Genomic DNA, 57,523 nt, shown 5'->3' with positions numbered 1-57,523 from the left:
GTATTGATTATGGTGCCAACGGCAGTATTGTCGCGCACGCCGACGGCATCACTTTAGGTCAGGACATTACCGATGCAGCCGTACTGGTTAAGGCTCCAGGGCTGGATGACGTCAAACTGAGCACCGATAACACCATTTCAACCGACTATCGCGGCTATGCCATTGTGCCTTATGTTACCCCTTATCGTCGCACCGATATCACACTCGACACCGCCACGCTTGGCGATGATATGGAACTACCGGAAACAACGCAAACCGTGGTGCCGACTCGCGGCGCTATCGTGCGGGCCAACTACGACGGCAAGATTGGGCAGCGCGCCTTTATTCACCTGAAAACTGTCAGCGGCAATGATGTTCCTTATGGCGCTATGGTCTTACTGGCTGGTGATACGAAAAGCCAGGCCAGTATCGTCAGCGATGCCGGGATGGTCTATATGTCCGGGCTGCAACCAACCTGAACGCTCAACGTGCAGTGGGGAAAAAGTTCTAACCAACAATGTAACGCTCCATTCACGCTGCCACCGCGGGAAGGCAAAACCGCTGGTTTAAGTCAGGTTGAAGCGGTTTGCCGCTAATCATCATTTAAGGACAGATATTGATGAAAAGAATATTTTTTCTCTTCGCGCTTCTATTAATTTGCAGCGAGGCGGCTGCAAAATGTACCTATACAGGGAGTATTCGTCGACAAGCTTTTACCATCAACGCGAAGATCCCTACCGATGACTCAATTCCCGTAGGGAGCGTGTTATATTCAACAAAGTATGGTACTCAAACTTATAAAAATTTTTCATGCAATCAGAATACTAACGATCAATACATCACCGAAATTAGTACACCTGTCGTTTCTGGAGTCACGGGAATACAGGGAAAACCGGTTTATGAGACAGGTATCGATGGTATAGGCTTTCAGGTTTCCGATCTGCTGGAAAGTAGAAATGGCGCATTAGTTCCTGCCGTGGCAGGCTCAGTTCTGGTACCGTTTGAGAATACTTCAGATAATTACTATAAATTCATCACCGTGTGGTTTATCAAAACCAAACAGGTCATCGACACTTCAGGTTCGGATTCAAATCCGTCAATCAGTTTTTCTGTCGGCAACCCCACAACTAACCCCGGAACTACCGAAAAACTCTTATATACGACGAATATAAAACTCAAAAGCACCAAATACCAGGTGACCTCTTGTGACATATCGCCATCTAGTTCACAAATAACATTGAACAGGATAAAGAAAAGCACCTTAATGTCTGTCTCCCGCGGTGGAGTCACCCCCGAGCAGAAAAACATTTTATTAACGATTAGCTGCCCAGCGGGTTCCATCGGTAATACATTAATGTACTGGTTTAACCCGGTAGGAACGGCCAGCACATCTGGCGATGGTATCATTGATAATATGATAACCGATAGCTCTGGCGCTAAAAATGTCGGCATCATATTCAAACAGACAGGAACTCCGCTGGTATTTTATGATATGGATAGCTATAGTTTCAATAGCGCTGCCGCATCACAAATAATCAACCTGACCGCTGATTATTATCGTCAGAGCAATAGCGTCGATAGTATCACAAACGGTAAAGTTAAAGCGATGTTAGAAGTAGTAATCCAGGAACAATAAACACAGCGCGACACGCACAGGAAAATAAAACTTTACTATGCGTGCCGCTTACATATAAAAACAACGAATATGAAATAATAATTCATAAAATAATCACAATGCATCACATTGAAATAGTCGAACAGTTATTTTTATATTCTTGCTGCTAATCAGAACCGTTCGAGTATCAATGGACTCATAATACAACAAAAAGGATATATAAATGAAACAACTAACTATCTTTGAAATGGAGAGTATTTCCGGTGGTTACTCATGGGATTTTTCCTCATTTCAATCCAGTATTACCAGTATAGTTTGTAATGGCGTTGAGGCTGTCGCTTCAGCCGTTTTACTGGGGACTGGCATGGCGGCAATGGGAACGCTTATTGGCGGTACCCAATCTGGAGCAAATGGCGGCATTCTCGGTTTTGGTTTGCTAGGCAATGCCGTCGGGATGGTATGGGGATTAATCGTGGGTGGAGTCACCGGGGCAGTTAATGGTGCTGTTATGGGATGGGATGCCTCTGTCGCTCTGGTTGAAGAGGGTATTCAAGGCCTGCTGGCTGGCACCTTCATGCCCTGGAAAAGCTAATTATTGATATGCAAGATGCATTTAACAGCCTGCAATAATATTTTTAATCAAAGGAAATGATTTGTGAAAGAACTTACAGTTTTCGAAATGGAAGCGGTATCCGGGGGCTATAGCTGGGACTTTTCTTCTATACAGTCAAGCATCACTAGCCTGGTAAGCAATGGCGCTGAGGCTGTCGCCTCAGCAGTTCTTGGCGCTGTTACCTGGGGAGCGTTTGGGACTTTATTAGGCGGCACCCAATCCGGGAATAATGGGGGCATCCTTGGCCTCGGTCTGATCGGCAACGCTGTAGGGATGGTCTGGGGATTAATTGTCGGCGCCGTAGGTGGCGCAGTAACTTACGCCGCTCTGGGATGGGAAAAATCTGTAGAATACTCAAATGCAGCATTCGAGGCGGTAGTTAAGGGTACTTTTATTCCGTGGGGCCAGTCCTAATAGTCTATTTAACCTTAGACGAGGTAAGACCTAAAGGCTCAAAATTACTGAGCCTTTTTATTTCACTTATCACTAATATGAAAAATCATGGCTAATAGTCTATATCGCAAGGAAGCGATCGAATACAAAAGAAATCACTGGAAAGGGAAAGCCTTGTTGCTCGCCGGTTTACCTGCCTGGTTAATCACTTTGTTATCGGCATTATTTCTTATCGCACTTATTTGCGCATTGATATTTTGCAAATTTACTCAACGTGTCGATGTTCAGGGCGAAGTCATTACCCTTCCTCACTCTATAAATGTTTTTGCGCCTCAGCAAGGCTTTATCGTTAAACAACATGTTAAAATAGGCGATATTGTTAAAAAAAACCAACCTCTTTACGAAATTGATATTTCACGCAGCACCACCAGCGGCAATGTCAGTGCAGCGCAAATTGAAGTCATCAATGAAAAGATTGCTAACTCTGATGACATCATTAAAAAACTAGAAGATAACAAAAATCAGACATTAAATGCGTTAAATGCGCAGTTAAAAACCACCACAGCCTCTCTGAAGGAGACCAACCGTATGCTGGTCAATACCCAGGTAGGTCTGAAAAAAATGCACGACAATCTTTCCAGCTATGATAAATACCTTAACAATGGCCTGATAACTAAAGACCAATATAACTATCAGCACTCTCTATATTTCCAGCAACAGAGCGCCTATCAGTCGCTGGTGAGTCAAAAGATGCAACTGGAATCGCAAATCACGCAGCTGAACAGTGATAAAATCACTAAAGCAGCCGACTTTGACAACCAAATATCCAGTCAATACAACCAGTCCAATGATTTTAAAAATCAACTCGTTGAATCCAATGCCAACGGCAATATTATTATCAAATCGACCAGTGATGGCAGAATTGAATCGCTCTCAGCGACACTGGGTCAGACGGTTGATAACGGTAGCAGCCTGGCTCAGATCAAGCCGACTGGTAATGTTGAGTATTATCTTGTGCTATGGCTGCCAAATAATACCATCCCGTATTTAAAACCCGGGGATACTATTAATATTCGCTATGATGCGTTCCCATCGGATAAGTTTGGTCAGTTCCCAGGAAAAATAATATCAATATCTTCTATGCCGGCATCACGACAGGAAATGTCTGAGTATACCAACGTCAATAATGGAACACCTCAGCAGCAAGAACTGGCATTGTATAAAGCGATTGTCAAAATTAAAGATAAACAGTTCGAATATGACGGAAAAACGCTAAGTCTGTCCAACGGGCTTAAAGCACAGGCAGTCGTCTTCCTTGAAGAACGCCCTCTCTACATGTGGATGTTTACTCCGGTTTATAAGATTACTCAAAGCGTGAGCGGCCCGATTCATGACTAATGAACTGTTTGAAAAAATTACGGCGAAAGTTAATTTTTCAATCTTGAAAAAGACGCCGGTAATATTGCAATCTGAAGCCGCCGAGTGCGGCATTGCCTGCCTGGCGATGATTTGCGGCCATTATGGTCTCGATATCGATCTCTTCAATTTCCGCCAGCGCTTTGGCAGCCCCTCTCAGGGGGTCACGCTGATGTCATTAAGCAAAACGGCAGAGCATGCAGGTTTAAAGAGCCGGGCGCTATCGCTCGATCTGGATGAGATCAGACAATTAAAGCTGCCCTGTGTTATCCACTGGGGAATGAACCACTATGTCGTTTTGACCAAAGTGCGTAAATCCAGCTTTATCGTCCACGATCCAGCCCTGGGTAAACGTATTATCGGCATCCAGGAAATGTCGAATAATTTTACCGGCATCGCGTTAGAGCTATGGCCCGATCAGAACTTCCAGCAGGAAAAAGCCAAATCTCGCCTGCGTTTGTTAGACCTGATGCGCAATATCGTTGGCTTAAAATCTGCGCTGCTGAAGATTTTCGCTTTTTCCGTCGTCGTTGAAGCCATTGGGTTGCTGCTGCCGATAGGCACACAGTTAGTCACTGACCACGTGATCATGGCCCACGATCAGAGCCTGCTCTCGGTGATCTGTATTGGCCTGGTTTTCTTTACCCTCTTTCGCACCTTTATCAGCATGCTGCGCGCATGGACCTCACTGACGCTCAACACGTTGACCAACATTCAGTGGAAAACCACTCTCTTCGATCATTTGGCCAGCCTGCCGCTGGCATTTTTCGAAAAGCGTCATCTGGGGGATATTCAGTCCCGTTTCTCATCGCTGGATACCATTCGCTCCACGTTCACTAATAGCATCGTCAGCGGCATTATCGACTCGATCATGACGATCGGCCTTCTGATTATGCTCACCCTGTACGGCGGTTGGCTAACATGGGTCGTCGTTGGCTTTACCTTATGTTACGCCCTTATGCGTCTGGGAACTTATCGCTTCTATCGCCGCGTTGCTGAAGAACAGGTAATCAAAGGCGCGCGCTCCAGTTCACATTTTATGGAGTCGCTGTACGGTATTTCGACCATCAAAGCGCTGAACCTGAAAGAACGCCGCTCTCAGCACTGGCTGAATATCAACATCGACGCCTGTAATGCGGGGATCAAACAGACCCGTTTCGACATGATGTTTAGCGGTATCAATACCTTCATTACCGCTATCGATCAGGTAGCGGTACTGTGGCTGGGCGCCATTATGGTCATTGATAATGAAATGACCCTCGGTATGTTTATGGCCTTTAACGCCTACCGAGGCCAGTTCTCCCAGCGCGCATCCAGCCTGGTTGACCTGACCATGCAGCTGCGCATGCTCTCGCTGCATAACGAACGTCTTTCTGAAATCGTCTTCAGCGAACCCGAGCAAGAGTTGCCATCACGGGACGTCTTTTCGAAAGATGCCGGCGCCAGGCTTGAAGTCAAAAATCTTAGCTATCAGTACGATCCATTTTCACAGCCGATTTTCTCAAACCTGAACATCACCGTTGAGCCCGGTGAATCCGTCGCGCTGGTCGGCCCGTCCGGCGTCGGTAAGACCACGCTATTGAAAGTGATGTGCGGGCTGCTCTCCCCCACCAGCGGCGATGTGTTTGCCGATAATCTCGATATCCAGAAAATAGGTTTAAATAACTATCGCCAGGGAACCGCCTGCGTATTGCAGGAGGACAGGCTCTTTTCCGGTTCGCTTATTGATAATATCAGCGGCTTTGAAGACAACGCCGATCTGGATTTTGTCGTCGAATGCGCCAAACGCTGCAACATCCATGACGAAATCATGAAAATGCCGATGGGCTATGAAACCATCGTCGGTGAGCTAGGTTTAGGGATTTCCGGGGGCCAAAAGCAACGTATTTTGATTGCCCGCGCGCTTTATCGTAAGCCGAGCATTCTATTTATGGATGAGGCCACCAGCCATCTCGATTTAAGAAATGAGTCTGTTATCAACCAATCGATTTCAGGGCTCAGTATTACCCGCGTCATCGTTGCCCACCGCCCGTCAACCATCGCCTCTGCCGATCGGGTTATTGATTTGTCGCAATCAAAAATACCAATGCCAGCGTAAGGAGAAGAACATGCAAGGAACGTTTATTGGTTTTAACACCGCCGGAATTACCTATGAAGACCATTTCATGGCGCTGCTGCTGAAAGTACAAAACCAGAATGGCCTGTGTCGGACGTTCTATTTACAGGCGCCGGCGCTGGCTGACCTGCTTATGGTCCTGACAACTCGAATGTCTGTTTTCTTACAACGCTTGCAGCAAAGCGACGACACGCTGAAAGAGGAACTTATTGCCTACAATAATGAGCTCATCGCCAATACCCCAGCAGTCGATATGGCAGAGGTACAAAACCCGAATCCGGAGCAGCGAATCACGTCGATTACGTTGAAGCCGGGGGTAAACGAGTCAACGCTAATCCTGATGCTGCAAAACGAGCAAATCACAACGTTACGAATTGATGACCGCCAGGTGGAAGCGCTGATTATGGGCATCAATCAATCGCTCAAAATGGTTGCGGATACGAAATTAAACGAGTATCTGGCGCTAGCGTTGGATTTCGTGCTGTTGTATACCGTCGATTTAACCAGCCAACCCAATATCGAATACCAGCAATATCCTCAGGAAGAATGGAAGCTGAATTTGTTTAGCCACCATCTGGCCGTGTTATACAGCTACGAGCAGGAAGAAGGTAAAAAAGTACTCTCTGGCGCGGTGATTAAAACCAGCGCCGCGCATCAGTCAGATTTTGAAAAAAGTATCGTGCTGCGTCTGCTTGAAAAGAGTCAGAAGCTAAAACAGGTCCACAGCCAGCATACGCCGTATCAAATCTTCAGTAAGGTGATTCCATCCGCCCCGGGACAAATGCTAACCAGAGATGAATGTATGCTTTCGCTGCGTGAATTCTACGTGGCGACCAGAGCATCGCTTGAGGCATAAATTGTTAAGCACTCTCTGCGCAGGCAGAGAGTGCTTAACGCATCAGTTCGGGCACTTATAAACCTGGCCGTTCATCTGGCTATCGGTCGGGACAAAGCTCGACAGCAGGTTCTGCGTCGGGCTGCTCACGCCATAAATGACGTTACCGCCCATAGCCGCCGCCTGGTTACGTAGAGCATTCGCCGCGCCGCGCATAGAGCCGCCTTCATCGCCATTCTGGCCTGACAGCCAGTTGCTTTGCGTGCCGGTAGCCGTCCCTAACAGCTGACATTCCGTTCCTGGTTTATCTTCAACAAAACGCACGCTCTGGCCGCCTGCGGTTAATTCGTTGCTGGAACTGCAACCCGCTAACAATAATGCTGCGCCGACAATCCCTGCTAAATATTTTACCTGCATGTTATTCCCCAATGAGCTGGACGCACTGGCCCGGATGTAAACCTTATACTAAAAAGCCAGCAAAAAGAAAAACCCCCAGCCATTTCTGACCGGGGGTTTCTGCGTTTTTATGCCGTATAGCGCACGATTACATCATGCCGCCCATACCGCCCATGCCGCCCATACCGCCAGCAGCACCTAAGTCAGGCGCATCGCCTTTCGGCAGGTCGGTCACCATGCACTCGGTGGTGATCATCAGACCAGCAACGGATGCCGCGTACTGCAGCGCAGAACGGGTGACTTTAGTTGGGTCCAGGATACCGAAGTCGATCATGTTGCCGTACTCTTCGGTTGCCGCGTTGTAACCGTAGTTACCGTCGCCAGCTTTCACGTTGTTAGCAACAACAGACGGCTCTTCGCCGGCGTTGGAAACGATCTGACGCAGCGGCGCTTCCATTGCGCGCAGCGCAACTTTGATACCGACGTTCTGATCTTCGTTCTGACCGGTCAGGCCAGCGATTTTCGCCGCAACGCGAACCAGCGCTACGCCGCCGCCAGCTACCACGCCTTCTTCAACCGCAGCACGGGTCGCATGCAGGGCATCGTCAACGCGCGCTTTTTTCTCTTTCATTTCAACTTCGGTAGCAGCACCGACTTTGATTACCGCAACGCCGCCGGCCAGTTTAGCCACGCGCTCCTGCAGTTTTTCACGGTCGTAATCAGAGGTCGCTTCTTCGATCTGCTTACGGATCTGAGCAACGCGGCCCTGAATCGCAGCTTCTTCGCCAACGCCATCGATGATGGTGGTGGTGTCTTTGTTGATAACAACGCGTTTCGCCTGACCCAGGTCTTCCAGAGTCGCTTTTTCCAGCTCCATACCGATCTCTTCAGAGATAACGGTACCGCCAGTCAGAGTTGCGATGTCCTGCAGCATAGCTTTACGACGGTCACCGAAGCCCGGAGCTTTAACCGCAGCAACTTTCACGATGCCGCGCATGGTGTTAACCACCAGGGTCGCCAGCGCTTCGCCTTCAACGTCTTCAGCGATGATAACCAGCGGTTTGCCGGCTTTCGCTACGGCTTCCAGAACCGGCAGCATTTCGCGGATGTTGGAGATTTTTTTGTCAGCCAGCAGGATGAACGGGCTTTCCAGTTCAACGGCGCCGGTGTCCGGCTTGTTGATGAAGTATGGGGACAGGTAGCCGCGGTCGAACTGCATACCTTCAACCACGTCCAGTTCGTCTTCCAGACCGGTACCGTCTTCAACGGTGATAACGCCTTCTTTACCGACTTTATCCATCGCTTCAGCGATCAGTTTACCTACGGTTTCGTCGGAGTTAGCGGAGATAGTACCAACCTGAGCAATCGCTTTAGAGTCGGAGCACGGTACGGACAGCGCTTTCAGTTCTTCAACAGCGGCAACGACAGCTTTGTCGATACCACGTTTCAGATCCATCGGGTTCATGCCCGCAGCAACGGCTTTCAGGCCTTCGTTAACGATAGCCTGAGCCAGTACGGTTGCGGTGGTGGTACCGTCGCCTGCAGCGTCGTTCGCTTTAGAGGCAACTTCTTTCACCATCTGCGCGCCCATGTTTTCGAATTTGTCTTCCAGTTCGATTTCACGAGCAACGGATACGCCATCTTTAGTGATGGTCGGCGCGCCGAAGGATTTGTCCAGAACAACGTTACGGCCTTTCGGGCCCAGGGTCACTTTAACTGCATCTGCCAGTACGTTTACGCCGCGCAGCATTTTTACACGAGCGTCGTTACCGAATTTTACGTCTTTTGCTGCCATTTCTTTTATTCCTCAAATTCGTTCAGGGTCGTGCGAATTACGCTTCAACAATTGCCAGAATGTCGCTTTCGGACATGATCAGCACTTCTTCGTTGTCGATCTTCTCAGACTTCACGCCGTAACCATCGTTGAAAATCACGATGTCACCAACTTTAACGTCCAGCGGCTGCACAGTTCCGTTTTCCAGGATGCGGCCTTTACCGACAGCGATGATTTCGCCACGAGTTGATTTAGCTGCCGCAGAACCGGTCAGAACGATGCCGCCTGCAGATTTGGTTTCAACTTCTTTACGTTTGACGATCACACGATCATGTAACGGACGAATACTCATTGATAGCTCTCCTTCGAGAAAGTCATTATCAGTTATGGATGGCGCCGGGCCGTAAACGGTTTCCGACTAGTGCAGAGAGAGATGGGGATGGCCATTTACCGCTTCAAGGGGAAAATTAAAAAAAAATTTCCGCCTGTGCGCTGACGCGCAAAAATATTCCCGCGGCGGCCGCGCTTTCTGGCGCAAGGGGTTGTGATAACATCGTTTTTTTGCCGCGCGCAGGATTGAGTCATGAGTGGTTTAAAACAGGAGCTGGGGTTAGGTCAGGGAGTCGGGTTACTTTCAACATCACTACTGGGAACCGGCGTATTCGCCGTACCGGCGCTGGCGGCGCTGGTCGCAGGCGATAATAGCCTGTGGGCGTGGCCGGCGCTGATTCTGCTGGTTTTTCCCATCGCTATCGTGTTTGCCGTGCTTGGGCGCCACTTTCCCAGCGCTGGCGGCGTGGCTCATTTTGTGGATATGGCGTTCGGCCCGCGTCTGGCGCGGGTAACCGGTTGGCTGTTTTTATCGGTGATCCCGGTGGGCTTACCCGCCGCCCTGCATATCGCCACCGGTTTTGGCCAGGCGCTGTTCGGCTGGCACGATACTCAACTGCTGCTTGCCGAGCTCGGCACGCTGGCGATCGTCTGGTGGGTGGGTTCACGCGGCGCCAGTTCCAGCGCCAATCTACAGACGCTGGTTGCGGTAATGATTGTCGCGCTGATCGTCGCCATCTGGTGGCGCGGCGGCATAAACCCGGCGCAGATCCCTTTCCCGCAGCCTAAAGATGTCGACACGTCGCAGCTGTTTGCGGCCCTATCGGTGATGTTCTGGTGCTTCGTCGGCCTGGAAGCCTTTGCTCATCTGGCATCAGAGTTTAAACGTCCGGAGCGCGACTTCCCCCGAGCGCTGATGATTGGCCTGGTGCTGGCTGGCACCGTTTATTGGGGCTGTACGGTAGTCGTTCTGCATTTTCGCGCCTTCGGCGAGGAAATGGCGGCGGCGGCTTCGCTGCCAAACATCGTAGTGCGACTGTTCGGCGTGCAGGCGCTGTGGGTTGCCTGCGTAATCGGCTACCTCGCCTGCTTCGCCAGCCTTAATATCTATATCCAAAGTTTTGCCCGCCTGGTCTGGTCGCAGGCGCTGTTCAAACCGGAGAGCTATCTGGCCCGCCTGTCGCCGCGCCAGGTACCGCGCAACGCGCTGAATGCGGTCTTAGGCTGCTGCGTACTCAGTACGCTGTGCATTTACTGGCTGAACATTAATCTCGATGCGCTTATCGTCTATGCCAACGGCATTTTCATCATGATTTATCTGCTGTGCATGCTGGCGGGATGCCGACTCCTGCACGGTAAATACCGTGTGCTGGCCACGGTGGGAAGCGTGCTATGCCTGCTGCTGTTGGCCATGGTCGGCTGGAAGAGTTTGTACGCCATCATCATGTTGGCGGTGCTGTGGTTCGCCTTGCCAGCACGCTCACCTTCAGCAAACAGATAACAAAAAACCGGCGCAGGCCGGTTTTGTCGTTTTAGCGGTCGTCTTTGTGATCCAGACGGTCGCGTTCGTCGTCTTTGCGCTGGAACTCCCCTTCGAAGGTGTCTCCGTTGCCGGCGCCGGCGCTAAAACCGCCGCCCGGCATCCGGCTAAAGCGCAGATACGGCATCAGTTTTAAGGTCATCAGCTTTTGCACCGGCGGCAACAGCAGCAGCAGGCCGAGGAAGTCGGTAAAGAAGCCTGGGATCAGCAGCAGAAGCCCGGCGATAATCAGCGACACGCTTTTAATCATTTCTGCGGCAGGGCTTTCGCCAGCCGCCATTTTCTGCTGCATCAGCATCAGGTTTTTGAAGCCCTGGTTGCGCACCAGCGACATCCCCACCACCGAGCTAAAGATAACCAGGATCAGCGTCAACAGCACGCCGAGCACATGCGCGACCTGGATAAAGATCGAGATCTCGACGTAAACGTATAAGAAAAAGGCAATAAATGGGATCCAACGCACCGGCGTCTCCTTCAATCGGCCGTCGTCGCAGACGCCCGTAGTGATAAATTTGCTATTCGCGTCATAGGAATGTGGGGTTGGCGCGCCATTTTTCAATCAACGGCAACGGCATTTTTTTCAAAAATAGTAAAGCGGTGACTCATTTCACAGATTAATAATTCTTATCCGCCGCGCTATATAATAAGTGATCAAGGTTACTGAACTTCGCTATCATCAGCATATGATCGTGGGCACCGGGCCGGTTAAGGAAATAATCTTCGGTCTGAAAATACGCTAAATCCTATAAATTCTGTGTATTTGGTGAATTCATTGGCAGCTTGAAAAAGAAGGTTCACATGTTAAACAACATTCGTATCGAAGAAGATCTGTTGGGCACCAGGGAAGTTCCAGCTGACGCATACTATGGCGTTCATACTCTGAGAGCGATTGAAAACTTCTACATCAGCAACAACAAGATTAGCGACATCCCTGAGTTTGTTCGGGGCATGGTGATGGTGAAGAAGGCCGCCGCGCTGGCTAACAAGGAACTGCAAACCATTCCTAAAAGCGTAGCGAACACTATTGTCGCCGCATGCGATGAGGTGCTGAACAACGGTAAATGCATGGACCAGTTCCCGGTTGATGTGTTCCAGGGCGGCGCGGGCACCTCCGTCAACATGAACACCAACGAAGTGCTGGCGAATATCGGTCTGGAACTGATGGGCCACCAAAAAGGTGAATACCAGTTCCTCAACCCTAATGACCACGTCAACAAATGCCAGTCCACTAACGACGCCTACCCAACCGGTTTCCGCATCGCGGTCTATGCTTCGATTCTCAAACTGATCGACGCCATCAAACAGCTGGGCGAAGGTTTCCAGGCAAAAGCCGTCGAGTTCCAGGATGTCCTGAAAATGGGCCGCACGCAGTTGCAGGATGCGGTGCCGATGACCCTCGGCCAGGAATTCCACGCTTTTAACGTTCTGCTGAACGAAGAAACCAAAAGTATTCTGCGTACCGCAGAACTGCTGCTGGAAGTGAACCTCGGCGCGACCGCTATCGGGACTCGCCTGAACACCCCTGACGGCTACCAGCAGCTGGCGGTACAGAAACTGGCGGAAGTCAGCAACCTGCCGGTCGTTCCGGCGGAAGACCTGATTGAAGCGACTTCTGACTGCGGCGCGTATGTGATGGTTCACAGTTCGCTGAAACGCCTGGCGGTCAAACTGTCCAAGATTTGTAACGACCTGCGCCTGCTCTCTTCCGGCCCGCGCGCTGGGCTGAATGAAATCAACCTGCCAGAACTGCAGGCCGGTTCCTCCATCATGCCGGCAAAAGTTAACCCGGTGGTGCCAGAAGTGGTTAACCAGGTGTGCTTCAAAGTTATCGGCAACGATACCACCGTAACCATGGCCTCCGAAGCCGGTCAGCTGCAGTTGAACGTTATGGAGCCGGTGATTGGCCAGGCGATGTTTGAATCTATCCACATCCTGACCAACGCCTGCTACAACCTGCTGGAAAAATGCGTGAACGGCATTACCGCCAACAAAGCGGTATGCGAAAGCTACGTCTACAACTCCATCGGTATCGTGACCTACCTCAACCCGTTCATCGGCCACCACAATGGCGATATCGTCGGCAAGATCTGCGCCGAAACCGGTAAGAGCGTACGTGAAGTGGTACTGGAGCGCGGGCTGCTGACCGAAGCCGAGCTGGACGACATTTTCTCTCCGCAAAACCTGATGCATCCGGCTTATAAAGCAAAACGGTATACCGATGAAAGCGAACAGTAAGCTTTCAGGGTAAACTAACCAAAGGCATGTCAGTAATGACATGCCTTTTTGCTTTTTTGGGTTTACGAAACGACAACAATTCAATATCAACTTGTTAAAAAACAAGGAAGGCATATATGTTTGGTGCAGAGCTCGTGGTTGTCTTGCTGGCAATCTATTTGGGGGCCCGACTGGGGGGCATTGGTATCGGCTTTGCCGGTGGCCTCGGCGTCCTCGTCTTAACCTTAATTTTTCAAATTCCACCCGGGGCAATCCCCTTTGACGTCATTGAAATTATCATGGCGGTTATCGCCGCTATCGCCGCGATGCAGGTCGCCGGAGGGATGGACTATCTGGTCAGCCTCGCCGAACGTATGCTACGCCGCCATCCCAAGTACATTACCTTCCTTGCGCCGCTGGTCACCTGGTTTATGACCGTGCTGGCAGGCACCGGTCATACCGCGTTCTCTACCCTGCCAGTGATTACCGAAGTGGCGAAAGAGCAGGGTATTCGCCCTTCCCGCCCGCTCTCCATCGCCGTTGTCGCTTCGCAGATTGCGATTACCGCCTCGCCGATCTCCGCGGCAGTGGTCTTCTTTGCCGGTATTCTCGAACCGCTTGGCGTCAGCTACCTGACGCTGCTGGCGATCTGCCTGCCGGTTACCCTGATTGCCGTCATGCTGACCGCCGTCGTCTGTAACTTCCTCGGCTGCGAGCTGAAAGACGACCCGGTATACCAGGAGCGACTGGCAAAAGGGGAAGTGAGCCTGCGCGGCAGTCAGGTCTTCGAGCTGAAGCCGCATGCTAAACGCTCCGTTCTGCTGTTCCTGGTGGGCATTGTCGCGGTCATGTTCTACGCTACCGCCATCAGCGACACCGTCGGCCTGATCCAGAACCCGGTGCTGCCGCGTAACGAAGCGATCGTGGTCTTCATGCTGACCATCGCCACGCTGATTAGCATCACCTGTAAGATCGATACCGGCGAAGTGCTGAACGCCAGCACCTTCAAGTCCGGGATGAGCGCCTGCGTCTGCGTGCTCGGCGTCGCCTGGCTTGGGGATACCTTCGTCAAAGCACATATTGCCGATATCCAGACGGTGGCGGGCGATCTGCTGCACAACTATCCGTGGCTGCTGGCGGTGGTGCTGTTCTTCGCGGCTACGCTGCTCTATTCACAGGCCGCCACGACCAAGGCGTTAATGCCCGCCGCACTGCTGCTCGGCGTCACCCCGCTGACGGCAATTGCCTCATTCGCCGCGGTCTCAGCGCTGTTCGTGCTGCCAACCTATCCGACCCTGCTGGCCGCGGTCGAAATGGACGACACCGGTTCCACGCGTATCGGCAAATATGTCTTTAACCACGCCTTCCTGATCCCGGGCGTCATCGCCATTACGCTTTGCGTGATCCTCGGATTCATCTTCGGCGGCCTTATGCTGTAAGATCGTTAAAAAGGGGCCAGTGAAGTAACTGGCCCCTTTGGTTAATCTCTCCGCATCATGCATGCTATAGTGCCTCTTTTCGCTGATACGAGGTTCACGATGACTACGCCTGATGCTGTTGTTGTACTCTGTACCGCGCCGGATGAAGCAACCGCCCAGGATCTGGCGGCCAAAGCGATCGGAGAAAAACTCGCCGCCTGCGCCACCATCCTGCCGGGAGCGACGTCGCTCTACTACTGGGAAGGGAAGCTTGAGCAGGAGTATGAAGTCCAGATGCTGCTCAAAACCAATCAGACCCATCAGCAGGCGTTACTGGACTGCCTGAAGTCCCATCACCCGTATCAAACCCCCGAACTACTGGTCCTGCCGGTTACTCACGGAGACAACGATTACCTCTCATGGCTCAACGCATCATTACGCTGATCCTGCTACTGTGCAGCGCATCGGCCAGCGCCGGGTTGTTTGACGCCCCCGGGCGCTCAAACTTCGTGCCTGCCGATCGGGCTTTCGCCTTTGACTTTCAGCAGAATCAACACGACCTCAACCTGAGCTGGCGCATCAAGGATGGTTACTACCTCTACCGTAAGCAGATCACGCTGACGGCAAAAGATGCGGCGATCGTCGAACCTTCGCTACCGCCTGGCGAATGGCATGAAGACGAGTTTTACGGCAAAAGCGAAATTTATCGTCAGCGCCTGACCTTGCCGATTACCCTTACGGAAGCCAGCAAAGCAGCCACGCTGACCGTCACCTATCAGGGCTGTGCCGACGCCGGATTCTGCTATCCGCCGGAGACCAAAGTCGTGCCACTCAGCGCGGTGCTCGCTGACTCCGACAAGGCGCAAGCGGCCAAACCATCAGCGCCCGCCGCGCTCCCGGCCAGCGGCAGCCAAACCGGCGCGGAGCCCGCGTCGCTGCCATTTTCGGCGCTATGGGCGCTGCTGATTGGTATCGGTATTGCCTTTACGCCTTGTGTCTTGCCAATGTATCCACTGATTTCCGGGATTGTCCTCGGCGGTAAGCAGCGCTTATCGACGGCACGCGCCCTGCTACTGGCCTTTATTTATGTCCAGGGGATGGCGGTTACCTATACCGCGCTGGGGTTGGTCGTGGCCGCCGCCGGTCTGCAATTTCAGGCCGCGCTGCAGCACCCTTACGTATTAATTGGGCTGTCAGTGGTATTTATCGCGCTGGCGCTGTCGATGTTCGGCCTGTTTACGCTGCAGCTGCCTTCATCGCTGCAAACCCGACTGACGCTAATGAGCAACAAGCGCCAGGGGGGCTCGCCTGGCGGCGTGTTTGCAATGGGCGCCATCGCCGGGCTTATCTGTTCCCCTTGCACTACGGCCCCGCTTAGCGCCATTCTATTGTATATCGCTCAAAGCGGTAATCTGTGGCTTGGCGGCGGCACGCTGTATTTATACGCGCTGGGAATGGGGCTGCCGCTGATCCTGGTGACCGTGTTCGGTAACCGTCTGCTACCGAAGAGCGGGCCGTGGATGGCTCACGTCAAGACCGCGTTTGGCTTCGTGATCCTCGCGCTGCCGGTCTTTTTACTGGAGCGCGTGATCGGCGAAGCCTGGGGTTTACGCCTGTGGTCTCTGCTTGGCGTCGCCTTCTTCAGCTGGGCGTTTATCACCTCGCTTGGCGCGAGCAAACCGTGGCTACGGCTGGTGCAAATCGTCATGCTGGGCGCCGCGCTGGTTAGCGCGCGTCCGCTGCAGGATTGGGCCTTTGGCGCACCGGCCGTCCAGCAGCAGGCGCATCTGGAGTTTACCCGCGTCAGCACCGTGGATGAACTCAACCAGGCGTTAGCGCAGGCCAAAGGGAAACCGGTCATGCTCGATCTGTATGCTGACTGGTGCGTGGCCTGTAAAGAGTTCGAAAAATATACCTTTAGCGCTCCTGAAGTGCGACAGGCCCTAAAAGAGACCGTTCTGTTGCAAGTGGATGTCACTAAGAACAGCGCGCAAGACGCGGCCCTGCTGAAACATTTACAGGTGCTCGGCTTGCCGACGATTCTGTTCTTCAACGCGCAGGGAGAAGAGCAGCCCGCACAGCGCGTCACCGGGTTTATGGATGCTGCGGCATTCAGCGCCCATTTGCGCGATTGGCAACCGTGAACGACACTTGAGGAGGATAAATGGAGGAGACTACCGTGCAACGTGAAGATGTCCTGGGTGAAGCCATACAAATTCTCGAAATCGAGGGTATCGCCAACACCACGCTGGAAATGGTCGCCGACCGCGTCGCATATCCGCTTGATGACCTCAAGCGCTTTTGGCCCGATCGCGAAGCGTTGCTCTATGACGCCCTGCGTTATTTAAGCCAGCAGGTAGACGCCTGGCGTCGCCAACTGTTGCTGGATGAGACGCTGAGCGCAGAACAAAAGCTGCTGGCGCGCTATAGCGCGCTGACCAAATGCGTCAGCAACCACCGCTATCCGGGCTGCCTGTTTATCGCCGCCTGTACTTTCTATCCGGATGCTCAGCACCCGATTCACCAGTTAGCGGAACAGCAGAAGCAGGCGTCACTGGCCTACACGCACGAGCTGCTGACCCTGCTTGAGGTGGATGATCCGGAAATGGTCGCCAAGCAGATGGAATTAATCGTCGAAGGCTGCCTGAGCCGCATGCTGATCAAGCGCAGCCAGGCCGACGTCGATACCGCCCAGCGTCTGGCGGAAGATATTCTGCGCTTTGCCCGCTGCCGGATGGGCGGCGCGCTCACGTAATTCGGATTTCCGAACCCCTGCAAGGCGCATATAATTCCCTGACACTTTCTGTGGCAGGGATTTCTATGCGTCCACTTCTCTGGGCCGCCGTACTGGGGCTCTGTTCGACCTCGCTGATGGCCGCCCCTCCTTGCGGTTTCTCTTTCGCCTACAAAGACTGGGAAGTCGCCTGCGATAATACCGGCACCTGCCGGGCTGCGGGCTATGGCGCGACAATGGGCGAGGTCAGCGTTCTGCTGACCCGTAGCGCCGGCCCCGGGCGGCAGGTAACCGCGCAGGTCACGTTTGCGCAGACCGAGCACGATATTCCGCCAGATGCCAGCGTAAATCTGTTTATCAACGATAGCGATCGTGGGACGCTTGAGGCTATCGACGATAACCATTTTCACTTTGACAGTACGCAAACCAGCGCGCTTATTACCGCCCTGGAGCAAAACGCGAAAATCGAACTGGCGCTCAATGGCCAGCGCAAACGCCTATCTAACGCGGGCAGCAGCGCGGTATTCCTTAAGGTCGATGAATTCCAGCAGCGGATTGGCACCGCCGATGCCCTTTTACGTAAAGGCGACAGCGATGAGAGTGCCGTCCTGCACGCCATTCCCGCGCCGGAGATCCTGAGCGCGCCGTTTATTCACAACGCCCAGCCCGTTGCGTTAACAGCTAAACAACAGCAGAAATGGCTGCCGCAATTGGAAAGCGCGCTCAACAGCCGTTGTGATGACTGGCAAAACGCCGATATTCCGGCCAGCGAACGGCAGATCACCGTCACCCCGCTGGATAAAAATCACTCGCTGCTGCAGACTCTGTGCTGGCGCGTCGCCTATAACGACGGCTACGCGATGTGGGTTGTCGATAACACACTGGCCGCCAGGCCACAGCTGATAACCACTGATGCCTCCAGCTATAACGATGGCGTAATGACCCTCTTCAACAAAGGGCGCAGCGTCGCCGACTGCGTTAACGGGGAAGAACGTGTGTGGGATGGCAAAACCTTTGTGCAAAGCCTCAAGTACAGCACCGGCATGTGTCGGGAAATCACCCTTGGCGGAACCTGGCAGCTTCCCACCTTCGTCAGCAAGGTTATTCCCCGCAAGCAACGAGAGGCCGATATACTCGCGCTGAAGACGTTGCACGACGCGCTCCTAAAAGAGCAAAAACGCAATCCGGAACTCGCATTAGAGAACATTGCGGAACAGTTTCCGCTCAGCGGACACATCAGCCACTTTACCCTCACCTATGCCGACGACGCGCCGGTCTCAACCACCAAGCCAGCGGCGGATATCAGCGACGATGAGTGGCAGGCGTTTTTACATTCCGATATCAGCGCCGATTCGGAAAACGGCAAAGTCAGCTTCACGCTTATCGACCTCGACGGCGACGGCAAACGCGACCTCATCATCGATAGCTATGTTGGCGGTACCGGCCTGTTCAGCTATACCGGCGTGCTGAAACGCGGCGATAGCGCCTTTGAATCGGTGAACGATGCCGACAGCAATGACGACGATAACTTCGATGCCGGCGTGCCCGGCGCCCTTTACTCTATTAACGATCGCGGAGCGAACCAGTGGGGCCGCTGGGTCAGAATCAACAGCCAGGTTTACGCCCTGTGGTTTAACGGCGTGTTTGGGGAAGATAACCTCTATCTGCTGCGTCCGTTTAACCAGAGCGACCTGACGCCGGCCATCACCATCCGCTACCGTTATAACCTCAATATCATTAGCGCTGCGGAAAACGGGCAGTCACCCACCCCAGCCTTAAACGATAAAGATAAAGCGGGCTTATTGAAGTCATTGAACGTCATGCAAGGTAGCCTGCTAAAGGATAAACCTGCTGACGATAACGATGAGCCGATTTGTCCTGTTCCCCCCGGTACCGCTAAAGATGATGCGGACAACTACTATGGCGGCGTTGCGGGGCACTACACCGTTGAAACGGTGGCGTGGATCCCGGTGTGGCTCAACGATAAATGCTTTATCGGCACGATCTTCAGCCATCATGGCGCCTATCGCCACGGAGTGGATGCCATCCTAACCATCAGTTCGCCACGAGATGATGAAGAGATCGTTGGCGATTACGACATCTCCGGAAAACGCCATGCCATCGCCATCACCAGCGGCTGGAAAGTTCGCGAAGGCGATAATGGAGTGATGTGATTTTAAGCAAAACGCGCCTTTTGGCGCAGAATTGCCGCAAAGATAAGCAATCAAACAATAAATAGAGAAATTTCATTGACGCAGTGGGCGGATTACGGTTTAATGCGCCCCGTTGCCCGGATAGCTCAGTCGGTAGAGCAGGGGATTGAAAATCCCCGTGTCCTTGGTTCGATTCCGAGTCCGGGCACCACTTATTCAGAGAACCCAGCCTATGGCTGGGTTTTTGCTTTTCTACGGCCTACCGCGAACCGTATGCCTGATAAGCACAGCGCCATTAGGCATTCAATGCCCATCGTTTTTACCTTTAACTTCAGCCATCGGTTATTCATCACTAACGCAGGCCTTCAGTTCGGATGTGACATACTGCATTGAGTCACATAAAAACGTTAAGATGAATCTTCGTTTCAGCCGCCCCTCTTTATAAGCCACTTACGCAAAATAATAGTGCCAATTTATCTTCAACCCACTCTAATCAGAACGTATTTGAGAAAATAAGAGCAATAGTAGCTTATCCGGTAATGAAAATTCATGCTAATGACTGTTATGATTGTGTCGAATATTTAATCACAACAGGAAGTCTGTGATATGCAAGAGAATAACGGAATAAGAATGGCTCTTTCTCCCGTACAACTAGCCGCCGTTCTGGCCGATAAATCCGTCAGTGAGGGGGAAACACTTAGTAATCGCCTCTGGGGAGGTCTAGGATTGGCCAACGGTCTGGTTGAAATGTTTGGTGCCGGAGTCATGTGCATAGCCCCCGAACCAACCATGATCACTAAAATCGGGTGTGTCATCGTGGGAACCCACAGCCTGGATACGATACAGGCTTCCTTTCGTCAGGTATGGACCGGTAGGCAGGTCAGTACCGATACATACAATTCTGTAGTATCTCTGGCCGAAAGTCTGGGTTCCGATCACCAAACTGCCGTGAACGTTGGAATGACTCTGGCTCTTGCGATTCCTATGGGATTTGCGCTGACGATGGGTGCTATCCGCGTTGCTTCTATACGTGGAGGACGGATAAAACTGGCTGAACATGAATTTTTGAGGAGTCGCTCATCAGGTGGCCATACTCTCCAAAATCATGTTGGCAAAACGCCAGAAGGGCTGAGAATGAGACTAGATACTACTCCCCGATTAAAGTCTGTCAGTAGTTTCAAAAGTACCAGTGAAGCTGAGCGCTTAGTATCAGCCGTTATTCAGGACAATAAAACTCAGATAGAGATGTGGGTAAGACATCTACCACCTGGGATGAATGCAAAAATGCAGTTGGATCGCATATTTGCGAACCAGACGGGAATATTATTATTCAAAGGTGCGAAAGAAGTAACTACTTGCTACAAAGTCCGGGTGGTCATCGAGTTTGCGCACTGGCATGGAAAACCCTATTTTGTATTGACAGCCTTTCCTCTACCCTGAACACAGTTTGTACATGACAAAAATGAACCTGAATGAACTTAACGGCTTTATCACGGTTTACTTCGGGCAGGATTATGACCTTATCGATGATAGTGATGAGATCGACCCCAAAATTGACGCATTTATCGCCGATAGTCATCTCGCCATAAAGTATGGCCTTATCGCAGACATTGACCTTCTGCTGAAGGAAGCAGATAACCCGGAAGAGGAATTCAGGATGCGCTATGGTTCAGACTTTGATCCTCACCTGTGGGGAACAGATGCCCTTAGCTTCCTGAAACGGGTAAGAGATAGAATTAGTCATTCCCTGAATGAGGCGGAGCCGACAGGCCGTCAGTAACCCGCGGCTTCCTTACCACACTATCGGTTTGATCTGATTCAGCGAGATGTCGCCGAAAACGCTAGCGCCGCGTCGCTTTCTTTTTAGCAGGAAGGCGGAACACTTCGCCATTCGGCTTGGCAATCCCCATACGGTACTGCGTCTCTCTGGCAGCCTTATGGATATCAGCAAACTCCTCTTTACGCGCCGGCGGCAGCTTCGCTTTTTTCAGGCATTTATTGCGGTGCATCCTTATCCATTCGCGATCGTTGTCATCGACGCACGTCTGCATCACATCCACCCAGCGCGAAGCAGCCCGGCGATACAATCCGCGAGCTTCCAGAGATTCGGCGATACTGTCCTTGATCATTCGATAATTTCTCTCACATATGCTAGCTAATTTGCGTATATAAATATAACCACGCCATTCGAAGAAATAATGAAAGAAAACCCCGGTAATTTGATCCACGATAAATCTATGCCAACTCAATATTGAGAGCATTTATAATATTAATTGCTGTGTGCATTAAAACTGCCGAAGCAGTAAGTACTTCCAAAGAGCATTTTTATCATATACCGCGGGTTATCATCTGAGTCATTCCTGAACTACGGTTATACCTATCAATGATTGATTAAATTAAAATAATACCGTTGTTTAGTGGCTTGTATGTAGATAGCTTACTCTGCATTCATTTCCCTTTTTATCGCTTCGGCGCGGGACACTCGAGCAGTCTATTTTTAAAAATAAACAGACAGGCTTCATTAAAGTTAGCCAGCCCCAGACGTTCATAAAGCTCAATGCGCTTGCGATACAGGCTTTTCACCGAAGTATTAAGTACCCCAGCTATTTGCTCCATGGTCATCCCCGCTCTGAGTAAAGTCAACGTCATATGTTCCTGCGGTTTCAGGCTGAAATTCTTGAGCCATTCTCGGGTCAATCGCTTACTCTTCACGTCAAGAAACAGGCTAAATAAATTAGCCATATCCGTCGGCGTCAAAGACATGTTGAGAAACCACTTTAAGCTCAGCAAATGCTCTTCCCGATGGCGCATATCAAGCATAATACAGCAGATACGTTTACCCGCTTCCGCTGCGCCAGGAATAAGATAATCGTAAAAACAAAGCGGCGCCCGACTATCCACCAGCACCGAAAACTCCTCGGCATCACTCTCAAAAAGCTTACGCTCTATCGAATGTAACTGGATGATATCTGGAAAGAAAATCCTCACCCCTTCAAAGAGATAGTGATCCTGAGTTACTAAAAACATTGTCGTTGCCACAAATCATCCCTTTAACAATAAAGCAACAAAACCCCTCCAGGGAGAATATGCACAGCGCCTGGTAGCGTGCTGACTATGGCGAGCCAAATAAAGCATGTGATTGTCTTTTAGTAATCCCCCAATCTCTCCATCTATAGTGAACGCTCCACTCCACTATCCTTACGTCATTTCTTAATTATCTGTGCTCAGGCTAATTATAAATAAAAAACTCGCACAAAAAAGAAGCTTTTCTACTATTGAGAATTTTTGTCAAAAATCGTCTTAAATATCTACAGCAACCGCCTGACATTATGCATGAAAAAGCCAACCAAAAACATTAAAACAGAATTTCGGACACCATTTAACTTTTTTCAATTCAGTAAGTTATGCGTAACATAAGACAATTAATTAATTCATTAAAGGTCAATTTCCAGATTTATCTTAAAACTACAGGCCTATTATTTGGCATATTTTCAGGCAAACATATCAGGTGTACATTAATCGCCACCCCGTTATCGCGAGGAGATATTTTATTACCTTAAATAAGTAATCGCAGTCGCGTACCGTCAGGTAAAAACTCATTACCCCATCCTTTTGCATTCAGCTAAAAGGCCGACGTGTTGTGCAATGGATTCTTGATGGACATATGGTAAATAGTTATGGGAAGATCAACTCGTTTCAATAAGTTATTCTTTTATCGCCGCACGACATTCTCGCTTTCAATTAGTTTATTGTTGTTAACGCCTATTCTGGCTCAGGGGGCTGAGTCGATATATGATCGGCATGTGCTACAGGCGCGTGAAGGTAATTACTCCCCTTTTCTCGATTATCTTCAGCAATATCAACAACAACATGCTTTGACGCCTGAGCAAGTCGCCGACTGGCTTCAAATTGCCTCCTGGGCTGGACGTGATGAGGAAGTAATCCAGGTCTGGCAGCGTTATCAGGTTTATATGGCGCTACCGGCACGCGGTACGGCGGCAGCGGCACAGGCTTTCCGTAATCAAAAACGGTGGTCTTCAGCGCTGGCGCTCTGGGATCAGGCAATTGGCCAGCAGCCGATGAACGACGATTATCTTATTGGTCGGATTAAAACGCTGGCCGATGCGCGCCATGACGGGCAGGCGCTAAGTGAAGCCCGCCGCTTGGTCGCCACCACCCCCAGCGCCGCTCACCTGCAGACGCTCTCCTACGTCTATTTACGTCAGGGAAAAAGCTGGGACCAGCTGCTCACCGATATGCGCGCGCAGGAACTCGCGCCGCAAAACAGAGAAACGCTCAATAGCCTGATTGATAGCCTGAGCAGCAATCGCATCAATTCGCCTGCGCTGCAATGGTCAGCGAAAACCACCTTAACGCCCGCGCAGCAGCGAAAGCTAGAAATGGACGCGGCGGCGGAGTGGGTACGGCTGGCGCACACCCCGGCCCGCGGTGAACAGGAGCGCTTTCGCCTCGCGCAAACGGCGCTCAACCGCTACGACGCGCTGTTCGCCCGTTGGCGTCAGGAGCCGCAGGCCGCAGAGGATCTTGCCCGCGCGCGTATTGACCGCCTCGGCGCGCTATACACCCGCGGCTATTACGCCCAAGTCATTAAGGAATATCAGTCGCTGACCGCCGCTCAACAGCCCGTCCCTGACTGGGCCATCGGCTGGGTTATCTCCTCTTATCTTGCACAACAAAACGTCGAGGCCGCGCTGGCGATCGCCCGCCAACATCCACTTTACCGGCCGGACCCGCAAGATGATCAGCATGAATTATTTTATGCGCTGCTGGATAGCGGCCAGTATCAGGCCGCCCGCGAGTATCTCGCTAAAGTGACGAATGGCGTTCCCTACACCCGCCGCCTTTACGGCTCGCCGACGCCGCAGCCAAACGACCCGTGGCTGAACGCTCAATCGCTGAAGGTACAGTATCTACTGAGTACTAACGCGCTGCCGGAAGCCGAACGGCTCTCCGACCGACTGGCCACCACCGCGCCCGGTAATCAGGGGCTGCGCATTGACTACGCGGCGATACTACAGGCGCGTGGTTTACCCCGCGCCGCCGAACGGGAACTGAAAGCGGCGGAAGCGTTGGAGCCTTCGAACATCCCCCTCGAACGTCAGCAGGCCTACGTGGCGATGGATCTTCAGGAGTGGCGGCAGATGGAGCTATTAACCGATGACCTGCTGGCGCGCAGCCCCGAAGACCTGAGCACGCAAAAATTAGCTCGCGCTCGCGAGGTGCACCATATGTCGGAACTGCGCCTTAACAGCACGCAAGGGATCCACTCGGATAACCCGGTCAGCGGTAGCCACGACTTTAGCTGGGATGCGGCGATTTACGGCCCGCCAATCGCGGATAACTGGCGACTTTTCGCCGGTAATCGCTTCGCCAAAGGGAATTTTGATGAAGGAAAAGGCTCCAGCCGCCAGCTATTTGGCGGCATCGAATGGCGCCCGCGCGATGCCTGGGCTGAACTGGAAATCTCCAACAACAATTTCGCCGGCGACAACAAACCCGGCGCCCGACTTTCCGCCTGGCAAAGCTTCAACGACAACTGGCAAATTGGCGGCGAGGTCGAACGTCTGTCGCGGCAGACGCCGCTGCGCGCGCTGCGTAACGGTATCAGCGCCAACCGCGGCGAGGGCTGGGTTCGCTGGTATCAAAACGAACGACGCGAATATCGCTTCAGCGCCGCCGCCACCCGCTTCTCCGACCACAACCGTCGTCAGGAATATACAATCTCCGGCAAAGAGCGGCTCTGGCAATCGCCAACCATCACGCTCGATCTGGAACCTGGGCTCTCCGCCAGCGTCAACAGCCGGGCGGATACCCTGTACTACAACCCGAAACGCGACTTCGCCGCCACCTCGGCGCTGGTCGCCGATCACGTCATGTATCAGCACTACGATACCGTCTGGAGCCAGCAGCTTGCGGCAGGCGGCGGCGCCTACTGGCAAAAAGCGTATTCGACCGGCGCTATCGCCATGCTCGGCTACGGCCAGCGTATTCGCTGGAACAACGTGATCGACACCGGCGTGATGCTGAACTGGGACAAGCGTCCCTACGACGGCAAACGCGAAAGCAATCTCTCCATTGCCCTTGATGCGAATTTACGGTTTTAAGGATAAACATGGTCAACAAAAGTATCCGCATCAGCCTGATGGTTATCGGCTGGCTCCTGATGACCTGCGCGCTTCGCGCAGAAACGATTCCTTTTCTGCCGCCGGACGCGCGGCCGCAGCCTGAGGCGAATAAGCCCTGGCCACAGAATAAGTTTCTGGTATTGGCCTATCACGATGTAGAAGACGATGCCGCCGATCAGCGTTATCTGGCGGTGCGTACCAGCGCGCTCAACGATCAAATCGGCTGGCTGCTGCACAATGGTTATAAGGCCGTCAGCGTGCAAAATATTCTCGACGCCAACGCGGGGTTAATCACGCTGCCGCCAAAGGCATTTCTGCTGAGTTTCGATGATGGCTACAGCAGTTTTTACACCCGGGTCTGGCCGCTGTTAAAAGCCTGGAACGTCCCGGCACTATGGGCGCCGGTAGGCAGTTGGGTCGATACGCCGGAGCAGAAAAAAGTCGATTTCGGCGGTCTGATGACTCCGCGCGAGCGTTTCGCCACCTGGGAGATGGTGCGCGAGCTCGCGCAATCGCCGCTGGTTGAAATCGGCGCGCATACCTGGGCTTCGCACTACGGTATTCAGGCCAATCCGCAAGGTAGCCGCGAACCGGCGGTTGCCAACCGTTTTTATGATAAGGCCAGCGGACGCTACGAAAGCGACCAGCAGTTTCACCAGCGCATCGATACCGACGTGCGCAAAGTGAGCGACAAAATCGCCGACGTCACCGGCAAAGCGCCGCGCGCCTGGGTATGGCCCTACGGCGCCGCCAACGGCACATCGCTGGCTATCGCGAAAAGCCGCGGCTATCAACTGGCGTTTACCCTCGGCGATGGTCTGGGCGATGTGCGGGATTTGGATAACATTCCCCGTCTGCTTATCTCCGGCAATCCGTCGATCAAGGCCTTCGCCAGCCAGGTGACGCAAATCCAGGAGCGTGAGCCGGTTCGGGTGATGCACGTCGATCTCGATTATGTCTACGATAAAGACCCGGTTCAGCAGCGCAAAAATATCGATAAGCTGATCCAGCGTGTCTACGACATGAAAATCACTCACGTTTTCCTGCAGGCCTTTTCCGATCCGCTCGGCGACGGCACGGTGAAAGCGCTCTACTTCCCCAACCGCCGCCTGCCGATGCGCGCCGATCTCTTCAACTTCGTCGCCTGGCAATTACAAACGCGCGGCGGCGCCAAAGTGTATGCGTGGATGCCGGTGCTGGCGTTCGATCTGAACGGTTCGCTACCGCGCGTACAGCGCTGGGATGCGCAGAGCAACACGCTGCGCCAGGCCACTCGCCCCTATGTACGGCTATCGCCATGGAATAGCCAGGTGCGCGATCAGATCCGCGATATTTATCAAGACCTTGCCCGCTACGCGACCTTTGATGGCGTGCTGTTCCACGACGACGCGGTGCTGACGGATTATGAAGATGCCGGCGCCGGGGCGATGGCCGCCTGGCGGGCGGCGGGCCATTGGGAGGATATCGCGCAGATCCGCCAAAATCCCGCCACGCTGCATGCCTGGACGCGGTTTAAAAGCCAGGCGCTTATCGACTTCACCCGCACGCTCAGCCAGAGCGTAAAAGAGATCCGCGGCCCGCAGGTGAGAACCGCGCGCAATATCTTTGCCCTGCCGATCCTGCAGCCGGAAAGCGAGGCCTGGTTCGCGCAGAATCTCGATGATTTTCTGACGGCCTACGACTGGACGGTGCCGATGGCGATGCCGCTGATGGAATCGGTTCCGGTTGCGGAAAGCGATGCGTGGCTGGCGCGTCTGGTGCGCGCCGTCAGCGCCAGACCGGGCGCATTGAAGAAAACCATTTTTGAGCTGCAGGCTAAAGACTGGACTCTCCCGCAGCAGAACGCCATCCCTGACCAACAGCTGGTTGACTGGATGCGGACGTTACAGCTCAACGGCGTCAACAATTACGGCTACTACCCCGACGATTTTCTTAATAATCAGCCTGATATCTCAAAAATCAGGCCCCTGTTTTCATCGTACTGGTATCCCAACAATGACTGATCGCATTATCGCATTTTCGATTTTATGCCTGGTTTTCGGGCTACCGCTGGGCGTGGCCGCCGTTTTCACCGGCGAGTTGATACTGGATTTCGTCTTCTTCTGGCCGCTGTTTATGTCGGTGCTGTGGATAACCGGCGGGCTCTACTTCTGGTTTCAACTGGAGCGCCACTGGCCATGGGGTAAAGAGACGCCGCCGCCGGAGCTTGCGGGCGATCCGTTGATCTCCATTTTGATTCCCTGTTTTAACGAGGAGAAAAATGCCCGCGAGACCATCGAAGCTGCGCTGGCGCAGCGCTATCGCAACATTGAGGTGATCGCCATCAACGACGGTTCCTCCGACGATACCGCCAGGGTGCTTAATCAACTGGCGGAAGAGTACGCTCTGCTGCGGGTGATTCACCTGGCTGAAAATCAGGGGAAAGCGGTAGCGCTGAAAGCCGGCGCTGCCGCCGCGCGCGGGGACTTACTGGTGTGTATCGACGGCGATGCCCTGCTCGACCGCGATACCGCCGCCTACCTCGTGGCGCCGCTGATCCAATACCCCCACGTCGGCGCGGTGACCGGTAATCCGCGTATTCGTACCCGCTCGACGCTGATTGGCCGCATTCAGGTCGGCGAGTTCTCTTCGATAATCGGGCTGATCAAGCGCACCCAGCGTATTTATGGCCGGGTGTTTACCGTCTCCGGGGTGATTGCCGCTTTTCGTCGCCAGGCGCTGGCGGACGTCGGCTACTGGAGCCCGGATATGATCACCGAAGATATCGATATCAGCTGGAAGCTGCAGCTACGTCATTGGGCGATTTTCTTCGAGCCGCGGGCGCTGTGCTGGATCCTGATGCCGGAAACGCTGAAGGGACTGTGGAAACAGCGTTTACGCTGGGCGCAGGGCGGCGCCGAGGTTTTCCTGGTCAATCTGCGCCGCGTGTTTCGCTGGGAACACCACCGAATGTGGCCGCTGTTCCTCGAATATGCGCTCTCCACGCTGTGGGCCTTCGCCTATGCGGTCACCATTTTTCTGTTCATCGCCAGCCATTTTGCCCCGCTGCCGGAGAACCTGACCGTCCGCAGCCTTTTTCCGCCGGAATTTACCGGGCTACTGCTGGGGGTGATGTGTCTGCTGCAGTTTATCGCCAGCCTGTACATCGAAAGGCGCTATGAACGCGGCGTCGCCGGCTCGCTGTTCTGGGTGATCTGGTTTCCGATGGTGTACTGGATGATCGGCCTGTTAACCACCATCGTCGCCTTCCCCAAAGTCATGTTGAAACGTAAACGCGCCAGGGCTCGCTGGGTCAGCCCTGATAGAGGTAAAGGAAGAATGTCATGAACGAACAAACTCTGATATTAACCGAGCATCGCATGTTGCCGCGGATCTTTGACGGCGTGTTAACTGCCATCGCGTGGGCCGGCTTCGCCTTTTTTATGTATGCCAACCTGCTGATGCAGTTTACCGAGCGCGGTAACGACAGCTGGGACGCAATTATGGCGTCGTTTAATACCGTGCTGGTCTATTTATTGGTGGCGGCAATTAACGGCTGGCTGCTGATTTTGTGGTATCAGTACAATCTGCGCCGTTATAACGCCCGGCGGCACGGCAGCATGGCCTCGCTGCGCCATGAAGAGCTGGCGGAGAGCTTTAATATCGCGCCGCAGATCATTTCCGAGATGAGCCAATATAACCTGCTGACGGTATACCATGATCAGATTGGCAGAATTATTGATTTGAAAATCAATCAGAACGAGGAGGTCGAACGGTAACGGCCCCCCAAAAAGGCCGCATCACGCGCGGCCTTTCCTCTTTCAGCCCGGTGAGATTACTGACCGCCGGCTTTCTTAATCGCCGCATCCAGCGAGGCTTTGTCGGCCAGTCCCGGGAAGACGGTAATGGTCGCTTCGGTCGCGCCGGTAGTCGGCATGACAATCACGCCAGGCGTACCGCTTAAGCCAATCTCCTGCGCCAGCTGGTTAATGTTTTCCAGCGCCGGTTCAACATCCGCCGCTTTTTTGGCGTCAAAGTTCACCTTTTTCGCCTGCTGCTGGATGTCCGCCGCCGTCAGTTTGCCTTCGTTATGCCCGGTAGCGTAAACGCCGTTGTGGTAAGTCAGATAGGCCTCAGCCCCTTTCTGCTGATAAATCTGCAGGCCGGTTTTCGCCGCGTCCAGCGAGGTTGCCCAGCGGCTGCCGAAAATCGGCCACTCTTTAAAGGCAAAACGGGTTTGCGGATGATCTTTAATCACCTGCTCCATAACCGGTGCAAGGCGGCTACAGTAGATGCATTGATAATCGAAGAACTCGATAACGGTGACTTTACCGTTAGCCGGGCCGTAGGTTGGCGTGGCCTTATCCTGCGTCAGCTTGTCGGCATTCTTGATTACCGCCTGAGTAGCGGCGCTGGCCTGCTGCTCCGCCTGAATTTGCTGCAGCTTTTGGCTGGCCTGCAATAGCACTTCCGGGTGGGCGACCAGGTAGTCAGCGGCGATTTTGCCGATGCGCGCTTCCTGCTCCGCGGTGAAAGTCGCGGCCGGCGCGTCAGCGGCGCTGGCCAGCGCCGGCAGCAGGGAAGCGCCCGCCAGGGCGAGAATAAGTAAATTCTTGATGCCAGACATATTGAAAAGTCCTTACGAAAAAGTAGACGGCAGGTGAGCCTAATCGGACAAAATATCATCCTTTGGCGGCGAATCATTGTCAGTCTATGCATTGATTCGTAACTTTATTTGTCAGACGCCACTATTCTCCCTACGGCTTGAAGGGTGGTCAGGGGCGAAGAACGAGAGTACCCTGCGCCCATCTTTTTTTGATCGACATTATTTGCAATACGAGCCAGGCATGAACGAAATATTGAGTCAGTGGGACTTCGCCGTTATTTTGCTACAAATCATCGCCATCGATTTGTTATTAGGCGGCGATAACGCGGTGGTCATCGCCATGGCCTGCCGCAAGCTGCCGGCGCATCTGCGCACCAAAGCCATTGTTATCGGGACTCTCGGCGCGATTATCGCACGGGTCGTGCTGCTGGCGGTGGCGATTTATTTGTTGTCGTTGCCGTGGCTAAAAATCGTCGGCGCGTTACTGCTACTGTGGATTGGCGTTAAGCTGGTCGCCAACGAAGAAGAAGAGAGCGATATCAGCAGCTCAAGCAGCCTGTGGCGCACCGCCGTCACCATCACCGTCGCCGATGTCATCATGTCGCTGGATAACGTACTGGCCGTGGCCGCCGCCGGTAAAGGCCATCTGTTACTGGTGGCGCTGGGGGTATTAATCAGCATTCCGATTATTGTCGCCGGTAGTAAGCTGGTGTTGGCAATCCTGACTCGCTTTCCCTCGGTCGTATTACTGGGCGGCGCGCTGATTGGCTGGATTGCCGGTTCAATGATGATAACCGATCCGACCCTGGTTCAGCTGTTCCCCAATTCCCCGAATTATCTACATTTTGTTGCCGGGGCCATTGGCGCGGCGTTGGTGCTGCTGGAAGGATGGCGCCGCAACTACCGCTCCGGCACCCCGGAATAATCACTGGACGCCGTCACCCCCGACGGCGTCAAGTTTTCGCCACTTTTCTCCGCCACCCTTTCTCATTTGCCCTACTCTTAATAGAGCCGCCTGATCCAGGGATTCTGTGACCAGATTTTTGAGCATAAATGAGATAACACCATGGAATTAAAGGATTATTATACCATTCTAGGGGTTAAGCCAACGGACGATCTGAAAACCATCAAGACCGCCTATCGCCGTTTGGCGCGTAAATATCACCCCGACGTCAGCAAAGAACCCGATGCCGAAGCAAAATTCAAAGATCTCGCCGAAGCATGGGAAGTCCTCAAAGACGATCAGCGTCGCGCCGAATATGACCAACTTTGGCAGCACCGCAACGATCCGCAGTTCAACCGCCAGCAGCACGCCCACGAACAAAGCTACAGCCAGCAGGACTTCGACGATATCTTCTCCTCGATGTTCGGCCAGCAGGCGCATCACGCCCGCCGCCAGCGCGCCGAGCGCGGCCACGATGTCGAAATCGAAGTGGCGGTGTTCCTCGAAGAAACCCTCACCGAACAGACCCGTACCATCAGCTACAAGCTGCCGGTCTATAACGTCTTCGGCATGGTTGAGAGTGAAACGCCGAAAACGCTGAATGTGAAAATTCCGGCCGGGGTCAGCGATGGCCAGCGTATTCGCCTGAAAGGCCAGGGGACACCGGGCGAAAACGGCGGCCCAAATGGCGATCTGTGGCTGGTGATTCACATCGCGCCGCATCCGCTGTTCGACATCAACGGTCATAACCTGGAGATCGTACTGCCGCTGGCGCCGTGGGAAGCCGCGCTGGGGACGAAAGTCACCGTACCGACGCTAAAAGAGAGCATTCTGCTGACAATACCGGCGGGCAGCCAGGCAGGGCAACGGCTACGCATCAAGGGCAAAGGGTTGGTGAGCAAAACCCACACCGGCGATTTGTTCGCCGTCATCAAAATTGTCATGCCGCCAAAACCAGATGAAAAAGCGCGTGAGCTCTGGCAGCAGCTCGCCGAAAGCGAAGCCAGCTTCGATCCGCGTAAGACATGGGGGAAAGCCTGATGGCTAAAGTAACAGTGACGTTTACCATCACCGAGTTGTGCCTGCGCACCGGGGTGTCGGAAGAGGAACTGACGGAGATCGTCGGCTTAGGGATGATTGAGCCACACCAGCCGCAGGCTGAAACCTGGCTGTTTGACGACAGCGCGGTAACGATTGTGCATCGCGCGGTGCGCCTGCGTAACGAGCTGGAGCTGGACTGGCCGGGGATTGCGGTGGCGCTGACGCTGCTGGATGAAAATGCGCGCCTAACCCGCGAGAATCGCCTGCTGCAGCAGCGACTGGCCCGCTTTTTGACCCACAGCTAAGCGGAGTTCCCGGGTCGCGGCGTTCCGCCTTACCCGGGCTACCTATGGCACTGGGCCCACCATTGCACTGGATCTGTAGGCCCGCGCAAGCGCAGCGCCGCCGGGCAATATCCGCGGATAAGGAACCGCTTTGCGCCGGATGGCGGCTACGCCTTATCCGGCCTACGGTCTGTGCGGCCTGCCTTTAATTTATTCACCATGCTGGCTGCAACTGCCGGTGCTGGTGGCCTCAAAATCGCTGAGACGTTCCCGGCTGGCCGGGGCAGCCCGCATGGATGCGGGCTGAGGGCCGTGACTTGCAGGGACGCAGCCTCGGCCCGACCCGAAGCCTGCCGCGATAAGTCGAAGGTACCACGAAGTGGCGATTTTGGCGGCCAGAGCCCGGGAGTACAGAGGGCGGCGGCGACTGGCCGCCCTCTGTGCGCTCCCTGCGCCACGGAAAACATATTGCAGAAAAATTAACCGGGAGCGCAATATCCTCCGGAGCGAAACGAGATAAACGCTTTTCTCAAGCTAAAGGTTGCAAACCGATAACAGTATCTACAAATGGCATTGGGCCCACCCATTGCACTAGAAGCACAAACCGGCAAAGCGCTTAATCCGGCAGCGAACCGGCGAGATTACGCGCGGAGACGCTCTCGCTCACCGGGGCTGGCGGCTCGGGCGCCTTAACCGGCGCAGCCGCTGGCGCGGATGCCGCAGCGGAAGACGCTGGCTGAATCTCAAGAAACGAGGCCAGCATTCTACGCAACGTCTCCGGCGGCGTATCTTCCGCCAGCAGCGCCGCCAGCATTGACGGCAGCCGGCTATCAACTTCACCCAACGCTAACCCCGCCAACAGCGCCGTACGCGACATATCCCCGCGATCGCCGCGATGATGGGCCTCAATTTTCGCGTCCGCAAAGCGCTCGCTGGCGCTGATATCCGGGCGCAGGTAAATCAGAACCTTTCTGCGGTCCAGAGTCATAGACGCTCCTTAACCAATAATTTTCAGACCACGCACGAGGGCGAACTGCGGCTCGTCGGCCACCACAAAGCGATCTTCGCGCAGACCCATGCGTTCGCGAATCGCATCGGCAACCAGCGGCGCGCCGCCGCCAATCACGATGGCGTGCGAATAGCCTTTAAAACTATCAATCGCCGTCAGAACGCGAGTCGTCAGGCGTTCGATGCTATTAGAGATAACCTTTTTCACCTCCGATACCGCATCCGGATCGTTGATGTTATCGGTCAAATACTCTTCGTCGTGGCGGTTGATGATTATCTGGTCAACGTTATAGCTCGAGGTATCGGTATTCGCCCGGGCCAGCGCCAGCTTAACGGCGTCGGTCACCAGCGACACGCCCAGCTTCGGGTCGCCGTAAATGCGCGAAACCGAGGTCATCTGCCCCGCCACCATCGAAATATCCAGCGTGGTGCCGCCGAGGTCGACAATCAGCACCGAATGAGATGGTTTAAGCTCATCGCACAGGCTAATACCCGCCGGAATGGATTCCGGACGCACGGTGACTTTGGTGATATTGAACACCACGCCTTTATTCAGTTTAACCTCGCGCAGCAGGCTCTTTTTCTTACGCTCAATGTTATCAAGACGATATTGCGCATCTTCATCATAAAATTCGGTCAGCGGCAGGGTGACCACAATCTCGACATCCTGCGGTTCCAGACCACTGGTCAGCAGCGCATGATGGACAGCGATGGAGTTCAATGGGCTGTATTGCCAATCAATATTGTTGGTGGGTAACGCATCGGGGGTGATCAGGTCGAAAGAGTACTTTTCATCATCCACGGTGTAGTTAAATGGCTTCCCGGCGCCGAAAGTGGCAGACCAGCCGCGCTTGAAACTATTGGGGCTGATATGGGTGAAAGTTTCGCCATCTTGCTCCCACAGCATTTTGATATTGGTTGAACCATCATCGATAAAAATGCGCATCGCATTGCTCCATCACTGAGACAAATAAGAGAAAATTTAAGACCCAAAAAGAGTAGCAAGAGTTAAAAAGCAGCGCAAGAGCACGAAAAAGAGACAATTCTGAGTTTTATTTGAGAAACAATGGAGATTTCAATTAACCCATTGAGCTCAAAGAGAGAACTATGAGAGACAAATCAGAGAACTTAAGATTTTCATTTCTGTCTGTTTTAAACGCTATTTTTGCGCAAAAAGAGAGCATCCCTCCCCTCTTTCGCCAGCGGTTTTCGCACGCTTTTTACACCTGATTGGGTACCACAATCGGCCGTTCCGGCTCGACGACATTTTCCGGTACCCGACGATATTTATCCAGCAGGTGAATCTGAATACGTCGCAACATATCGCCATTCAGCTTGTAATAACGGAAATAAAGAAACAGCGTCAGGGCAAAAAAGAGCGTCGGCAGCGCAATCATAATCGCCTGCATCCCCAGCAGCGTGTGAGGCGATTGCGCCGTATTCGGCACGTAGCCAATGATACCGAGCACGATGGCGATAAACCAGGCCGCAAACGCCGAACCGGCTTTGACCACCAGCGTCTGCACCGAGTAGGCGATGCTTTCGCAGCGGATATTCATCGTATATTCGCCGTAATCAACGGTATCGGCCACCATAATGACCTGTAGCACCCAGAACAGCGCGGTGCCGATATTCAACAGCACCCCGGCAAGCGAAATCAGCACGATGTTGTAAACGCCGCTCAGCGCCATCAGCAACAGCACGCCGCAGCCCAGCACCGGCATGATAGATGCTCCCGCCCACAGAATGCGCCGCGACAGCCCTTTCACCAGCCGTGGGAACAGGATCAGCGTCAGCAAATTCGCCGCCCCCGCGTAGGACATGTAATACGGGAACATCTCCGCGCTGCCGATAACGTAGGTAAAGTAATAAATCGCGAAGCCGGCGATAATATTCGCCGCCGTGTTATAGGCCAGCGCCATGCCCAACAGGCAGGCCAGCTGATCGTTTTTATAGATGAGCGCCACCATCTGGCGCAGTGAAAGATGGCTGGAATCCTCGCTCACGCCGCTATCCGACGAGTAAACCTCATGGACGTTGCGTAAGGTAACGAGGGTGGAGACCACGAAGAAGACAATCAGCACCAGGGTAAACATCTGGAAACCGAAGCCGCGATCGGCGCCGCCGACGGCGCTGACAAACGGCAGCGTGACGCCGGCGGTCACAAACCCGGCAAGGCTGGCGAAAAAGCGCGGGTAAGGCACCAGTTGTTCACGTTCGCGTTTATCAAGGGTAATGGTCGGCACCAGCGACCAGAACGGCACATCCATGATGGTATAGGTGAAGCCCCACAGCAGGTAGGTCAGCCACACCCACGCCAGTAGCGATCCGCCGCTGAAGTGATGGGCGCTGAACAGCATATACAGCACCACCGAGTTGGTGATAGTCCCGATCAGGATCCACGGCTTGAACTTCCCCCATCGCGATCGCGTGCAGTTGACGATCCATCCCATGATCGGATCGGCTATCGCATCGAGGATCCTCGCCACCAGGAACAAGGTGCCAACCACCCCAACCGATAAGCCAACAATATCGGTGTAGTAATACATCAGATACATGTAAACGATACCGATAGCGAAATCTTTACCAAAGGCACCAAATCCGTAGCTGAGCTTTGTTGTCATTGAAATACTCATAGGGTACAGGTCGCTGTCGCCAGCGCCTCCTTTAGCGTTTGATAGAGCATGGCAGGCGCCGCCGGGCCAGATCCCCCGGCGGCATGAGAAAATTAACGGTGCAGCCAGGCCGGCAGCCAGTCGCCGTGGCTGGCGATCAGATCGTCCACCAGCGCGTAGATCTCTTCGATCCCCAGCACCGCGGCGGTGTGCGGATCCATCATCGTGGCGTAATAAACGTAATCGCGATTTTCCGTCAGGATGGCCTCCGTTAGCAGCGTCTGCACGTTGATGTTGGTCTGCATCAGCGCCGCCAGATGCGCCGGTAGCACGCCGATTTTCGTCGGCTGGATACCGTTAGCGTCCACCAGACAAGGGACTTCGACGCAACAGCCCTGCGGCAGATTGTCGATGAGATCATCGTTGCGTACGTTGCCATACACGACGCTCGGCTCGCCGGTCCAGATAGCGTTCATGATGGTGCTGGCATACTCGCGTGAAGGTTTAACCTCGATACACTCGCCGCTCTTATAGCTCTCCAGCTCTTTATGCCAGTTGGCCAGCTGCTCGACGCAGCGTTTAGGGTACTCATCCAGCGGCACTTTATAACGGGCGATAAGATCGTCGCGCCCCGGCTTGATAAACCATGGCGTGTATTCGGCGAAATGCTCCGACGATTCGGTGACAAAGTAGCCCAGCTTTTTGAACATCTCATAGCGGACAATGTTTTCGCAGCGCGGATTGCCATGCAGGTTCGGCTTCGGCGCCCGCCCTTCGGCGTAGGCCTGCAGCAGGTCGGGGTAGATACTGACGTAGCTGCCGTCCGCGAGCTTTTTCTCCAGCGACAGATAGAACGCCATATGGTTAATGCCCGCGCAGCGGTAACGTAAATCCGCCGGGTCGAGGTTAAGGTCGCGCGCCAGCTCTTCCGCTGTGCCTTGCACCGAATGGCACAGACCCACCTGCTTGATATGCGGGTAGCGGGCGTACATCGCCCAGGTGTTCATCGCCATCGGATTAACGTAGTTAAGCATGGTGGCGTCCGGGCAGACCTCGCTCATATCGTCGCAGATAGCCCACAGGTGCGGGATGGTGCGCAGCGCGCGCATAATGCCTCCCGGCCCCAGCGTATCGGCAATGGTCTGCTCAAGCCCGTGGCGTTTACACACTGCAAAATCGGTGACGGTACAGGGCTCATAGCCGCCAATCTGGAAGGCGACGACGACAAAATCGGCGTCCCGCAAGGCGGTTTTACGATCGCGATGGCAGCTAATTTCGCCATTCGCGCCGACGGAATCCATCAGCTTTCGCACCACGGTATGCGACTCTTCCAGCCGGGTTTCATCGATATCCATCAGCGCGATATGCGCCGATTTCAGCGCCGGGCGCTGGAACACATCACCGAGTATATTTTTAACAAACACCGTCGAACCGGCGCCGATAAAGGTAATTTTGGGGGCAGACATCGCGCTCTCTCCATCAGGTCATTGAACACTTTCAGAGTGGCATGCCGCTCTCCGCTGCGCTGCCCCGTTCCCGCCGGAGCATTCCCGGAAACTCAGATCGGCCATTGAACGCCACAAAATCTGAGTTTTTGGGAATAGATCGGCTTAAAAGGAGAGAAAACGGGCCGATGATTCCGCTAAGCTGTAATCAGTTCAGGCTAAAAACGCAGCCACTCTGACGATCCAGGAATCCGCCCATGATGGAACACCGCTTCACTTCCCTGCCCCCCGACCCGCACATGTGCAGCAGCGATGAAAAGCAGAGCCGCAGCCCGCTGGCGCTCTATTCCGAGTATCAGCGCATGGATATCGAACTGCGCCCGCCGCACGCCATGGCCACCAGCCACTGGCACGGCCAGGTAGAGGTCAACGTGCCGTTCGACGGCGACGTGGAGTATTTGATTAACAATGAAGTGGTGCGCATTGAGAAAGGCTATATCACCCTGTTTTGGGCCTGTACGCCGCATCAACTGACCCGCCCGGGCGACTGCCAGCAGATGGCGATATTCAACCTGCCGATGCATCTGTTTCTGTCGTGGCCGCTGGATCGCGAACTGATAAATCACGTCACCCACGGGATGGTGATTAAATCTCTCGCCGCCCAGCAGTTAAGCGCTTTTGAAGTACGGCGTTGGCAGCAGGAGTTGAATCACGAGAATGAACAGATTCGCCAGTTGGCGATCGATGAAATCGCCCTGATGCTCAAGCGGCTGAGCCTCGCCGGCTGGCAGCCGATTCTGGTCAACAAAACCTCGCGCACGCACAAGAACAGCGTCTCGCGCCACGCGCAATTTTACGTTAGCCAGATGCTGGAATTTATCGCCGCCCATTATGACCAGGCGCTGACCGTCGATGCCGTCGCCGAGCACGTTAAACTTAACCCAAACTACGCGATGGGCGTTTTTCAGCGGGTGATGCAGCAGACCATGAAGCAGTACATTACCGCCATGCGCATCAATCACGTGCGCGCGCTGCTAAGCGATACCGATAAGACCATCCTTGATATCGCCCTCACCGCCGGGTTCCGTTCCAGCAGCCGCTTCTACAGCACCTTTACCCGCTACGTCGGCATGCCGCCGCAGCAGTACCGTAAATTGAGCCAACAGCGCCGCCACAGCCTCGCGTCGCCGCAGCCATAAAAAATGCCGCCGGGGTCTCCCCAGGCGGCATCGTGAACAGTGAAAAACGGTTAGTCGTTGATACGCGGATGCTGCTGTACCAGACGGGCGCGTTTTTCCTGCAGGTCGGCGATTTCCTGATCGATATCTTCGATTTTATGCTCGATGTTATCGTAGTGCTCGCCCAGAATTTCTTTCGCTTCCTGGATATCGGACGCCGCCGGCGTCGCCCCTTTCAGCGGACGGTTAGCGGTCTCTTTCATCGACAGGCCGGTAATCAGGCCAATCACCGCAATCACCATCAGATAGTAAGCCGGCATCATCAGGTTCTGGGTGGTTTCCACCAGCCATGCCGCCAGCGTCGGCGTCAGACCGGCGATCAGCACCGAGATGTTAAAGGCGCTGGCCAGAGCGCTGAAGCGGATGTGGGTCGGGAACATCGCCGGCAGCGATGAGGCCATCACGCCGATAAAGCAGTTCAGCACCACCGCCAGCAGCAGCAGACCGGCGAAGATCAGGCCGATCACGTTACTGTTAATCATGATAAAGGCCGGGATAGACAGCGTGAACAGCGCGACGCTACCCACCAGGATAAACGGACGGCGGCCAAAACGGTCGCTCAGCATGCCGATAACCGGCTGGACAAACAGCATGCCGACCATGATGGCGATAATAATCAGTACGCCGTGATCTTCCGAGTAGTGCAGGTTATGCGACAGGTAGCTCGGCATGTAGGTCAACAGCATGTAATAGGTCACGTTGGTGGAAATCACCAGACCAATACAGGTCAGCAGGCTGCGCCAGTGTTTGGTGGCAATCTCTTTAAAGGAGACCTTCGGACCTTCCTGCAGACCTTCGCGGTCGCCCTGTTCAAGGGTATCCACGTGCTGCTGGAACGCCGGCGTCTCTTCCAGCGCGTGACGCAGGTACAAGCCGATAATCCCTAGCGGCAGCGCCAGGAAGAACGGGATACGCCAGCCCCAGTCGAGGAAGTTATCTTCACCCACGACGCTGGAAATCAGTACCACCACGCCTGCGCCCATTACGAAGCCGGCAATCGAACCGAAGTCCAGCCAGCTGCCCATAAACCCGCGTTTACGGTCAGGCGAGTATTCGGCTACGAAGATCGACGCCCCGGTATATTCGCCGCCCACCGAGAAGCCCTGCGCCATTTTACACAGCAGCAGCAGAATCGGCGCCCAGATACCAATGGTGGCATACGACGGAATAAGACCGATACAGAATGTACTTATCGACATAATAACGATGGTGATCGCTAAGATTTTTTGTCGACCGTATTTATCGCCGAGCATCCCGAAGAACAGGCCGCCGAGCGGACGAATCAAGAAGGGAACCGAGAAAGTACCGAGCGCGGCAATCATCTGCACGCTGGGATCGGCATCGGGGAAGAAGACTTTACCAAGGGCATAAGCCACAAAACCATACACACCGAAATCGAACCACTCCATCGCATTACCGAGCGAGGCCGCGGTGATGGCTTTTCGCAACTTACCATCATCGATGATGGTGACATCCCTAAGCGTAATCGGCTTTATTTTTTTCCTTTTAAGCATACTTTTCCTCTGTGCTATCGCCTTGAGCGCACGACTCCTCGCCAAATGACGAGGTCATTCGCGACGTACGTTGGGAGCGGCGAAGTGCTGTGCTCCACATTTCAAGCGTAGCAGGTTTGCCTGCACTGTCTTTCTGACAGAGTGTACAACCGAACCTGTTGACGCCTGCTCTGGCCTTAAATTAATAATTCACTTACCAAATAAGCAGTGACGAATTTACTTACATCCCTTTTTACCCTACCAGCGTTTAAATTTGGGATCAACTTCACGAAAAATTCGCCCAGCTTAATTACAGAGCCAAATAAAATGAATAAGTTCAATCTCTGTTTCGCCGCCGATGTTTATTTATGGACTTTATTAACGTCTGTTTTTCAGCATATTCTCCGTAAAGCCAAAATAATTACCCTGCGTTATTTCCTGGAAAAAATACCCGACAAAAGTGCGGGATTGCGCTATAATCAGCCGCACTTTCGGCTCACAGCCGCTGTTTAACGGACCAACGTCCTGTTTTTCCCAGTAATCACGAGGAACGCCATGCAACTTCCACACTGCCCAAAATGCCATTCTGAATACACATATGAAGATAACGGCATGTACATCTGCCCGGAATGCGCCCACGAGTGGAACAATGCCGAGCCGGCCGATGACGCCGACGCGCTGATCGTAAAAGACGCTAACGGCAACTTACTTGCCGATGGCGACAGCGTGACCGTGGTGAAAGATCTGAAGGTAAAAGGCAGCTCTTCCATGCTGAAAATCGGCACCAAAGTGAAGAATATCCGTCTGGTCGAAGGCGATCACAACATTGACTGCAAAATTGACGGTTTTGGCCCGATGAAGCTGAAATCTGAATTCGTCAAAAAGAACTAATTAAATTTTTTCACGCCAGCGCTATTATTTTTCCGGCGCTGGCGGCAACCTTGTCGGCGCGTCCGAATATCAGCGGCGGAACGTCGCCAAATTATATCGCTCATTTCGCCAAAATTATTCCCGGAACCTTCCAGCCAAACCGCGCGATCAATTCTCATTTCGTCTCTGCCTTCCCGCCACGCGGCGACGCATTTTCAGAAAAATTCACCCCGCTTTGCCGCCTGGCTTCTTTTGCCCGTCACCAACTACGCTTTATGGGTCATTGGTTATCTGAGGTCATGGTTATGTCCCTGAGTCCTTACATTGCTTTTAGCGGCAACTGCGCTGCCGCCATCGCCTTCTATCAGCAGGCGCTGGGGGCGCAGCTTATCCACCAAATCACCTACGGCGAAATGCCGCAGAGCGCCCAGGATGCCGACGATGGCTGCGCCTCCGGGCAGCATCTTGCCGCCGACTGCATCGCCCACGCCAGTCTGCAGGTCGCCGACAGTATTCTGATGCTGAGCGATAGCCCCAGTAGCGACATGGAACATTACGCGGGATTCGTCCTCGTGCTGGAGCCGAAAGATATTGCTGAAGGCAAACACTGGTTTGAGGCGCTGGCCGATGGCGGGCGCATCGAAATGGCGTGGCAGGAGACCTTCTGGGCCCACGGTTTCGGCAAAGTCGTCGATCGCTTCGGCGTGCCGTGGATGGTTAACGTCGTCAAACAACCCTAATCTTCTCTCCAGGGCGGCTTCTCCGCCCTGTCATCTCACCGGCATTAACTCTTCATCCTGCGGTCATCGTGACTTAACAGGAATGTAACAAAAACGCGTCAGTATCGGCCCACGCTCAACGGGGATCCCCAAGGTGCTTAGTGAGGCTCGATAACCATGTACTTATCCAGACATCCGACCAGTTACCCCACCCGGTATCAGGAAATTGCCGCCAGGCTTGAACAGGAGCTGCGCCATCACTATCGCTGCGGCGATTATTTGCCTGCGGAACAGCAGTTGGCGGCGCGCTTTGAAGTCAACCGCCACACCCTACGTCGCGCCATCGATCAACTGGTGGAACGCGGCTGGGTCCAGCGCCGCCAGGGCGTCGGCGTGCTGGTACTGATGCGCCCCATCGACTACCCGCTCAACGCCCAGGCACGCTTCAGCCAAAACCTGCTGGAACAAGGCAGCCACCCGACCAGCGAGAAACTGCTGTCGGTGCTGCGCCCGGCCAGCAGCCATGTAGCCGAAGCCTTTGGCATTGCCGAAGGCGAAACCGTCATTCATCTGCGCACCCTGCGCCGGGTCAACGGCGTGGCGTTGTGTTTGATTGACCACTACTTCGCCGACCTGCGCTTCTGGCCGGTGCTGCAAACCTTCACCCACGGTTCGCTACACGACCTGCTGCGCGACCAGCTCGCTATCGAACTGACCCGCGTACGCACCAAAATCAGCGCCCGCCGCGCGCAGGCGAAAGAGAGCAAGCTGCTGGAAATCCCCAATATGGCGCCACTGCTGTGCGTACGCACGCTCAATAGCCGCGAGGGCGAGACAGTCACGACGGAGTACTCCGTTAGCCTGACCCGCGCCGACATGATTGAATTCACCATGGAGCACTGAATGCACTTCGATACCGCCACCCGCCAGCGTTGGATGTCCGTGCTGGCCCACAGTGAACCGCAGGACCTTCTGGCGCGCATGCAATCGCTGCGGCTGGCGCCAGAGTATGAATTAATTCGCGCCCCGGAAACCGGGCTGGTACAGCTCCAGGCGCGTATGGGCGGCATCGGCGATCGTTTCTTTGCCGGTGACGCCACCCTGACCCGCGCCGCCGTACGCCTGGCCGATGGCACCCTCGGCTACAGCTGGATTTTAGGCCGCAATCGCCCACACGCCGAGCGCTGCGCGGCGATCGACGGCCTGCTGCAATCGCCTCACTATTTTCACACCTTAATGGAAACCCTCATTACCCCGCTGGAAGCACAACGCAGCGCGCGCCTCGATGCTCGTCGCGCCGAAGTCAACGCCAGCCGGGTCGACTTCTTTACTCTGGTTCGCGGAGATAACGCATGACATTACAAACCGCCTTTACCCTACCGGTGCAGGATGCCCAACACAGTTTCCGCCGCCTGCTGAAAGCAATGAGCGAGCCGGGAGTGATTGTCTCTCTGCAGCAGCTTCAGCACGGCTGGCAGCCATTGAATATCGCCTCCACCAGCTTGCTGCTGACCCTGGCCGATCACGACACCCCGGTATGGATGGCCGCCGCGCTGCATAACGATCTGGTCAGCCAAAATCTGCGCTTCCATACCGGCGCGACGCTGGTGGAACAGCCGCAGCAGGCGGTATTTGCCGTCGCCTGCGACACCATCAGCGCCGAACAGCTTAATGTCCTTTCCGCCGGTACCGTGGCGGCGCCGGAAACCGGCGTCACGCTGATTGTTCAACTAGCCAGCCTGAGCGGCGGACGCATGCTGCGCCTGACCGGCGCGGGCATTGCCGAGGAGCGAATGATCGCCCCACAGCTGCCGGACTGCATCATCGACGAATTAACCGAACGCCCGCACCCGTTCCCGCTGGGCATTGACCTGATCCTGACCTGCGGCGAGCGCCTGCTGGCTATCCCGCGTACCACCCACGTGGAGGTGTGCTAAATGTATGTTGCCGTCAAAGGCGGCGAGAAGGCGATTAGCGCCGCTCACGCCTTGCAAGAGCAGAAACGACGGGGCGATGGACGGCTTCCCGAACTGAGCGTTGACCAGATAAGCGAACAGCTCAGCCTGGCGGTGGACCGGGTGATGACCGAAGGCGGAATCGCCGACCGCGAACTGGCGGCGCTGGCGCTGAAGCAGGCCAGCGGCGATAACGTCGAAGCCATTTTCCTGCTGCGCGCCTACCGCACCACCCTGCCGCGGCTGGCGGTCAGCGAACCGGTTGATACCGCCGGTATGCGCCTCGAGCGCCGCATCTCCGCGGTGTACAAAGATATCCCAGGCGGCCAGCTGCTGGGCCCCACTTACGACTATACCCACCGCCTGCTCGATTTTACCCTGCTGGCCAACGGCGAACCGCCATCGGTGCAGAAAGCCGGTAGCGAAACGCCGCCGACGCCGCACGTCTTCAACCTGCTGGCGCAACAGGGGCTGGCCAAAGCGGAAGCGGACTGCGGCGCGCCGCCTGACGATATCACCCGCACCCCGCCGGTCTATCCCTGCTCGCGCTCCTCGCGGCTGCAGCAGCTGGTACGCGGCGATGAAGGCTATCTGCTGGCGCTGGCCTACTCGACCCAGCGCGGCTATGGCCGCAATCACCCGTTTGCCGGCGAGATCCGCAGCGGCTACGTGCAGGTGGAAATCGTGCCGGAAGAGCTGGGTTTTAGCGTCAATATTGGCGAGCTGCTGCTGACCGAATGCGAAATGGTCAACGGCTTTGTCGATCCAGAGAATGAGCCGCCGCACTTCACCCGCGGCTACGGCCTGACGTTTGGCATGAGCGAGCGTAAAGCGATGGCCATGGCGCTGGTCGACCGCGCCCTTCAGGCGCCGGAATACGGCGAAGAGATAAGCGGACCGGCCCAGGACGAAGAGTTCGTGCTGGCGCACGCCGATAACGTTGAAGCCGCCGGTTTCGTCTCGCATCTGAAACTGCCGCACTATGTCGATTTCCAGGCCGAACTGGCGCTGTTGAAACGCCTGCAACGGGAGAACGAACATGGCTAACCCACTGACTGGCTATAACTTTGCTTATCTTGATGAGCAAACCAAGCGCATGATCCGCCGGGCGATACTGAAAGCGGTGGCCATTCCCGGCTATCAGGTGCCCTTCGGCGGCCGCGAAATGCCGATGCCCTATGGTTGGGGTACCGGCGGGATCCAACTGACCGCCAGCGTTATCGGCGAGAACGACGTACTGAAGGTCATCGATCAGGGCGCCGATGACACCACCAACGCGGTGTCGATCCGCCAGTTCTTTAAACGCGTAACCGGCGTCGCCACCACCGAACGCACCGAAGACGCCACCCTGATCCAGACCCGCCACCGGATCCCGGAAACGCCGCTGGTGGAAGATCAGATCCTGATCTATCAGGTGCCGATCCCGGAGCCGCTGCGCTTTATCGAACCGCGTGAAACCGAAACCCGCACCATGCACGCGCTGGAAGAGTACGGCGTAATGCAGGTGAAGCTGTATGAGGATATCGCCCGCTTCGGCCACATCGCCACCACCTACGCCTATCCGGTGAAGGTGAACGGCCGCTACGTGATGGACCCTTCGCCGATCCCGAAATTCGATAACCCCAAAATGCACATGATGCCGGCGCTGCAGCTGTTCGGCGCCGGGCGCGAAAAGCGTATCTACGCGGTGCCGCCCTATACCGCAGTCGAAAGCCTCGATTTCGACGATCATCCGTTTAGCGTGCAGGAGTGGGATGAACCCTGCGCCATTTGCGGTTCGCGTCACAGCTATCTTGACGAAGTGGTGCTGGATGACAGCGGCCAGCGGATGTTTGTCTGCTCCGATACCGATTATTGCCGCCAACAGAGCGAGGCGCAGAAAAAATGAGCCAGCCGTTACTTGCAGTCAATCACCTGACCCATCTCTATGCGCCGGGCAAAGGTTTTAGCGATGTCTCTTTCGAGCTGTGGCCGGGCGAAGTGCTCGGTATCGTCGGCGAATCCGGCTCCGGTAAAACCACGCTGCTGAAAGCGATTTCCGCTCGTCTGGCGCCGCAACAGGGTGAAGTGCGGTATCAACAGCGCTCGCTGTACGCCATGAGCGAAGCCGAACGCCGCCGCCTGCTACGCACCGAATGGGGCGTTGTGCATCAGCACCCGATGGACGGCCTGCGTCGCCAGGTCTCGGCGGGCGGCAACATCGGCGAACGGCTGATGGCGACCGGCGCCCGCCACTACGGCGACATTCGCGCCACCGCCGAACGCTGGCTGCAGGAGGTGGAGATCCCGCCTTCCCGCATCGACGACCTGCCGACCACCTTTTCCGGCGGTATGCAGCAGCGCTTGCAAATCGCCCGCAATCTCGTGACGCAGCCGAAACTGGTGTTTATGGATGAACCCACCGGCGGGCTGGACGTCTCGGTACAGGCGCGCCTGCTCGATCTCCTGCGCGGGCTGGTGGTGGAGCTGGGTCTGGCGGTGGTGATCGTCACCCACGATCTCGGCGTCGCTCGCCTGCTGGCGAACCGTCTGCTGGTGATGAAACAAGGACAGGTGGTGGAAAGTGGCTTAACCGACCGGGTGCTCGACGATCCGCACCATCCTTACACCCAGCTGCTGGTGTCGTCGGTGTTGCAGAATTGATGCTGTTTTGCCGGATGGCGGCTGCGCCTTATCCGGCCTACAGGTGCGTTATTCGTAGGCCGGGTAAGCGAAGCGCCACCCGGCACTCCAACCCCGAGAGGGCTAAAATGATCCGCGTTGAAAACATCCATAAAACCTTTGTTCTGCACCAACAGCACGGCGTACGTCTGCCGGTGCTCGCCGACGCTTCGCTCTCCGTTAACGCCGGGGAGTGCGTGGTGCTGCACGGCCATTCCGGCAGCGGCAAATCGACGCTGCTGCGCTCGCTGTACGCTAACTATCTGCCGGACAGCGGTCATATTCATATCCGCCACGGCGACGAATGGGTGGATCTGGTGACCGCCACGCCGCGCAAGGTGCTGGAAGTGCGTAAAACCACCATCGGTTGGGTCAGCCAGTTTCTGCGGGTGATCCCGCGGATATCCGCGCTGGAAGTCGTCATGCAGCCGCTGCTTGAGCTCGGGACGCCGCGCGAAGAGAGCGCCGCTAAAGCCGCCCGTCTGCTGAGCCATCTCAACGTGCCGGAGCGTTTGTGGCATCTGGCGCCATCCACCTTTTCCGGCGGCGAACAGCAGCGGGTCAACATCGCCCGCGGTTTTGCGGTCGACTATCCGATTTTACTCCTTGATGAACCCACCGCCTCGCTGGATGCCAACAACAGCGCCGCGGTGGTGGAGCTGATCCAGCAGGCTAAAGCCCGCGGCGCGGCCATCGTCGGTATTTTCCATGATGAAACGGTACGCGGCCAGGTCGCCGACCGCCTGCACCCAATGGGTATCACAGTATGATAATCAATAACGTAAAGCTGGTACTGGAAGACGAAACCATCGACGGTTCGCTGGAAGTGCAGGAGGGGCGGATTTACGCCTTTGCCGAAAGCCAGAGCCGGCTGCCCGGCGCCCTCGATGGCGAAGGCGGCTGGCTGCTGCCGGGGCTTATCGAACTCCATACTGATAACCTGGATAAATTCTTCACCCCGCGGCCAAAGGTTGACTGGCCTGCACACTCGGCGATGAGCAGCCACGATGCTTTAATGGTCGCCAGCGGCATCACCACCGTACTCGACGCCGTGGCGATTGGCGACGTGCGCGACGGCGGCGACCGCCTTGAGAATCTGGAAAAGATGATCAACGCGGTGGAAGAGACGCAAAAACGCGGGCTTAACCGCGCCGAGCACCGCCTGCATCTGCGCTGTGAACTGCCGCACCACACCACTCTGCCGCTGTTTGAAAAGCTGGTCGACCGCGAGCCGGTCACTCTGGTGTCGCTGATGGACCATTCGCCGGGTCAACGCCAGTTCGCCAACCGCGAAAAATATCGCGAATATTATCAGGGCAAATATCAGCTCAGCGGCGTGCAGATGGAACGCTTCGAAGAGGAGCAAATGGCGCTGGCGGCGGCCTGGTCGCAGCCTAATCGCCAGGCTATCGCCGCGATGTGCCGGGAACGCCAAATCGCTCTCGCCAGCCACGACGACGCCACTCATGAACATGTCGCCGAATCCCACCAGCTTGGCAGCGTGATCGCCGAATTTCCTACCACGTTGGCCGCCGCGCAGGCTTCGCGCCAGCATGGAATGAATGTGTTGATGGGGGCGCCGAATATCGTGCGCGGCGGCTCGCATTCCGGCAATGTCGCCGCGCATCAACTAGCCGCCAGCGGCCTGTTAGATATTCTCTCTTCCGACTACTACCCCGCCAGCCTGCTTGATGCCGCTTTCCGTATCGCCGATAGCGACGACAACGCTTTCACGCTGGCGCAGGCTATCCGTCTGGTCAGCAAACATCCGGCGCAGGCGCTGGGTCTGCATGACCGCGGCGTCATCGCCGAAGGCAAACGCGCCGATCTGGTACTGGCGCACCGCCGCGGCGAGCACGTCCATATCGATCACGTCTGGCGTCAGGGAAAGAGGGTCTTTTAATGCCTGGAAAACTGATTTGGCTGGTCGGCCCTTCCGGGTCGGGAAAAGATAGTCTGCTGGCCGCGCTGCGCCAGCGTGAGCATCCGCAACTGCTGGTCGCGCATCGCTACATCACCCGCCCGCACCAGGCGGGCTGCGAGAACCATATTGCGCTGAGCGAGCATGAGTTTTTCACCCGCGCCGAGCGTAATCTTTTCGCCCTCAGCTGGCATGCCAACAATAATTACTATGGCGTCGGCGTGGAGATCGACCTCTGGCTGCATGCCGGTTTTGATGTCGTCGCCAACGGCTCGCGCGCGCATCTGGCGCAGGCGCGAGAACGTTACGATGACGTACTGGTACCGATTTGTCTCGAAGTCTCACCACAGGTGTTGCGCCAGCGGCTTGAACAGCGCGGCCGGGAAAATGCCGTGGAAATCGACCAGCGACTGCAACGCGCCGCGCGTTATAAACCGGCCGATTGCCTGACGTTGAATAACGACGGCAGCCTTGGGCAATCGGTAGAGCGTTTCTTCCAGCTGTTGCGCCAGCACGCCGGGCGTGAAGAGAATCAGCATGCCTGAGGATAAGGTAATACGATGAGCCTGAGGATCCGCCTGACCGGCACCGGCGGCGCCCAGCAGGTGCCGGTCTTCGGCTGCGACTGCGCCGCCTGCCAGCGCGCCCGCGCCGATGCGCGCTATCGCCGCCGCCCCTGCAGCGCGGTGGTGCGCTTTAACCATGCGGTCACGCTGCTCGACGCCGGGCTGGCAGATTTGGCGGAACGCCAGCCCGCGGGTAGCTTCCAGCAGATTTTATTGACGCATTACCATATGGACCACGTACAGGGGCTGTTCCCCCTGCGCTGGGGCGTGGGCGATCCGATTGTGGTGTACGGACCGCCTGATGATGTGGGCTGCGACGATCTGTTTAAGCATCCCGGCATCCTCGATTTTAGCCACACCGTTACCCCCTTCACGGTATTTGAACTACAGGGGCTACAGGTCACGCCGCTGCCGTTAATCCACTCAAAGCTGACCTACGGCTATCTGCTGGAGTCGGCGCACAGCCGGGTGGCCTGGCTTGCGGATACCGCCGGGCTGCCGGAGAAGACGCTGAAGTTTTTACTTAATAATCAGCCGCAGGTGATTGTCATCGATTGCAGCTACGAGCCCAGAGCACAGGCGCCGCGCAACCACAGCGACCTGAATACCGTGCGCGCGCTGAACCAGGTACTTGGCTGCCCGCGGGTGATCCTCACTCATATCAGCCATCAGTTCGACCAGTGGATGATGGATAACCCGCTGCCGAAAGGTTTCGAGGCGGGATACGACGGCATGGAGATCGTGCTCGATTAGCCGGCAGCGTGACCGGGAAAATCAATAATCGTTGTCGAGGCGGCGCTGATCGCTTTCCAGCTGGCGGCGATCGCTATCGAGCTGGCGCTGGCGCTCATCCAGCTGGCGACGGCGGTCGTCAAGCTGCCGCTGGCGATCGTTATATTGCTGCTGATTATCCCTACGCTGCTGGCGGCTGCCCTGATAGCTGCCGTCATCGTAGCGTCCGTCGTCATAGCGCCCGTCATCGTCGTCGGAACGGCTGCTGCCCGGATTGTAGGCATCGTTGATGGCTTGCTGAATATTGCCAATAGCGTCATCAATAATATCGGCGTGGGCCAATTGGCTGCTCAGCGCCAGCGTGCAAAAAAACAGAGCGGTTGCGTAACGTTTCATCGGGGCCGGTCTCATCAGAGTACTGGCGATACCTTAATCAACCCTATTTGCCGCGTGTAGCGGATGAATCTCAAATCCGCGCCATCGCCGCACGCAACGCCTGCGCCAGCTGCGTACGGGTAAAAGGCTTGCGCAGCCGTTCCACCTCCGGCAACGCCGGGTTATGCGCCGGGCGCAAATCCTGGCCGCTAATCAATAGCAGCGCCACCGCCGGGAAACGGCGTTGCGCTTCGTGAATGACCTCGGCGCCGCTCAGCCCGCCGGGGAGCATTAAATCGCTAATCAACAACGCGATATCCCCGGAGGCCGCCAGCATCTCCAGCGCCTGCTCGCCGCTTTGCGCCTCCAGCGTCAGCCAGCCCAATTGATGCAGCTGCTCGCATAACGTCTGGCGCACATCGGCTTCATCCTCCAGCACCAGCGCTAGCCGCTCGCCGGTCGCCATCGGTTCGCTATCCAACGGCGGTCGCTCCTCCTCCACCGCTGACGTGGCTCGCGGTAGCTGTAAACGTACGGTGGTGCCCTGCCCCGGCGCGCTTTCAATCGCTACGCGCCCGCCCGACTGGCGCACAAAACCGTACACCATCGACAGCCCTAGCCCGCTGCCGCTACCGGTCTGTTTGGTAGTAAAAAAGGGCTCGAAGACCTGCGCTTTAATTTCCTGCGACATGCCGCTGCCGTGGTCAATCACCTCCAGCGCCACCATATCCTGACGTCGTCCATCGCTACGGGTGACCCGCTGGTTCCAGGTGCGTAGCGCGATAATGCCTGACCGCCCCTCCATGGCGTCGCGGGCGTTCATCACCAGGTTGATGATCGCGTTTTCCAGTTGTCCGACATCGATCCATGCCGGCCAGGCGGGAGACTGCGCTTCAATTTCGAGACGCAAAGAGGCAGGCAGCGAATGGCGCATCAGCTCGCAGACGTTCTCCAGTAACGGTTGCATCGCCACCGCCTGCGGGTTCAGCGCCTGTTTACGCGAAAAGGCCAGCAGACGCTGGGTAAGTAAGGCGCCGCGTTCGGCAGCCTTCAGCGCCCGCGATATCCGCGGCGCATCGCGCTCATCCGGCTGTACCAGTTCGAGGCTGCCGATAATAACCGCCAGCAGGTTGTTAAAATCGTGCGCCAGGCCACCGGTAAGCTGGCCGACGGCTTTCATTTTTTGGCTATGCAGCAGCGCCTCCTCCAGCCCCTGTCGCTCAAGGCGGTCAATCTCCATCTGGGTGGTTTTCTCCCGCAGCAGACGGGTGGTGTGCTCAAGGGAAGCGGTATTGCGGGCGAAAACGTTAAAGGCGCGCGCCAGTTCGCCAAGCTCATCGCGCCGCTGCAGAGCCGGCACCGTCACATTCTGCTCGCCGTGCGCCAGCCGCGACATCGCGCCGGATATCGCGTTCAGATTAAGGCCGAGATTACGATAGATATACCAGCCGGCGCAGCCGGTAATCGCCAGCGCCAGCAGCGCCGCCAGCAGGATAAACGTGCTAATGGAACGCAACTGCCGATGGCTTTGCGCCGCTCGCGCCTCAGATGCCTGGGCGACTCTGGCAACATACTGATTAATATCGTCATTAAGCAGCGCAACCAGCGCTTTGATATGAAACATATACCAGCCGATCGCCAGATCGCTCTCTTCAAGCTGCGCCGATAGCGGCGCCAGCCGCGCCAGCTCGGCGTTGAAATCCGGCAGGATAAACGCCCGCTCAGAATCGCTATCATTACGCGGTAAAAAGCGTCTGATTTCATCGAGCTGCAGAACGATCGAGCGCGGCGTGGCGGTGTGTATCGCGGCAACGATCAGCCGGTCCATTTCGTTTAAGCGCTGAGGATCGATCGCCGGTTTACCCTCGCGATCGTTGAGATCCTGCAAATGGCGCAAATAGCTCTGGTTTTGATACAGCGCGCTCAGCAGTTCATTGCGCTGCAGGTGGCGGCGCTGCCCGCGCTCCAGCATGCCGGCGACGCTCTGCTGCAGCTCGTTGCTGCGGCGGATAATGCTCGCCACCAGCGTCTGTTCCTGCCGCGCCAGCGGCGCCGAAGCCAGTTGGCTCAGCGAATGCTTCAGCGCCTGTTGGGTTTCCAGCAGACGTTCCGCTTCGCTTTTATACTCCAGCGCGCCTACTACCTGCGACAGTCGCACCGCCGCGGTAGCGACGTTCGCGGTATCGCGCGCCAGATTCATACTGCCGCTCATGTCGCTAAGCGTTTGCTGCTGTACCTGCTCCTGCAACTGGCTGGCATGGCGAAAACCAAATATCGCCACCCCGGCGACCATTAACGTCACCGCCACCATCAACAAGTTAAATGACAGCAGGCGACCGCGGGCGCTAACGAAAAAATGCGGGTGATGGGAAGACATAGCGGCTCCGGTCTGGCGTTTTCTCCCATCATTCCCGGACTGTCGCCGAAGGTGAAGAAAATTTCACTGCGTAATTGTGATCTGCATTAACTATTCAAAAATATGACAATTATGAATGGCCGATGACATCACCCATTTACGTTGCGGTGATGAAGTGCCGATATCGACAACGCAGCCAGGAGAGCAGGCATGCAGGGAACACCGGTGCTATCCATGCGCAACATCGCCAAAGTTTTCGGCAAGTTTTATGCGCTGAAAGGGGTGGATCTGACGGTCTGGCCCGGCGAGATCCACGCGCTGATGGGCGAAAACGGTGCGGGAAAAAGTACGTTGATGAAGATCCTCGCCGGCGCCTATACCGCCTCCAGCGGCGAGATCCTGATCGACGGACAACCGCAGACGATCAGAGGCCCGAAAGATGCGCTGGCGGCGGGGATCACCTTGATCTATCAGGAGATGCAGCTGGCGCCGAACCTCACCGTCGCGGAAAACATTTTCCTCGGCAGCGAGCTTTCCCGCGGCGGTCTGGTACAACGCAAAGAGATGGAGTCCCAGGCGCAGGCGGTTATCGACCGGCTCGGCGCGCAGTTCAAAGCCAGCGACCGGGTGATGAAGCTGACTATCGCTGAACAGCAGCAGGTGGAAATCGCCCGCGCGCTGCATCGCAATAGCCGCATTCTGGTGATGGATGAACCTACCGCCGCCCTCTCCTCGCGAGAAACGCAGCGCCTGTTTGAGCTGATTTTGCGCCTGCGCGATGAAGGGATGGCAATCATCTATATCAGCCACCGCATGGCCGAAGTGTATGAACTCTCCGACCGGGTCAGCGTGCTGCGCGATGGCCAGTATGTCGGCAGCCTCACCCGCGACCACCTTAGCGCCCCCGAATTAGTGCGCATGATGGTTGGCCGTCCGCTTAGCGATCTGTTCAATAAAGAGCGCGATATCCCTCGCGGCCAGCCGCGCCTGCGGGTGCAGGATCTCAGCGACGGCGGCAAAGTGCATCCCAGCAGCCTGGTGGTGCACGCCGGGGAAATCGTTGGCCTCGCCGGGCTGGTCGGCGCCGGACGTTCCGAACTGGCGCAGCTGATTTTCGGCGTCCGCAAAGCCACCGCCGGGGTGATTGAAATCGACGGCGAACCGGTGGTTATTCACTCGCCGCGCGAAGCTATCGACCTCGGGATCGGCTTTCTGACCGAAAACCGTAAGGAACAGGGGCTGTTTCTCGAACTGGCGGCGCAGGAGAACATCACCATGGCGACGCTTGAGCGCGACGCCAATTGGGGAATGCTAGACCGTAAGAAAGCGCAAACTATCTCCGATGACGCCATCCAGTTGCTGAACATCCGCGTCCCGCATGCTCAGGTGCGCGCCGGCGGGCTTTCCGGCGGCAATCAGCAAAAGCTGCTGATTTCACGCTGGGTGGCGATCGGCCCGCGCATTCTCATCCTGGATGAACCGACCCGCGGCGTTGACGTCGGCGCCAAAAGCGAGATTTACCGCATCATGAATCAGATGGCCCGCCAGGGCGTCGCCATTTTAATGATCTCCAGCGAATTGCCGGAAATCGTAGGCATGAGCGACCGGGTATACGTGATGCGTGAAGGCGCTATCGCCGGCGAGTTGCAGGTTGGCGAGATTAGTCAGGAAAGCATTATGACGCTGGCGACCGGCGTGAACGATTCTCACCTTAAGGCAGGACAAGCATGAGCATACCGAAAGAGACCTCCGCGCCGGCGGCGAAATCCGCCTCGGCAAAAAAAATGCTGATGGGCGACCTGATGCAAACCGTCGGCATCCTGCCGATTTTAATCCTAATCGTCGCGGTGTTCGGCTTCGTCGCGCCGAACTTCTTTACCGAAAGCAACCTGCTGAATATTACCCGCCAGTCCTCTATCAACATCGTGCTGGCGGCGGGGATGACCTTTATTATTCTTACCGGCGGTATCGATCTGTCGGTGGGGTCAATTCTCGGCACCACCGCGGTTGCGGCGATGGTGGTATCGCTCATCCCGCAATTCGCGATGCTGTCGATTCCGGCGGCCCTGATGCTTGGTCTGCTGCTTGGGCTGTTCAACGGCGCGCTGGTGGCCTTCGCCGGGCTACCGCCGTTTATTGTCACCCTTGGCACTTACACCGCGCTGCGCGGCGCCGCCTATCTGCTGGCCGACGGCACCACGGTGATTAACTCCGATATTAGCTTTGAGTGGATCGGCAATAACTATCTCGGCCCGGTGCCGTGGCTGGTGGTGATTGCGCTGGCGGTCGTGGCGGTATGCTGGTTTATCCTGCGCCGCACCACCCTCGGTATTCATATCTACGCCGTCGGCGGCAATATGCAGGCGGCGCGGCTGACGGGAATTAAAGTCTGGCTGGTGCTGCTGTTCGTCTATGGCATGAGCGGGCTGCTTTCCGGGCTCGGCGGGGTGATGAGCGCCTCGCGGTTGTACAGCGCCAACGGCAACCTCGGCGTCGGCTATGAGCTGGACGCCATTGCCGCGGTGATCCTCGGCGGCACCAGTTTCGTCGGCGGTATCGGCACCATCACCGGTACGCTGGTAGGAGCGCTGATTATCGCCACTCTTAACAATGGTATGACGCTGATGGGCGTCTCCTACTTCTGGCAATTGGTGATCAAAGGGGCGGTGATCATCATAGCGGTGCTAATCGACAAATACCGTACCCGACACCATCAAAGTGCATAACAACATCTTACCTGCGAGGAAAAGCGAATGCGTTTAAAACCGATAGTGACCGCGCTGTGTGCCGGCGCGCTGCTGGCCGCCTCCCCTTTTGCGTCGGCCAAAGATCTACAAGCGATAGGCGTGACGGTGGGCGACCTCGCCAACCCGTTTTTCGTGCAAATCACCAAGGGGGCCGAGCTGGAAGCGCGCAAGCTGGCGGGGGACAAAGTGAAGGTCACGCTGGTGTCCAGCGGCTACGACCTGGGACAGCAGGTAGCGCAGATCGATAATTTTATCGCCGCCAAAGTCGATATGATCATCCTCAACGCCGCTGATTCAAAAGGTATCGGCCCGGCGGTGAAGCGGGCGAAAGAGGCCGGGATCGTGGTGGTGGCGGTTGACGTCGCCGCCGAAGGCGCCGATGCCACCATCACCTCCGATAACACCCAGGCGGGCGCGATGGCCTGTAAATATATTAGCGATCGCCTGAACAACAAAGGCAACGTGGTGATTATTAACGGACCGCCGGTTTCCGCGGTGCAGAACCGCGTCGAAGGCTGCGAAACCGAATTCAAAAAACATCCGGATATCAAAATCCTCTCCGCCAACCAGAACGCTAAAGGCAGCCGCGAAGGCGGGCTGGAAGTGATGACGTCGCTGCTGGCGGCGAATCCGAAGATTGACGGCGTGTTCGCGATTAACGATCCAACGGCGATTGGCGCCGATCTGGCGGCGAAACAGGCGCAACGTAATGAGTTCTTTATCGTGGGCGTCGACGGCAGCCCGGACGGCGAAGAGGCGCTGAAGCGTAAGAATTCGCTGTTCGTCGCCACGCCGGCGCAGGACCCGCAGGTCATGGCGGCGAAGGCGGTGGAAATCGGTTATGACATTCTGCAGGGCAAGCCCGCGCCAGCCGCGCCGGTGCTGATCCCGGTGAAGATGATCGATAAAAATAACGTCAGCAGCTACAAGGGCTGGACGGTGAAATAACGCAGCAAAGCGGCTGACGGGCCTCTTTTCGCCCTACGCCGCTTTGTCGTTATGGATAACGTCAGCGGCGAAAACGTAGCCCAGCCCGCGCAGGGTTTTAATCAACGTGGGCTGATGCGGATTGACCTCAACTTTACGCCGCAGGCGCATGATCAGCACATCGATCGTGCGGTCGAATACTTCCATGCTCTCATTATGGGTCAGCGCCAGCAGCTGTTCACGGTTCAGAACCCGGCGGGCGTTTTGCGCCAGCGCCAGCAACAATCCATATTCCCCCTGGGTTAACGCCACGCTCTGCTGCTGGGGATTAAACAGCTCACAGCGGCGGGTATCCAGTCGCCAGCCGTTAAACAACAGCCCATGCTCCCCGCCCGGCACGAGGCTTTCCGCGCCGATCGCCCCGCTGCGCCGCAGCACCGCCTTTACGCGCGCCACCACTACCCGGGCATTAAACGGTTTGGCGATGTAATCGTCGGCGCCCATTTCCAGCCCGACCACCACATCCGATTCGCTTCCCAGGCCGGAAAGCATTATCACCGGTAGCTCAGGCCGCGTGCGCTGCAGCTGTTGTAACACCAGCAAACCATTGGTATCCGGCAGGATCATATCCAGCAGCACCAGCGCGATATCTGCGCGCCGGGCGACCGTCGCCAGCGCTTCGCCGCCGTTCTGGCAGGCCACCACCTCGAACGCGTGGGCGCCGAGCACGTCGCCCAGCAGCTCGCAGATCGCGGTGTCATCATCAATCACTAAAATGACCGGTTTCATGGTTTACCTCTGCCTGGCGGGAATAGTGTCAGTCTGGTCGATTGTGCAAGCGGGCGACGACAAATCCATTTTTCGCTGCCGTTTTTATAATCGGCGTCACATCTCCGGGCTTTTCGTCACGTCAAAACTGACGATGACCTGTTTTTCGTCAGCATTTCGCCCAAAAAAGCCGCGTACTATCCGTTAATACCCACAATGAAAACATGGCATAGAAGATGCATAGTGACGGTCGATTGCGCGTCAGCGCTAATTGATTAACTGGAGCAAAACCGATGAAAAAAGTCGTCACGGTTTGCCCGTATTGCGCATCAGGTTGCAAAATCAACCTGGTGGTCGATAACGGCAAAATCGTCCGGGCTGAGGCGGCGCAGGGGAAAACCAATCAGGGAACCCTGTGTCTGAAAGGCTATTATGGCTGGGACTTCATTAACGATACCCAGATCCTGACCCCGCGTCTCAAAACCCCCATGATCCGTCGCCAGCGTGGCGGCAAACTGGAAGCCGTCTCCTGGGACGAGGCGCTCGATTACGTCGCCACCCGCCTTGGCGCCATTAAAGAAAAATATGGCCCGGACGCGATC

55 protein-coding genes, 1 tRNA gene and 1 pseudogene (1 of these 57 cut by a window edge) are annotated in these 57,523 nt (G+C 55.4%); 42 read left to right on the top strand and 15 right to left on the bottom strand.

From position 1 onward, the window contains the following. The 7 genes and pseudogenes from PGR09_RS19325 to yjeJ form a co-directional block, all read left to right on the top strand. Nucleotides 1-575 (top strand): annotated as a pseudogene (locus PGR09_RS19325) (fimbria/pilus outer membrane usher protein) (it extends 1,968 nt beyond the left edge of the window). Between the two features lie 23 nt (nt 576-598). Next, nucleotides 599-1,615 carry a fimbrial protein gene (locus PGR09_RS19320; protein WP_063414409.1) on the top strand — a complete coding sequence of 339 codons (1,017 nt, stop codon included), beginning with the start codon at nt 599-601 and terminating at the stop codon, nt 1,613-1,615. A gap of 202 nt (nt 1,616-1,817) precedes the next feature. Beyond that, nucleotides 1,818-2,186: a hypothetical protein gene (locus tag PGR09_RS19315; protein WP_047046316.1), complete on the top strand. Its 369-nt coding sequence runs from the start codon at nt 1,818-1,820 to the stop codon at nt 2,184-2,186. 63 nt (nt 2,187-2,249) lie between these two features. Continuing rightward, entirely contained in the window at nt 2,250-2,621 is a 372-nt protein-coding gene (locus tag PGR09_RS19310; protein ID WP_047046318.1) for a hypothetical protein, read from the top strand. A gap of 87 nt (nt 2,622-2,708) precedes the next feature. Next, nucleotides 2,709-3,998 carry an HlyD family secretion protein gene (locus tag PGR09_RS19305; protein WP_047046320.1) on the top strand — a complete coding sequence of 430 codons (1,290 nt, stop codon included), beginning with the start codon at nt 2,709-2,711 and terminating at the stop codon, nt 3,996-3,998. Further along, nucleotides 3,991-6,114: a peptidase domain-containing ABC transporter gene (locus PGR09_RS19300; protein WP_047046322.1), complete on the top strand. Its 2,124-nt coding sequence runs from the start codon at nt 3,991-3,993 to the stop codon at nt 6,112-6,114. The genes PGR09_RS19305 and PGR09_RS19300 overlap by 8 nt, the downstream gene beginning before the upstream one ends. A 10-nt stretch (nt 6,115-6,124) precedes the next feature. Further along, entirely contained in the window at nt 6,125-6,988 is an 864-nt protein-coding gene (yjeJ, locus tag PGR09_RS19295) for a YjeJ family protein (protein WP_289577983.1), read from the top strand. 42 nt (nt 6,989-7,030) lie between these two features. Here the strand turns inward: yjeJ and PGR09_RS19290 are convergent, their stop codons facing one another. From PGR09_RS19290 to PGR09_RS19280, 3 genes are all read right to left on the bottom strand, one after another. Next, nucleotides 7,031-7,384 (bottom strand): DUF4156 domain-containing protein, encoded by a 354-nt coding sequence (locus tag PGR09_RS19290; protein ID WP_015368664.1) that lies wholly within the window; start codon nt 7,382-7,384, stop codon nt 7,031-7,033. Nucleotides 7,385-7,511: 127 nt separating this feature from the next. Then, a complete protein-coding gene (groL, locus tag PGR09_RS19285; protein ID WP_015368665.1) occupies nt 7,512-9,158 on the bottom strand; it encodes a chaperonin GroEL in 1,647 nt (548 codons plus the stop codon). A gap of 37 nt (nt 9,159-9,195) precedes the next feature. Beyond that, nucleotides 9,196-9,489 carry a co-chaperone GroES gene (locus PGR09_RS19280; protein WP_003855929.1) on the bottom strand — a complete coding sequence of 98 codons (294 nt, stop codon included), beginning with the start codon at nt 9,487-9,489 and terminating at the stop codon, nt 9,196-9,198. A gap of 231 nt (nt 9,490-9,720) precedes the next feature. Here PGR09_RS19280 and yjeH point away from each other — a divergent pair, with 231 nt between their 5' ends. After that, complete coding sequence (yjeH, locus tag PGR09_RS19275) at nt 9,721-10,968, top strand: L-methionine/branched-chain amino acid transporter (protein ID WP_430916432.1); 1,248 nt, start codon at nt 9,721-9,723, stop codon at nt 10,966-10,968. Between the two features lie 31 nt (nt 10,969-10,999). Here yjeH and PGR09_RS19270 read toward each other — a convergent pair whose 3' ends face one another. Further along, entirely contained in the window at nt 11,000-11,470 is a 471-nt protein-coding gene (locus PGR09_RS19270) for an FxsA family protein (RefSeq protein ID WP_015368667.1), read from the bottom strand. A 335-nt stretch (nt 11,471-11,805) separates the two neighbouring features. On the opposite strand from PGR09_RS19270, the gene aspA reads away from it, so the two are divergent. The 9 genes from aspA to PGR09_RS19225 all read left to right on the top strand — a co-directional run bounded on the left by aspA (nt 11,806) and on the right by PGR09_RS19225 (nt 21,306). Continuing rightward, the gene (gene aspA / locus PGR09_RS19265) at nt 11,806-13,242 is read left to right on the top strand and encodes an aspartate ammonia-lyase (protein WP_045380159.1); all 1,437 of its coding nucleotides are present in this window, start codon (nt 11,806-11,808) and stop codon (nt 13,240-13,242) included. 116 nt (nt 13,243-13,358) lie between these two features. Continuing rightward, entirely contained in the window at nt 13,359-14,660 is a 1,302-nt protein-coding gene (locus tag PGR09_RS19260) for an anaerobic C4-dicarboxylate transporter (protein WP_015368669.1), read from the top strand. Nucleotides 14,661-14,759: 99 nt separating this feature from the next. Then, on the top strand, nt 14,760-15,083 hold the full coding sequence (gene cutA / locus PGR09_RS19255) for a divalent cation tolerance protein CutA (protein WP_289577980.1): 324 nt from the start codon (nt 14,760-14,762) through the stop codon (nt 15,081-15,083). Continuing rightward, the gene (locus PGR09_RS19250) at nt 15,059-16,783 is read left to right on the top strand and encodes a protein-disulfide reductase DsbD (RefSeq protein ID WP_430916431.1); all 1,725 of its coding nucleotides are present in this window, start codon (nt 15,059-15,061) and stop codon (nt 16,781-16,783) included. The genes cutA and PGR09_RS19250 overlap by 25 nt, the downstream gene beginning before the upstream one ends. A 35-nt stretch (nt 16,784-16,818) precedes the next feature. Next, complete coding sequence (locus tag PGR09_RS19245; protein ID WP_045396541.1) at nt 16,819-17,394, top strand: transcriptional regulator; 576 nt, start codon at nt 16,819-16,821, stop codon at nt 17,392-17,394. 65 nt (nt 17,395-17,459) lie between these two features. Then, complete coding sequence (locus PGR09_RS19240) at nt 17,460-19,547, top strand: DUF1176 domain-containing protein (protein ID WP_430916430.1); 2,088 nt, start codon at nt 17,460-17,462, stop codon at nt 19,545-19,547. Nucleotides 19,548-19,661: 114 nt separating this feature from the next. Beyond that, nucleotides 19,662-19,737: transfer RNA gene (locus PGR09_RS19235), tRNA-Phe, on the top strand. 395 nt (nt 19,738-20,132) lie between these two features. Beyond that, on the top strand, nt 20,133-20,966 hold the full coding sequence (locus PGR09_RS19230) for an RNase A-like domain-containing protein (protein ID WP_430916429.1): 834 nt from the start codon (nt 20,133-20,135) through the stop codon (nt 20,964-20,966). 22 nt (nt 20,967-20,988) lie between these two features. Beyond that, a complete protein-coding gene (locus tag PGR09_RS19225; RefSeq protein ID WP_430916428.1) occupies nt 20,989-21,306 on the top strand; it encodes a contact-dependent growth inhibition system immunity protein in 318 nt (105 codons plus the stop codon). 61 nt (nt 21,307-21,367) lie between these two features. Here PGR09_RS19225 and PGR09_RS19220 read toward each other — a convergent pair whose 3' ends face one another. Both PGR09_RS19220 and PGR09_RS19215 read right to left on the bottom strand, forming a co-directional pair. Continuing rightward, the gene (locus PGR09_RS19220; protein ID WP_020079839.1) at nt 21,368-21,655 is read right to left on the bottom strand and encodes a PerC family transcriptional regulator; all 288 of its coding nucleotides are present in this window, start codon (nt 21,653-21,655) and stop codon (nt 21,368-21,370) included. Nucleotides 21,656-21,986: 331 nt separating this feature from the next. Next, nucleotides 21,987-22,553 (bottom strand): helix-turn-helix transcriptional regulator, encoded by a 567-nt coding sequence (locus PGR09_RS19215; RefSeq protein WP_045396469.1) that lies wholly within the window; start codon nt 22,551-22,553, stop codon nt 21,987-21,989. Between the two features lie 650 nt (nt 22,554-23,203). Between PGR09_RS19215 and pgaA the strand changes: the two genes are divergently transcribed. Genes pgaA through pgaD form a run of 4 tightly spaced genes read left to right on the top strand, consistent with a single transcriptional unit; the run spans nt 23,204 to nt 29,430 of the window. Then, entirely contained in the window at nt 23,204-25,651 is a 2,448-nt protein-coding gene (gene pgaA / locus PGR09_RS19210; RefSeq protein WP_316423234.1) for a poly-beta-1,6 N-acetyl-D-glucosamine export porin PgaA, read from the top strand. Between the two features lie 38 nt (nt 25,652-25,689). Further along, nucleotides 25,690-27,675 (top strand): poly-beta-1,6-N-acetyl-D-glucosamine N-deacetylase PgaB, encoded by a 1,986-nt coding sequence (pgaB, locus tag PGR09_RS19205; protein ID WP_380377833.1) that lies wholly within the window; start codon nt 25,690-25,692, stop codon nt 27,673-27,675. Beyond that, nucleotides 27,668-28,999, top strand: a complete 1,332-nt coding sequence (pgaC, locus tag PGR09_RS19200) for a poly-beta-1,6-N-acetyl-D-glucosamine synthase (RefSeq protein WP_047046346.1) — start codon at nt 27,668-27,670, stop codon at nt 28,997-28,999. Before pgaB ends, pgaC begins: the two co-directional genes overlap by 8 nt. After that, nucleotides 28,996-29,430 (top strand): poly-beta-1,6-N-acetyl-D-glucosamine biosynthesis protein PgaD, encoded by a 435-nt coding sequence (pgaD, locus tag PGR09_RS19195; RefSeq protein WP_315712205.1) that lies wholly within the window; start codon nt 28,996-28,998, stop codon nt 29,428-29,430. Before pgaC ends, pgaD begins: the two co-directional genes overlap by 4 nt. 56 nt (nt 29,431-29,486) lie before the next feature. Here the strand turns inward: pgaD and PGR09_RS19190 are convergent, their stop codons facing one another. Further along, on the bottom strand, nt 29,487-30,278 hold the full coding sequence (locus tag PGR09_RS19190; protein ID WP_015704089.1) for a DsbA family protein: 792 nt from the start codon (nt 30,276-30,278) through the stop codon (nt 29,487-29,489). Between the two features lie 220 nt (nt 30,279-30,498). On the opposite strand from PGR09_RS19190, the gene PGR09_RS19185 reads away from it, so the two are divergent. The 4 genes from PGR09_RS19185 to PGR09_RS19170 all read left to right on the top strand — a co-directional run bounded on the left by PGR09_RS19185 (nt 30,499) and on the right by PGR09_RS19170 (nt 32,832). After that, a complete protein-coding gene (locus PGR09_RS19185) occupies nt 30,499-31,182 on the top strand; it encodes a TerC family protein (RefSeq protein ID WP_045396487.1) in 684 nt (227 codons plus the stop codon). A 141-nt stretch (nt 31,183-31,323) separates the two neighbouring features. Continuing rightward, on the top strand, nt 31,324-32,241 hold the full coding sequence (gene cbpA / locus PGR09_RS19180; protein ID WP_047046356.1) for a curved DNA-binding protein: 918 nt from the start codon (nt 31,324-31,326) through the stop codon (nt 32,239-32,241). Then, a complete protein-coding gene (cbpM, locus tag PGR09_RS19175) occupies nt 32,241-32,546 on the top strand; it encodes a chaperone modulator CbpM (protein WP_015368685.1) in 306 nt (101 codons plus the stop codon). The genes cbpA and cbpM overlap by 1 nt, the downstream gene beginning before the upstream one ends. Nucleotides 32,547-32,685: 139 nt before the next feature. Then, entirely contained in the window at nt 32,686-32,832 is a 147-nt protein-coding gene (locus PGR09_RS19170; protein WP_320483100.1) for a hypothetical protein, read from the top strand. 309 nt (nt 32,833-33,141) lie between these two features. Here PGR09_RS19170 and PGR09_RS19165 read toward each other — a convergent pair whose 3' ends face one another. The 4 genes from PGR09_RS19165 to PGR09_RS19150 form a co-directional block, all read right to left on the bottom strand. Further along, nucleotides 33,142-33,513: a plasmid partitioning/stability family protein gene (locus tag PGR09_RS19165; protein WP_047065955.1), complete on the bottom strand. Its 372-nt coding sequence runs from the start codon at nt 33,511-33,513 to the stop codon at nt 33,142-33,144. A 9-nt stretch (nt 33,514-33,522) separates the two neighbouring features. After that, nucleotides 33,523-34,479 (bottom strand): plasmid stability protein StbA, encoded by a 957-nt coding sequence (locus PGR09_RS19160; RefSeq protein ID WP_015368687.1) that lies wholly within the window; start codon nt 34,477-34,479, stop codon nt 33,523-33,525. A 274-nt stretch (nt 34,480-34,753) separates the two neighbouring features. Then, nucleotides 34,754-36,169, bottom strand: coding sequence for a melibiose:sodium transporter MelB (melB, locus tag PGR09_RS19155; protein ID WP_430916427.1), 1,416 nt, complete (start codon nt 36,167-36,169; stop codon nt 34,754-34,756). A 92-nt stretch (nt 36,170-36,261) separates the two neighbouring features. Beyond that, nucleotides 36,262-37,614 (bottom strand): alpha-glucosidase/alpha-galactosidase, encoded by a 1,353-nt coding sequence (locus tag PGR09_RS19150; protein ID WP_430916426.1) that lies wholly within the window; start codon nt 37,612-37,614, stop codon nt 36,262-36,264. Between the two features lie 239 nt (nt 37,615-37,853). Between PGR09_RS19150 and melR the strand changes: the two genes are divergently transcribed. Continuing rightward, entirely contained in the window at nt 37,854-38,792 is a 939-nt protein-coding gene (melR, locus tag PGR09_RS19145; protein ID WP_032715623.1) for a transcriptional regulator MelR, read from the top strand. Nucleotides 38,793-38,842: 50 nt separating this feature from the next. On the opposite strand, the gene proP is transcribed toward melR, so the two are convergent. After that, nucleotides 38,843-40,345: a glycine betaine/L-proline transporter ProP gene (gene proP, locus PGR09_RS19140; RefSeq protein ID WP_047078509.1), complete on the bottom strand. Its 1,503-nt coding sequence runs from the start codon at nt 40,343-40,345 to the stop codon at nt 38,843-38,845. A 534-nt stretch (nt 40,346-40,879) separates the two neighbouring features. On the opposite strand from proP, the gene PGR09_RS19135 reads away from it, so the two are divergent. The 12 genes from PGR09_RS19135 to phnP all read left to right on the top strand — a co-directional run bounded on the left by PGR09_RS19135 (nt 40,880) and on the right by phnP (nt 49,769). After that, a complete protein-coding gene (locus tag PGR09_RS19135) occupies nt 40,880-41,215 on the top strand; it encodes a zinc ribbon domain-containing protein YjdM (protein WP_015368693.1) in 336 nt (111 codons plus the stop codon). 284 nt (nt 41,216-41,499) lie between these two features. Then, nucleotides 41,500-41,934 (top strand): VOC family metalloprotein YjdN, encoded by a 435-nt coding sequence (yjdN, locus tag PGR09_RS19130; protein WP_045396544.1) that lies wholly within the window; start codon nt 41,500-41,502, stop codon nt 41,932-41,934. A gap of 156 nt (nt 41,935-42,090) precedes the next feature. Continuing rightward, complete coding sequence (phnF, locus tag PGR09_RS19125; protein ID WP_015368695.1) at nt 42,091-42,816, top strand: phosphonate metabolism transcriptional regulator PhnF; 726 nt, start codon at nt 42,091-42,093, stop codon at nt 42,814-42,816. After that, nucleotides 42,817-43,269, top strand: coding sequence for a phosphonate C-P lyase system protein PhnG (gene phnG / locus PGR09_RS19120; RefSeq protein WP_045396504.1), 453 nt, complete (start codon nt 42,817-42,819; stop codon nt 43,267-43,269). Beyond that, on the top strand, nt 43,266-43,850 hold the full coding sequence (gene phnH / locus PGR09_RS19115) for a phosphonate C-P lyase system protein PhnH (protein ID WP_015368697.1): 585 nt from the start codon (nt 43,266-43,268) through the stop codon (nt 43,848-43,850). The genes phnG and phnH overlap by 4 nt, the downstream gene beginning before the upstream one ends. Next, complete coding sequence (locus PGR09_RS19110) at nt 43,851-44,915, top strand: carbon-phosphorus lyase complex subunit PhnI (protein ID WP_430916425.1); 1,065 nt, start codon at nt 43,851-43,853, stop codon at nt 44,913-44,915. Continuing rightward, nucleotides 44,908-45,756 carry an alpha-D-ribose 1-methylphosphonate 5-phosphate C-P-lyase PhnJ gene (locus PGR09_RS19105; RefSeq protein WP_015368699.1) on the top strand — a complete coding sequence of 283 codons (849 nt, stop codon included), beginning with the start codon at nt 44,908-44,910 and terminating at the stop codon, nt 45,754-45,756. Before PGR09_RS19110 ends, PGR09_RS19105 begins: the two co-directional genes overlap by 8 nt. Continuing rightward, nucleotides 45,753-46,511: a phosphonate C-P lyase system protein PhnK gene (gene phnK, locus PGR09_RS19100; RefSeq protein ID WP_045396510.1), complete on the top strand. Its 759-nt coding sequence runs from the start codon at nt 45,753-45,755 to the stop codon at nt 46,509-46,511. The genes PGR09_RS19105 and phnK overlap by 4 nt, the downstream gene beginning before the upstream one ends. Before the next feature lie 107 nt (nt 46,512-46,618). Beyond that, on the top strand, nt 46,619-47,299 hold the full coding sequence (gene phnL / locus PGR09_RS19095) for a phosphonate C-P lyase system protein PhnL (protein ID WP_396280012.1): 681 nt from the start codon (nt 46,619-46,621) through the stop codon (nt 47,297-47,299). Then, complete coding sequence (gene phnM, locus PGR09_RS19090; RefSeq protein ID WP_430916424.1) at nt 47,296-48,432, top strand: alpha-D-ribose 1-methylphosphonate 5-triphosphate diphosphatase; 1,137 nt, start codon at nt 47,296-47,298, stop codon at nt 48,430-48,432. Before phnL ends, phnM begins: the two co-directional genes overlap by 4 nt. Further along, a complete protein-coding gene (phnN, locus tag PGR09_RS19085) occupies nt 48,432-48,995 on the top strand; it encodes a ribose 1,5-bisphosphokinase (protein WP_045396519.1) in 564 nt (187 codons plus the stop codon). The genes phnM and phnN overlap by 1 nt, the downstream gene beginning before the upstream one ends. 15 nt (nt 48,996-49,010) lie before the next feature. After that, nucleotides 49,011-49,769 carry a phosphonate metabolism protein PhnP gene (phnP, locus tag PGR09_RS19080; RefSeq protein ID WP_430916423.1) on the top strand — a complete coding sequence of 253 codons (759 nt, stop codon included), beginning with the start codon at nt 49,011-49,013 and terminating at the stop codon, nt 49,767-49,769. A 21-nt stretch (nt 49,770-49,790) separates the two neighbouring features. Here the strand turns inward: phnP and yjdP are convergent, their stop codons facing one another. Further along, entirely contained in the window at nt 49,791-50,144 is a 354-nt protein-coding gene (yjdP, locus tag PGR09_RS19075; RefSeq protein WP_045396524.1) for a DDRRRQL repeat protein YjdP, read from the bottom strand. A 70-nt stretch (nt 50,145-50,214) separates the two neighbouring features. After that, nucleotides 50,215-52,500 (bottom strand): ATP-binding protein, encoded by a 2,286-nt coding sequence (locus PGR09_RS19070; protein ID WP_430916422.1) that lies wholly within the window; start codon nt 52,498-52,500, stop codon nt 50,215-50,217. A gap of 189 nt (nt 52,501-52,689) precedes the next feature. Between PGR09_RS19070 and PGR09_RS19065 the strand changes: the two genes are divergently transcribed. Genes PGR09_RS19065 through PGR09_RS19055 form a run of 3 tightly spaced genes read left to right on the top strand, consistent with a single transcriptional unit; the run spans nt 52,690 to nt 56,174 of the window. Beyond that, the gene (locus PGR09_RS19065) at nt 52,690-54,210 is read left to right on the top strand and encodes a sugar ABC transporter ATP-binding protein (protein ID WP_045367893.1); all 1,521 of its coding nucleotides are present in this window, start codon (nt 52,690-52,692) and stop codon (nt 54,208-54,210) included. Beyond that, complete coding sequence (locus PGR09_RS19060; protein WP_045380370.1) at nt 54,207-55,205, top strand: ABC transporter permease subunit; 999 nt, start codon at nt 54,207-54,209, stop codon at nt 55,203-55,205. The genes PGR09_RS19065 and PGR09_RS19060 overlap by 4 nt, the downstream gene beginning before the upstream one ends. A 27-nt stretch (nt 55,206-55,232) precedes the next feature. Continuing rightward, a complete protein-coding gene (locus PGR09_RS19055; RefSeq protein WP_015368709.1) occupies nt 55,233-56,174 on the top strand; it encodes an ABC transporter substrate-binding protein in 942 nt (313 codons plus the stop codon). Nucleotides 56,175-56,207: 33 nt separating this feature from the next. Here the strand turns inward: PGR09_RS19055 and PGR09_RS19050 are convergent, their stop codons facing one another. Continuing rightward, nucleotides 56,208-56,942 (bottom strand): response regulator, encoded by a 735-nt coding sequence (locus tag PGR09_RS19050; RefSeq protein WP_042894288.1) that lies wholly within the window; start codon nt 56,940-56,942, stop codon nt 56,208-56,210. A 272-nt stretch (nt 56,943-57,214) separates the two neighbouring features. Here PGR09_RS19050 and PGR09_RS19045 point away from each other — a divergent pair. Next, nucleotides 57,215-57,523, top strand: a 309-nt coding sequence (locus tag PGR09_RS19045; RefSeq protein ID WP_316423244.1) for a molybdopterin-dependent oxidoreductase, incomplete at its 3' end; no start/stop codon positions are given.

This window comes from Klebsiella sp. 141251 (assembly GCF_050600725.1).
Taxonomy (GTDB): Bacteria; Pseudomonadota; Gammaproteobacteria; order Enterobacterales; family Enterobacteriaceae; genus Klebsiella; species Klebsiella aerogenes.
This window is presented reverse-complemented; position numbering and strand designations above follow the sequence as displayed.

Coding starts and splice junctions, on each gene's coding strand:
- phnK (WP_045396510.1), top strand. CDS start 45,753: ATGAGCCAGCCGTTACTTGCAGTCAATCACCTGACCCATCTCTATGCG.
- cutA (WP_289577980.1), top strand. CDS start 14,760: ATGACTACGCCTGATGCTGTTGTTGTACTCTGTACCGCGCCGGATGAA.
- yjeH (WP_430916432.1), top strand. CDS start 9,721: ATGAGTGGTTTAAAACAGGAGCTGGGGTTAGGTCAGGGAGTCGGGTTA.
- groL (WP_015368665.1), bottom strand. CDS start 9,158: ATGGCAGCAAAAGACGTAAAATTCGGTAACGACGCTCGTGTAAAAATG.
- pgaA (WP_316423234.1), top strand. CDS start 23,204: ATGGGAAGATCAACTCGTTTCAATAAGTTATTCTTTTATCGCCGCACG.
- phnG (WP_045396504.1), top strand. CDS start 42,817: ATGCACTTCGATACCGCCACCCGCCAGCGTTGGATGTCCGTGCTGGCC.
- PGR09_RS19290 (WP_015368664.1), bottom strand. CDS start 7,384: ATGCAGGTAAAATATTTAGCAGGGATTGTCGGCGCAGCATTATTGTTA.
- PGR09_RS19110 (WP_430916425.1), top strand. CDS start 43,851: ATGTATGTTGCCGTCAAAGGCGGCGAGAAGGCGATTAGCGCCGCTCAC.
- PGR09_RS19240 (WP_430916430.1), top strand. CDS start 17,460: ATGCGTCCACTTCTCTGGGCCGCCGTACTGGGGCTCTGTTCGACCTCG.
- phnH (WP_015368697.1), top strand. CDS start 43,266: ATGACATTACAAACCGCCTTTACCCTACCGGTGCAGGATGCCCAACAC.
- phnM (WP_430916424.1), top strand. CDS start 47,296: ATGATAATCAATAACGTAAAGCTGGTACTGGAAGACGAAACCATCGAC.
- phnL (WP_396280012.1), top strand. CDS start 46,619: ATGATCCGCGTTGAAAACATCCATAAAACCTTTGTTCTGCACCAACAG.
- PGR09_RS19065 (WP_045367893.1), top strand. CDS start 52,690: ATGCAGGGAACACCGGTGCTATCCATGCGCAACATCGCCAAAGTTTTC.
- proP (WP_047078509.1), bottom strand. CDS start 40,345: ATGCTTAAAAGGAAAAAAATAAAGCCGATTACGCTTAGGGATGTCACC.
- PGR09_RS19230 (WP_430916429.1), top strand. CDS start 20,133: ATGCAAGAGAATAACGGAATAAGAATGGCTCTTTCTCCCGTACAACTA.
- yjdP (WP_045396524.1), bottom strand. CDS start 50,144: ATGAAACGTTACGCAACCGCTCTGTTTTTTTGCACGCTGGCGCTGAGC.
- aspA (WP_045380159.1), top strand. CDS start 11,806: ATGTTAAACAACATTCGTATCGAAGAAGATCTGTTGGGCACCAGGGAA.
- pgaC (WP_047046346.1), top strand. CDS start 27,668: ATGACTGATCGCATTATCGCATTTTCGATTTTATGCCTGGTTTTCGGG.
- cbpA (WP_047046356.1), top strand. CDS start 31,324: ATGGAATTAAAGGATTATTATACCATTCTAGGGGTTAAGCCAACGGAC.
- PGR09_RS19165 (WP_047065955.1), bottom strand. CDS start 33,513: ATGACTCTGGACCGCAGAAAGGTTCTGATTTACCTGCGCCCGGATATC.
- PGR09_RS19135 (WP_015368693.1), top strand. CDS start 40,880: ATGCAACTTCCACACTGCCCAAAATGCCATTCTGAATACACATATGAA.
- PGR09_RS19150 (WP_430916426.1), bottom strand. CDS start 37,614: ATGTCTGCCCCCAAAATTACCTTTATCGGCGCCGGTTCGACGGTGTTT.
- melR (WP_032715623.1), top strand. CDS start 37,854: ATGGAACACCGCTTCACTTCCCTGCCCCCCGACCCGCACATGTGCAGC.
- PGR09_RS19105 (WP_015368699.1), top strand. CDS start 44,908: ATGGCTAACCCACTGACTGGCTATAACTTTGCTTATCTTGATGAGCAA.
- yjdN (WP_045396544.1), top strand. CDS start 41,500: ATGTCCCTGAGTCCTTACATTGCTTTTAGCGGCAACTGCGCTGCCGCC.
- PGR09_RS19250 (WP_430916431.1), top strand. CDS start 15,059: ATGGCTCAACGCATCATTACGCTGATCCTGCTACTGTGCAGCGCATCG.
- PGR09_RS19160 (WP_015368687.1), bottom strand. CDS start 34,479: ATGCGCATTTTTATCGATGATGGTTCAACCAATATCAAAATGCTGTGG.
- PGR09_RS19280 (WP_003855929.1), bottom strand. CDS start 9,489: ATGAGTATTCGTCCGTTACATGATCGTGTGATCGTCAAACGTAAAGAA.
- phnF (WP_015368695.1), top strand. CDS start 42,091: ATGTACTTATCCAGACATCCGACCAGTTACCCCACCCGGTATCAGGAA.
- PGR09_RS19060 (WP_045380370.1), top strand. CDS start 54,207: ATGAGCATACCGAAAGAGACCTCCGCGCCGGCGGCGAAATCCGCCTCG.
- PGR09_RS19220 (WP_020079839.1), bottom strand. CDS start 21,655: ATGATCAAGGACAGTATCGCCGAATCTCTGGAAGCTCGCGGATTGTAT.
- pgaB (WP_380377833.1), top strand. CDS start 25,690: ATGGTTATCGGCTGGCTCCTGATGACCTGCGCGCTTCGCGCAGAAACG.
- PGR09_RS19190 (WP_015704089.1), bottom strand. CDS start 30,278: ATGTCTGGCATCAAGAATTTACTTATTCTCGCCCTGGCGGGCGCTTCC.
- cbpM (WP_015368685.1), top strand. CDS start 32,241: ATGGCTAAAGTAACAGTGACGTTTACCATCACCGAGTTGTGCCTGCGC.
- yjeJ (WP_289577983.1), top strand. CDS start 6,125: ATGCAAGGAACGTTTATTGGTTTTAACACCGCCGGAATTACCTATGAA.
- PGR09_RS19185 (WP_045396487.1), top strand. CDS start 30,499: ATGAACGAAATATTGAGTCAGTGGGACTTCGCCGTTATTTTGCTACAA.
- pgaD (WP_315712205.1), top strand. CDS start 28,996: ATGAACGAACAAACTCTGATATTAACCGAGCATCGCATGTTGCCGCGG.
- PGR09_RS19055 (WP_015368709.1), top strand. CDS start 55,233: ATGCGTTTAAAACCGATAGTGACCGCGCTGTGTGCCGGCGCGCTGCTG.
- PGR09_RS19215 (WP_045396469.1), bottom strand. CDS start 22,553: ATGTTTTTAGTAACTCAGGATCACTATCTCTTTGAAGGGGTGAGGATT.
- phnP (WP_430916423.1), top strand. CDS start 49,011: ATGAGCCTGAGGATCCGCCTGACCGGCACCGGCGGCGCCCAGCAGGTG.
- PGR09_RS19300 (WP_047046322.1), top strand. CDS start 3,991: ATGACTAATGAACTGTTTGAAAAAATTACGGCGAAAGTTAATTTTTCA.
- PGR09_RS19170 (WP_320483100.1), top strand. CDS start 32,686: ATGGCGGCTACGCCTTATCCGGCCTACGGTCTGTGCGGCCTGCCTTTA.
- PGR09_RS19320 (WP_063414409.1), top strand. CDS start 599: ATGAAAAGAATATTTTTTCTCTTCGCGCTTCTATTAATTTGCAGCGAG.
- PGR09_RS19315 (WP_047046316.1), top strand. CDS start 1,818: ATGAAACAACTAACTATCTTTGAAATGGAGAGTATTTCCGGTGGTTAC.
- PGR09_RS19260 (WP_015368669.1), top strand. CDS start 13,359: ATGTTTGGTGCAGAGCTCGTGGTTGTCTTGCTGGCAATCTATTTGGGG.
- melB (WP_430916427.1), bottom strand. CDS start 36,169: ATGAGTATTTCAATGACAACAAAGCTCAGCTACGGATTTGGTGCCTTT.
- PGR09_RS19225 (WP_430916428.1), top strand. CDS start 20,989: ATGAACCTGAATGAACTTAACGGCTTTATCACGGTTTACTTCGGGCAG.
- PGR09_RS19070 (WP_430916422.1), bottom strand. CDS start 52,500: ATGTCTTCCCATCACCCGCATTTTTTCGTTAGCGCCCGCGGTCGCCTG.
- PGR09_RS19050 (WP_042894288.1), bottom strand. CDS start 56,942: ATGAAACCGGTCATTTTAGTGATTGATGATGACACCGCGATCTGCGAG.
- phnN (WP_045396519.1), top strand. CDS start 48,432: ATGCCTGGAAAACTGATTTGGCTGGTCGGCCCTTCCGGGTCGGGAAAA.
- PGR09_RS19305 (WP_047046320.1), top strand. CDS start 2,709: ATGGCTAATAGTCTATATCGCAAGGAAGCGATCGAATACAAAAGAAAT.